The sequence below is a fragment of the Streptomyces sp. MBT65 genome, from assembly GCF_016612545.1.
Lineage (GTDB): Bacteria > Actinomycetota > Actinomycetes > Streptomycetales > Streptomycetaceae > Streptomyces.
In genome coordinates this window covers 1-49,683 of sequence record NZ_JAENRY010000068.1, presented here as the reverse complement: position 1 = coordinate 49,683, position 49,683 = coordinate 1, and the positions used below count along the sequence as shown (strand labels likewise).

The 49,683-nt window shown below is 69.2% G+C and carries 34 protein-coding genes and 2 pseudogenes; 12 read left to right on the top strand and 24 right to left on the bottom strand.

What is annotated here, in order from left to right:
• A pseudogene (locus JHN63_RS17715) lies at positions 1-262 on the top strand (glycosyltransferase family 2 protein); the annotation flags it as partial.
• A 19-nt stretch (positions 263-281) separates the two neighbouring features.
• Here the strand turns inward: JHN63_RS17715 and JHN63_RS17710 are convergent.
• On the bottom strand, positions 282-686 hold the full coding sequence (locus tag JHN63_RS17710; protein ID WP_200682038.1) for a hypothetical protein: 405 nt from the start codon (positions 684-686) through the stop codon (positions 282-284).
• Positions 687-718: 32 nt separating this feature from the next.
• Complete coding sequence (locus JHN63_RS54290; RefSeq protein WP_200682037.1) at positions 719-8,287, bottom strand: ricin-type beta-trefoil lectin domain protein; 7,569 nt, start codon at positions 8,285-8,287, stop codon at positions 719-721.
• A 491-nt stretch (positions 8,288-8,778) separates the two neighbouring features.
• Between JHN63_RS54290 and JHN63_RS17700 the strand changes: the two genes are divergently transcribed.
• On the top strand, positions 8,779-12,309 hold the full coding sequence (locus JHN63_RS17700) for an FG-GAP-like repeat-containing protein (RefSeq protein WP_200682036.1): 3,531 nt from the start codon (positions 8,779-8,781) through the stop codon (positions 12,307-12,309).
• A 46-nt stretch (positions 12,310-12,355) separates the two neighbouring features.
• On the opposite strand, the gene JHN63_RS17695 is transcribed toward JHN63_RS17700, so the two are convergent.
• Together JHN63_RS17695 and JHN63_RS17690 are read right to left on the bottom strand one after the other, a co-directional pair.
• Positions 12,356-13,270, bottom strand: a complete 915-nt coding sequence (locus JHN63_RS17695; RefSeq protein WP_200682035.1) for a calcium-binding protein — start codon at positions 13,268-13,270, stop codon at positions 12,356-12,358.
• Between the two features lie 109 nt (positions 13,271-13,379).
• Positions 13,380-13,556 (bottom strand): hypothetical protein, encoded by a 177-nt coding sequence (locus JHN63_RS17690; RefSeq protein ID WP_200682034.1) that lies wholly within the window; start codon positions 13,554-13,556, stop codon positions 13,380-13,382.
• A gap of 159 nt (positions 13,557-13,715) precedes the next feature.
• Between JHN63_RS17690 and JHN63_RS52730 the strand changes: the two genes are divergently transcribed.
• Positions 13,716-15,611: a hypothetical protein gene (locus JHN63_RS52730; RefSeq protein WP_234477285.1), complete on the top strand. Its 1,896-nt coding sequence runs from the start codon at positions 13,716-13,718 to the stop codon at positions 15,609-15,611.
• Between the two features lie 21 nt (positions 15,612-15,632).
• Here the strand turns inward: JHN63_RS52730 and JHN63_RS17685 are convergent.
• Positions 15,633-16,010 (bottom strand): annotated as a pseudogene (locus JHN63_RS17685) (ATP-binding protein); the annotation flags it as partial.
• A gap of 122 nt (positions 16,011-16,132) precedes the next feature.
• On the opposite strand from JHN63_RS17685, the gene JHN63_RS17680 reads away from it, so the two are divergent.
• From JHN63_RS17680 to JHN63_RS17670, 3 genes are read left to right on the top strand one after another with little or no spacing between them, the layout of a single operon-like run.
• Positions 16,133-16,945, top strand: coding sequence for a helix-turn-helix transcriptional regulator (locus JHN63_RS17680; protein ID WP_200682032.1), 813 nt, complete (start codon positions 16,133-16,135; stop codon positions 16,943-16,945).
• The gene (locus tag JHN63_RS17675) at positions 16,942-17,181 is read left to right on the top strand and encodes a DUF397 domain-containing protein (RefSeq protein WP_200682031.1); all 240 of its coding nucleotides are present in this window, start codon (positions 16,942-16,944) and stop codon (positions 17,179-17,181) included. Before JHN63_RS17680 ends, JHN63_RS17675 begins: the two co-directional genes overlap by 4 nt.
• A gap of 41 nt (positions 17,182-17,222) precedes the next feature.
• Positions 17,223-18,080, top strand: a complete 858-nt coding sequence (locus tag JHN63_RS17670) for a DUF4253 domain-containing protein (protein ID WP_200682030.1) — start codon at positions 17,223-17,225, stop codon at positions 18,078-18,080.
• Between the two features lie 19 nt (positions 18,081-18,099).
• Here JHN63_RS17670 and JHN63_RS17665 read toward each other — a convergent pair whose 3' ends face one another.
• The 4 genes from JHN63_RS17665 to JHN63_RS17650 all read right to left on the bottom strand — a co-directional run bounded on the left by JHN63_RS17665 (position 18,100) and on the right by JHN63_RS17650 (position 23,194).
• On the bottom strand, positions 18,100-18,927 hold the full coding sequence (locus JHN63_RS17665; protein WP_200682029.1) for an arylamine N-acetyltransferase: 828 nt from the start codon (positions 18,925-18,927) through the stop codon (positions 18,100-18,102).
• A 55-nt stretch (positions 18,928-18,982) separates the two neighbouring features.
• Positions 18,983-20,887, bottom strand: a complete 1,905-nt coding sequence (locus tag JHN63_RS17660; RefSeq protein ID WP_200682028.1) for an FHA domain-containing protein — start codon at positions 20,885-20,887, stop codon at positions 18,983-18,985.
• Between the two features lie 105 nt (positions 20,888-20,992).
• On the bottom strand, positions 20,993-22,210 hold the full coding sequence (locus tag JHN63_RS17655; protein ID WP_200682027.1) for a PLP-dependent aminotransferase family protein: 1,218 nt from the start codon (positions 22,208-22,210) through the stop codon (positions 20,993-20,995).
• 81 nt (positions 22,211-22,291) lie between these two features.
• Positions 22,292-23,194: an SAM-dependent methyltransferase gene (locus JHN63_RS17650; protein WP_200682026.1), complete on the bottom strand. Its 903-nt coding sequence runs from the start codon at positions 23,192-23,194 to the stop codon at positions 22,292-22,294.
• A 254-nt stretch (positions 23,195-23,448) separates the two neighbouring features.
• Here JHN63_RS17650 and JHN63_RS17645 point away from each other — a divergent pair, with 254 nt between their 5' ends.
• Together JHN63_RS17645 and JHN63_RS17640 are read left to right on the top strand one after the other, a co-directional pair.
• Entirely contained in the window at positions 23,449-23,616 is a 168-nt protein-coding gene (locus JHN63_RS17645; RefSeq protein ID WP_200682025.1) for a hypothetical protein, read from the top strand.
• Positions 23,617-23,930: 314 nt separating this feature from the next.
• A complete protein-coding gene (locus JHN63_RS17640; protein WP_200682024.1) occupies positions 23,931-30,041 on the top strand; it encodes a DNRLRE domain-containing protein in 6,111 nt (2,036 codons plus the stop codon).
• A 220-nt stretch (positions 30,042-30,261) separates the two neighbouring features.
• On the opposite strand, the gene hemB is transcribed toward JHN63_RS17640, so the two are convergent.
• From hemB to JHN63_RS17610, 6 genes are all read right to left on the bottom strand, one after another.
• Positions 30,262-31,254, bottom strand: a complete 993-nt coding sequence (gene hemB, locus JHN63_RS17635; protein WP_200682023.1) for a porphobilinogen synthase — start codon at positions 31,252-31,254, stop codon at positions 30,262-30,264.
• 198 nt (positions 31,255-31,452) lie between these two features.
• A complete protein-coding gene (locus tag JHN63_RS17630; protein WP_200682022.1) occupies positions 31,453-33,159 on the bottom strand; it encodes a uroporphyrinogen-III synthase in 1,707 nt (568 codons plus the stop codon).
• A complete protein-coding gene (gene hemC, locus JHN63_RS17625) occupies positions 33,156-34,115 on the bottom strand; it encodes a hydroxymethylbilane synthase (protein ID WP_200682021.1) in 960 nt (319 codons plus the stop codon). The genes JHN63_RS17630 and hemC overlap by 4 nt, the downstream gene beginning before the upstream one ends.
• A complete protein-coding gene (locus JHN63_RS17620; protein ID WP_200682020.1) occupies positions 34,112-35,824 on the bottom strand; it encodes a glutamyl-tRNA reductase in 1,713 nt (570 codons plus the stop codon). The genes hemC and JHN63_RS17620 overlap by 4 nt, the downstream gene beginning before the upstream one ends.
• Entirely contained in the window at positions 35,821-36,582 is a 762-nt protein-coding gene (locus JHN63_RS17615; protein WP_200682019.1) for a redox-sensing transcriptional repressor Rex, read from the bottom strand. The genes JHN63_RS17620 and JHN63_RS17615 overlap by 4 nt, the downstream gene beginning before the upstream one ends.
• A gap of 247 nt (positions 36,583-36,829) precedes the next feature.
• Entirely contained in the window at positions 36,830-37,069 is a 240-nt protein-coding gene (locus JHN63_RS17610) for a glutaredoxin family protein (RefSeq protein WP_234477284.1), read from the bottom strand.
• A gap of 114 nt (positions 37,070-37,183) precedes the next feature.
• Here JHN63_RS17610 and JHN63_RS17605 point away from each other — a divergent pair, with 114 nt between their 5' ends.
• From JHN63_RS17605 to JHN63_RS17595, 3 genes are all read left to right on the top strand, one after another.
• Complete coding sequence (locus JHN63_RS17605) at positions 37,184-38,128, top strand: HAD family phosphatase (protein WP_200682017.1); 945 nt, start codon at positions 37,184-37,186, stop codon at positions 38,126-38,128.
• Between the two features lie 315 nt (positions 38,129-38,443).
• Positions 38,444-39,217: an ECF subfamily RNA polymerase sigma factor, BldN family gene (locus JHN63_RS17600; RefSeq protein ID WP_026151088.1), complete on the top strand. Its 774-nt coding sequence runs from the start codon at positions 38,444-38,446 to the stop codon at positions 39,215-39,217.
• 235 nt (positions 39,218-39,452) lie between these two features.
• Positions 39,453-40,673 (top strand): DUF5667 domain-containing protein, encoded by a 1,221-nt coding sequence (locus JHN63_RS17595; RefSeq protein WP_200682016.1) that lies wholly within the window; start codon positions 39,453-39,455, stop codon positions 40,671-40,673.
• Positions 40,674-40,778: 105 nt separating this feature from the next.
• Here JHN63_RS17595 and JHN63_RS17590 read toward each other — a convergent pair whose 3' ends face one another.
• The 5 genes from JHN63_RS17590 to JHN63_RS17570 form a co-directional block, all read right to left on the bottom strand.
• Positions 40,779-41,849, bottom strand: coding sequence for a lysophospholipid acyltransferase family protein (locus tag JHN63_RS17590; RefSeq protein ID WP_200682015.1), 1,071 nt, complete (start codon positions 41,847-41,849; stop codon positions 40,779-40,781).
• Between the two features lie 14 nt (positions 41,850-41,863).
• The gene (locus tag JHN63_RS17585) at positions 41,864-42,925 is read right to left on the bottom strand and encodes an NAD-dependent epimerase/dehydratase family protein (protein ID WP_200682014.1); all 1,062 of its coding nucleotides are present in this window, start codon (positions 42,923-42,925) and stop codon (positions 41,864-41,866) included.
• 191 nt (positions 42,926-43,116) lie between these two features.
• Positions 43,117-43,215 (bottom strand): 30S ribosomal protein bS22, encoded by a 99-nt coding sequence (locus JHN63_RS17580; protein ID WP_003948845.1) that lies wholly within the window; start codon positions 43,213-43,215, stop codon positions 43,117-43,119.
• 111 nt (positions 43,216-43,326) lie between these two features.
• The gene (locus tag JHN63_RS17575) at positions 43,327-43,539 is read right to left on the bottom strand and encodes a helix-turn-helix domain-containing protein (RefSeq protein WP_004984898.1); all 213 of its coding nucleotides are present in this window, start codon (positions 43,537-43,539) and stop codon (positions 43,327-43,329) included.
• Between the two features lie 129 nt (positions 43,540-43,668).
• Positions 43,669-44,484 carry a phosphatase gene (locus tag JHN63_RS17570; protein WP_200682013.1) on the bottom strand — a complete coding sequence of 272 codons (816 nt, stop codon included), beginning with the start codon at positions 44,482-44,484 and terminating at the stop codon, positions 43,669-43,671.
• Between the two features lie 204 nt (positions 44,485-44,688).
• Here JHN63_RS17570 and JHN63_RS17565 point away from each other — a divergent pair, with 204 nt between their 5' ends.
• Positions 44,689-45,147 (top strand): spore-associated protein A, encoded by a 459-nt coding sequence (locus JHN63_RS17565; RefSeq protein WP_200682012.1) that lies wholly within the window; start codon positions 44,689-44,691, stop codon positions 45,145-45,147.
• 603 nt (positions 45,148-45,750) lie between these two features.
• On the opposite strand, the gene JHN63_RS17560 is transcribed toward JHN63_RS17565, so the two are convergent.
• The 4 genes from JHN63_RS17560 to JHN63_RS17545 form a co-directional block, all read right to left on the bottom strand.
• Complete coding sequence (locus JHN63_RS17560) at positions 45,751-46,923, bottom strand: acetoin utilization protein AcuC (RefSeq protein WP_200682011.1); 1,173 nt, start codon at positions 46,921-46,923, stop codon at positions 45,751-45,753.
• Entirely contained in the window at positions 46,874-48,085 is a 1,212-nt protein-coding gene (locus JHN63_RS17555; protein WP_200682010.1) for an MFS transporter, read from the bottom strand. The genes JHN63_RS17560 and JHN63_RS17555 overlap by 50 nt, the downstream gene beginning before the upstream one ends.
• Positions 48,086-48,152: 67 nt before the next feature.
• Positions 48,153-48,848, bottom strand: coding sequence for a VC0807 family protein (locus JHN63_RS17550; RefSeq protein WP_200682009.1), 696 nt, complete (start codon positions 48,846-48,848; stop codon positions 48,153-48,155).
• 68 nt (positions 48,849-48,916) lie between these two features.
• On the bottom strand, positions 48,917-49,561 hold the full coding sequence (locus JHN63_RS17545; protein WP_200682008.1) for an HAD family phosphatase: 645 nt from the start codon (positions 49,559-49,561) through the stop codon (positions 48,917-48,919).
• Positions 49,562-49,683: the final 122 nt, after the last annotated feature.

The following is a 49,683-nucleotide window of genomic DNA, read 5'->3' as shown; positions in this document are numbered from 1 at the left end:
GGCGGTTACCGCCGACCTGCTCCCCACCCCCGACACCACCACGGCCCAACTCCGCCTCCCCGCCCGCCTGCAGCTCCCCGACGGCCGCCACCCGGTCACCCTCCCGAAGACGGCCAACCCCCTCGCGTACGCGATCGTCCGCGACGGCACACTGCTCCGCCTGGAGGGCCCGGCGTACGAGGCCGGGGGCGGGCGGCGATTCCTGGACACGGTCGCGGACAATCGTCAAGTACGGCGGGTGCGGCGGAAGTTGGGCCGCTAGAGCTCGACGGGCAGGGGGCCTATGCGACCTGCCCCGACACCGCATCTGGATAGCGGTCGGTCTCTCCCACCCGGGAGAAGAACGACGGTGCGTCGACCGGGACTTCCGCCATCGCCCATGAAGGGTTGCCCGAGACCAGGAGCCCCTCACCGCTGGGGGAGTCCAGCAGGAACATGTAGTCCAGGTCCTCGGTAATGCCGTACTTCCGCGCCAGGAGCTCGGTTTCGGCGGGAGCCGAGGGCCTTCGGACGGTGAGCCCCCTCATCAGCGATCTGAGGAACATGACCTGGACGTTGCCCGCGCTCAGCTCGATGCGGGGGCGGGGCTTGAGGGCGAGGTCGGAGTCGCTGCGCAGGAGCAGGGTGCGATGAGTACGGGAGTACTCCCACACTTTGAAGAGCCGCTCGGGCTCACTGAACTGCATGGTGTCCTTCCGGGAGTTGAGGCAACGGGGGCTCAGGCGAAGGGATTCAGCACGTCCAGGACCCGTTCCCCGCCCGAGTACCACTTGATGGATTCCCACGTGCGGTTCCCCATCCTGACCGACCGTTCCACCACACTCATCTCCCACGCGGTACCCATTCCAGGACCGGGCAGTGTCTGGCCAAGTCCGATGCCGTACCCGCGTCCGTCCAGCACCGCGCTCTTGAAGGCCCCGGAGATCTCGGCAGCCGTGCCGCCGGCGCCCGGCATCCCGTCCAGTGTGACGGACAGGGCCACGCCGTCGTCCGACGCGCTGCTCATCACCCTGAACATCCAGTCCGGGACGCCCGCAGAATCCCTGGCGCCGTAGGCCGGGCCGTTGAACGTGTGCGCCTGCGTGTCACCTGCTTCCCGCAGCCCCTTCGCCAGTTCGTCGGAGTGTTCCTCGACGCCAAGGACGACGCTGTCCTTGCAGTTGTGGACCAGCACCGCCGTGGCCCCGGCCAACGCATAGTACGTATGCGTACCGGAGACGGTCAGGTTGTTCACCGTCGCCGTCTGCGTCCACGCCCGTACCGCCTTGACCTGGATGTACGTTCCGGCCGACGTCTGAAGCCAGTCGCCCGAGCGGAGTTCGCTCGCCTTCGCCCAGCGGTGGTCCTTCGGGAGCCAGATCGGGTGGCCGTCGGTGGCGGTGAGGGACTTGCCGTTGGTGAGGGTGAGGCGGACCAGGTGCTTGGTGCCGTGGCCCTGGATCGTGGCCGTGACCGTGCGGGACGCCGTCGTGCCGAGGACCGGGTCCGTCGATCTCACCCTGTCGCCGGGGCGCAGGTCCTTGATCGCCTTGGTCTTGCCGTTGGCCAGGAGCACCCGTGTGCCGGGCGTGAAGCTGTTGCACTTGCCGCCCGACTCGACCGCGTCCTCGCCCGCATCCGACGCCTTGCCCGCGTCCTTCTCACCGGTCTTCGCCGCCGACTTCTCCGACGCCTTCGCCGCGGATTTCTCCGTGGCCTTGGCCGCCTTCTCCTCGGCCGTCTTCACGACCTTCTTCTCGACGGCCTTGGCCGCGGTCTTGGCGGCTGTCTTCTCCGCCGTCTTCACCGCCGCCTGTTCCGCGCCGCGTGCCAGCACCCCGCCGCCGAACCGCATTCCGCCGCGGGCCGCGGCCAGGGCCACGCCCCCTTCCCCGAAGGTCGCGACCGTGATGATGATCGTCGCCGCCGCCATCAGGCAGGAGCCGAGTGCCGGGTGGGTGGCGCAGCTGACGATGTCGGCGAGGCCCGAGTACTCGTAGGCCACGTGCGCGACCGTCTTGGTGGCGGACCAGGCCGCGTGCTTGACCTGGGACCAGCCCCAGAACTGGCCGTTGGGGTCCTCCTTGGTGACCGGGCTGTTGTCCGCGTAGGCGTAGCCGCCCAGTTGGAGCAGGTCGGAGAAGTCCATCACCGGGTCGATCGACGTGAAGCGCCCGGTGACAGGGTCGTAGTCGCGTGCGCCCAGATGGATCAGGCCCGTGCTCGACTCGTCCGCGCCGCCGATGTACGTACGGGAGCCCGCCCAGCCCGTCAACGCCCCGTCGAGGTCGCCGCGCAGGTTGCCCCAGGCGTCGTAGGACCGGGTCTGGACCGCCATTCCGGAGGCCAGTTTGATCTGGACGGTGGCCGTGCCCTGGGGGTTGGTGACCTGGGCGACCAGGGTGTGCGCGCTGGTGGCGCTGGAGGTGTAGCGGACGACGGTGGGGGCGCCGGCCTGGCCGTAGCTGCGCATCGCCCTGGTGGCGGTGGAGGTCTGGGAGCCCATGACCTCGGTCTCGCCGAGGTAGAGGGTGGTCCAGCCGCCGGTGGTCTTGGAGATGCGGTTGCCGTCGGCGTCGTAGAGATACGACGTGCTCGCGGCGAGGGTGAACTTCTGGGTGTCGGCGCTCGCCGTGCACGCGGCCAGGGTCAGGTCGGCGCTGACGGTGGCGCTCGCCACGTTCAGGCAGAGCTTGGAGGTCGTGTTGTAGAAGGTGCCGTCCGCGCGGAGAACGAAGGACTGGGTGGTGGCGTCCGGTACGCAGGTCTTCAGCGTGATCGTCGAGCCGCTCGTCGTTCCCGACGCCGTGGCGCATTTGCCCAGGACCGTCAGTTTGCCGCCGTTGGCGCTGAACCTCTGTCCGGCCGTGCCGTTGCAGGTGTAGATCTGGATGACGTTGCCGTCGACGGTGTGGCCGCCGGCGTCGTCCATGCACAGCCCGCCGGGCCCGGTGATCGCGCCCGATCCGGCGCCGAACCCGGAGACGGACTTCAGCAGGCCCTCACCGTCGTAGACGAAGGACTGGGTGTCGCCGTTGATGGTGCGGGTCTGGGTGCGGCCGGAGTCGTCGAAGACCGCCGAGTTGGCCTCGGTGACGGTCTTCGTGCCGGAGTCGGCCGCGGTGACCGTCTTCTGCGTCCAGCCCGTCAACGTGTCCGGCTGGCCGGTGTCCCCGTAGGCGTACGAAGTCGAGCCGTCCAGCGCGGTGTTGAGGGCGCCGGTGGAGGTGCGCTGGGTGCTGTGGTCGGTGAGCGTGGAGCGGTTGCCGAGGTCGTCGTAGCGGTACGACTGCCAGTACGGGAGGCTGCCGTAGGCCGCCGTGCCGGTGGCGATGGTGGAGGTGGAGGGGGCGCCGCCGAGCGTGCCGGAGGCGGTCGCCGAGGAGTCGGTCGCCTTCCAGGTGGCGCCGGAGGAGTCCGTGCAGGACTTCGCCGTGGCGCCGGTCCAGGCCTCGACGAGCTGGCCGCGGGCATCGTAGGTGAAGCACTGGTTGTCCCACGTGGTGGTGCCCGAGGTGGTCGAACCCGTCGCCACCAGGCTGGTGTTGCCGGTCTGGTCGTAGGCGTAGGCGGACTGGGAGACAAGGCCGTTCGCCGTCTGGGTGGCCGCGTACGAGTGCAGCAGCAGGCCGGTGGAGTCGTCGTAGAGGGCGCTTGTCCACACCCGGTAGGGGTTCTTGCCGCTGGTGGAGCGGGTGATCTGGCCGTACGGGTTGTAGACCGCGCCGGTGGTGTACCAGTCCCAGCCGGAGGTGGAGACGGGCAGGTCCTGGCTGTTGTAGCGGGTGATGACCTTCTCGGCGGTGGTCATTCCGCCGGGGGTGGCGGGGAGCGTGGTGGTGAGCGGCTTGCCGGTGCGGGTGTAGGTGTACGACCAGTGGTACGAGCCCGAGAGGTTGTCCGTGCTGCCGCTGACCGCCGGGACCGTGACCGTCTTGCCGGTCAGCTGCCCGTCCTCGGTGTAGCCGGTGGCCTCGCTGACGATGTCGCCGGTGGTGGCGCCGAGCACGGTGTGGCGGATCGACTTGGCGGGCAGGCCGATGCCGTTGGTGGCGGTGTCGTAGATCCACTCGTCGGTCGGGAACGCGTCGGAGCCGACGGTGAGGGTGCTCTTGCGGCCGAGCGGGTCGTAGCCGAAGTGCAGGATCTTGCCGGTGGCGTCCTTGGTCTGGATGACGTGGTCGGCGTCGTCGTACCAGGTCTGGCTGGTGCCGGAGTCCGGGTCGGTGCTGAGGCGCACGCGGTGCCGGGAGTCGTACGTCCAGGTCCAGAGGTGGCCCGACTTGTCCTTGACCTGGGTGCGGTTGCCGAGCGCGTCGTAGGTGGTCTCGGTGTACGTGTTCGCGCTGCGGTCGGCGTTGGTGTAGGTGATCGCCTTGACCGCGCGGCCCAGCGCGTCGCCGATGGTCTTCGTGGCGGTGCCGCCGGTGGGCGGGACGACGGTGACGGAGGCGTCGGTGTCGCTGTAGGTGGTGGTGGCGGTGGCGAAGTCCGCGTTGTGGTGCAGGGTCGTCGAGGTGAGCGGGCGGCCGAGGCCGTCGTAGGTCGCCCTGGTCGAGTTGGGGATCGACTGCTGGCTGGTCGGGATGTACGGCGTGGTGGCCGGCAGGCCGAGGACGTAGTAGCCGTTGTCGTTGCGGACGGGGGCGCCGTGGTCGTTGTAGCGGACCGAGGTGACCAGGCGGCCGAGGCCGGTGGCGTCCGGTGCCTGGGTCTGCACGGTGCGGCCCATGCCGTCGTAGAAGGTGACGGACTGGGTGTAACTCCCGTTGTCCTTCAGGCTCTTGGTGATGACCCGGGTCGGGGTGCGGGTGCCCAGCGCGTAGCTGATCTGCGTGGAGGGAAGGGCGTCGGCGTCGCCGGGCCGCCAGCCCTTCACGAGGCGGCCGAGGAGGTCGTACTCGTAGCGGGTCTTGTTGCCGTTGGGGTCGGTGGTGAGCGTCGTCAGGCCGCGGGCCGGGTCGATCGTGGTGATCGTCGCCTGCGACTTGGCGTTGGTGATGGTGGTGCCGGTGATGACGTACGGGCTGCTGCCGGGGTTGTACGTGGTCCGGGTGACGTTCTTCCCTGCGTCGGTGACCTTGTTTGCGCGGCCGTAGACGTCGTACTCGGTGAGGGAGCCGGTGATCGTGCCGGTGCCCTCACCGTTGAGGGACTTCTCGCTGGTGGCGTCGCCGGCGTCGTTGTAGCCGGTGGTGACGTCGGAGCTGACCGCGGCGGTGGCCGCGCTCGACACGTCGTCGCAGTCGGTCGCGGTGGTCAACGCCCGCTTGGGCAGGCCGTAGAGGTTCGTCGACGCCCTGTTGTCGAAGGTGGTGACGGTGCAGGTCTTGTCGCCGACCGTGGGGGTGGTGTCACCCGGGCTCGCCAACGTGACGACCGCGACCTCGCTCTGCCTCGGCAGGCCGTCGTCGTCCATGTCCGTCGTGGTGCGGGTGCCGCGCCACTTGCCGTTGTAGGCGGTCAGGTCGTCGACTCGCTTGACGTACGACCGCCTCGCCACGAGGTCGCTGTCGCCGGTGCGCTTGCGTGTGGCGGTGACCGTGCTCGGGCCGGGCAGGGTGATCGCCCTGCTGTGTGCGGCCGCCGCGGCCTCGCTGGAGACGTAGGTGACGGTCTCGGCGGCCTGGCCCGCGTTCTCGTCGGCGTCGTCGGCGGAGAGGGTGGCGCCGGTGTCGTCCTTGAGGGTCGTGCCCGAGCCGCGCAGGTAGTACGTGGTCGTCTTCGAGCGGGTGGCGGCGGGGCCGTCGGGGTCGCCGACCCTGGTGGTGACGGAGGCGTAGCCGCGCCAGTCGCTGTGGGTGCGCTGCGAGGGCTTGGTGAACTCGGCGTCGGTCTTGGCCCAGTAGCCGCCGCCCCCGTACTCGTACGTCGTGACGACGTCGGGTGAGGCGAGGGCGGTCGTGGTGACGACCGTGTCCTGCTCGGTGACCTTGGCGACGGTGTACTTGTTGAACCATGCCAGCGGCGGGTTCTCCAAGCTCTCGTCGGGCGACCAGTGCACGGGGTAGCAGGCGGCCGTGTTGTCGGAGACGTCGGTGGTCGCCGGGGCGTAGGTGCAGCCCTTGTTGTAGTCGACGACCGTCTTCTTGCCGTTCTCGTCCGTGATCCCGGTGATGCGCGGGTGCCAGTACGTCAGCTCGATGTCGGCGCTGTTCGCGCGGACCCGGTTGGGGTAGGCGGTGCCGTCGAAGACGACCGCCGGCAGGGTCTGGCCCGGGGCGTCGTCGGGGTCGGTGGTGTCGGTGTCGTAGGCGCCGTGCTGGACGGAGGACAGCCACAGGCCCGGGGAGGTCTGGTACCAGCCGGAGTTGAAGGCGTGGTTGAGGGTCCACTCGTCGATCGGGTACAGGGTGCCGGTGCCGTCGCGGTGGGCCCAGGTGACGACCTTCTCCAGGCGCTTGCGGGTCCAGAAGGACGGGAAGGTCGGGCACTGCTTGGCGGTGTCCGACTTGCAGTTGAGGGTGGCCGGGGTGTCGTACCAGACGCGGTACTTCTCCGGGTCGCTCGACGTGAAGTTGTCGGCGTCGCACTTGCTCGCGGACGCGGCGAGGCAGCGCTCGTCGGTCTGGAACTGCACCTTGGCGGCCGGGACCGCGCCGAGGTCGTCCTTGTTCAGGCCGTACTCGATGGTCAGCGGGTAGGAGCCGCGCTGGTACTTGACGTTCTTCTTGGTCGACTTGTTCTTGGCGTAGTAGTTGTCCTCCTGCTGGTAGGTGATCACCATGGCGTTGCCGTGCAGGTCGACGACCTCGTCGAGCTGCCAGGACCAGGCCTGGGTGCAGGAGGAGTCCTTGAAGGCGTCCGCGTGGCACGGCTCCTTCGGGTCGTTGCCGAAGACGGGGACGGTGGAGACGGAGTCGGTGTCCGCGTGGCCGTTGCCGACCTTGTCCAGGCCGAAGTAGTACTTGGTGCCGTCGCGGGTGGTGGCGATCCAGTACTCGCCCTTGTCGGCGGTGTCGCCGCCGTCGCCGTTGTCGGCACCGGTCTTGTGCTCGATCTTGGTGCCGTCGTCGGAACGCGGGTGCCACTCACCGCTGGTGTCGTCACGGACCAGTTCGACGGTCGTGCCGCCGAGGCTCATCACCGCGTTCTGGCTGGCCCAGCACAGGTCGCCGGTCTTCTTTTTCTTGCCCTTGTTGTTGGCGTCGTCGCCGTCCTGGTCCTGGCCGCAGCCGCGGTACGAGCGCTCGATGTGCCCGGTGTCGTAGGACCAGCCCTCGCCGATCCAGGAGGTCTGCGGGTTGGCGGTGGACGTCTTGCCGTCCACGGCCTGGGAGTTGTACGAGAATGCGATGCTCGGCGTGGGGCCCGCGGAGACCGGCGGGGTGTCGACGGCGTACGTGTACGCGAAGCCGCCCGAGGACGATCCGGCGGCCCAACTGCCCGCCGAGGAAAGGGGGGTGGCCCGGAAGGAGCCGCCGGCGCCGTTGCCGGAGTCGGTCACGCCGAGGACGCCGCCGGCCCCGGAGGACGCGGCGGCGGTGACGGCCTTCGCGGCGGAGCCGTGGTAGACCGCCGACTGCGCACTGCCCTTGTCCAGGGCGGCCGTCGCGTCGGCGCTGGTGGTGCCGGTCGCGGTGTCGGCGTCCATCGGGGTGGACAGGTCGACGGTGGCCTCGACCTTGGTGGCGCCCAGGTCGGTGGTCTCGTTGCCGTCGGCGTCCGTGGTCGTGGTGTCGGCGCGCAGGTCGGCCGAGTTGTCCAGCGGCTCCGGGGTGGCGCACTCCTCGTTGTCCGGGTCGGTGAGGAAGCACTCGGGGTAGCGGACCAGTTGGAGCCGGTCGGACCACTGGGCGCCGAAGTAGTTCTTGAAGTCGGTGTAGTCGACCTGGAGTCGGGCCGGCGCCGGGGTGGTGTCGTTTGTGGTGACCTGCATGAGCAGGCCGTTGACGCCGGCGGCGGCCGTGTCCGTCTGGCTCAGCACATCAACTGACCAGGTACCGACAGGCTGTTGGGTCGTGTCGTCGGAGGCGGCGCCGATCTTCACCGGCACTCCGCCGTCGACCTGGATCAGCCCGTCCGCAGCGGCGGCCAGCTTCTCCGGGGTGATGTCCGCGGTGCCGTCGGGACCGGCGGCCGGGATGGCGGTACTGCCGTCCGGGGGGTCGGTGTCGTCCTGCGCGGCGTCGATCGCGTACTGCCGGGCGTACCCGGACAGGGACTGGTCGGCGCCGTCCACCGGGTCGGTGGCCGGTACGTCCACCATCGCGGCGACGTCGTCGTCCGGCGGCGGCTCGGCGAAGGCCTGGCCCTCCAGGGCCCCGACCGACAGCGCGAGGGAGAGCAGCAGGACGACACCGGGCACGGCTCTGCGACGCCAGGCTCTGCGACGCGGACGCGCGCTCGGACGTGAGCGACGGAACACGGAAGGACCCCCCGGTGACCCCGGCCGGGCAGTCACCCCGGCCGTGAAGACGCGATGGAGAAACAGAGAAGGAAAACAGCCCGGATTATTGGCCGCCCTTTGCCATCAGCGCTAGATCATTTGACTTTATGTGGGCTTGATCACTGATCAGAACATGACAAGTCTGCCCAACTCCGGGCGGCATAAGGGGCGTTGAGCCCGGAAGGGGACGCTCCGCCGACCGTACCCGACCGAATGGGGCTTGCCCGGCGCACACCGGCGCTCCATGATCTGCACGTCCTCCCCACACCCCGGCACCGACCACCGGGCGAGCGGGCGGAGGGTCGTCCGCATGCGGCCACGTCAGGTCGCCGACGTCATGTCGCCACCGTCAGAGGGGAAACGGTTCGGTGTCCTCCGCTTCTTGGCCGAACAGGCTGAGCCCACGTCACATGCGCCTGCTCGCCGGGCTGTTGGCGCTGATCCTGGCCGCCGGAACCGCCTGGGTACTGCTCCCCGACCACGACTCCGGCGGCTCCACGGCGAAGAGCGGCGACACGAAACCCCACCCCCGTACGGAGACCGAGGCCCGAGCCCTGGCCAGGAGTTCCGGCAAGCGCGTCGAGATCGTCACGGCCCGCACCGCGACGACCACCACCTGGGCCAACCCCGACCACACGCTGACCACCCGCATCCATGTCTCACCGGTGCGCGCCAAGGTCGGCGGCACCTGGCGGGCCGTCGACCCGACACTGCGCCGCACGGCGAACGGCGACTGGACCACGAAGGCCACGACGACGCCGGTGGTGTTCTCGGGCGGTGGCAAGGCCAAGTCGGCGGCCGGCAAGGCGAGTTACGTACATCCGGCGGCGTACCGCGCGAACGCGACGACGGCGGGCACGAAGACGGCGAACGCCACGACGGCCAACACGACGACGCAGGCCGCGGACACCGCCGAAGACACCGCCACCACCCTCGTCACCCTCACCACCGCCGGCCACACGATCAACCTCACCTGGCCCGGCACCCTCCCCGCCCCCGAGGTCGAGAGCAACGAGGCCCTGTACCGCGAGGTGCTGCCCGGCGTCGACCTCGTCCTCGCGGCGAACGACGGCGGCTTCTCCGAGGTCCTGGTCGTCAAGTCGGCCCAGGCGGCGGCCAATCCGGCGCTCAAGACCATCTCGTACGGCCTGTCCTCACCGGACCTGACGATGAAGCTGGACTCGCGCAGCGGCTCCATCCACGCCTACGACGCCGACGGCAACGACGTGGCGGCCACCCCGACCCTCCTGATGTGGGACTCGGCCGGCAAGGAAGCCACCACCGACAACCTCACCCACGGGGACGGCGGCCAGGACGACCCCGACCCGACCCCGACCGCCACGGACACCGCGAGCGACGCACCGCAGCCGGCGGACCCCGACGACGCCGCCCGCGAACGTGGCGCCGACGACCAGAACGCCGACACCGACTTCGGTACGGCGTCCGCCGCGCCCACCGCCACCACCGAGACCGACGGCGACGCGACCGCGAGCCCCACGGCGGCTTCGGCCGACCCCGTGGCGACCCAGCCGGCGGGCGACGAGGACGCCGTGGTCACCCCGGAAACCACCGCCATCGACGGCGAGTTCCCGGGCCTGAGCGGTCCCCAGCCCGGCACCCACTCCGCCCGCACGGACCCGAAACTGGCCGCCGACGGCACGATCACCATCACGCCGGACCAGGATCTGCTGACCGGTTCGGGCACCACGTACCCGGTCTTCATCGACCCCAGCACCAACACCGACGCGGGCAACTGGACCACCGCCTACAAGCGCGGCACCTGGGCCACCGCCACGTTCTTCAACGGGCGCGGCTTCAACAAGGGCACCAACGAGGCCCGCGCCGGCTACGAGTCGGACACCTTCGGCAGCAGCCGTTCCTTCTTCACGATGGCGTGGCCGAACGCGGTGCGCACGACCTCCATCAAGGAGGCCACGCTCAACATGAAGGAGACGTACTCCTGGTCCTGCACCAAGAGGGACGTCGAGGTCTGGCGCACCGGTGACATCGACAAGAAGACCAGCTGGAGCAACCAGCCCGGCTGGAACGCCCGCCAGGAAACCAAGTCGTACGCCAAGGGCTACAAGAAGAGCTGCGCGGCCGGGAACACGACCTTCAACGTGAAGGAGGCCGCCAAGTACGCGGCCGACAACAGCCTGAACCACTGGACGCTGGGCATTCAGGCGAGCAACGAGGACGACCAGTACGCCTGGAAGAAGTTCCAGGCCACGAACGACAACGCGGGCCCGAACGTCGACGTCACCTTCAACACCACGCCGAACAAGCCGGCCAAGCTCAAGATGAGCCCGGGCAAGTGCACCACCACCGCGCCCTACGTCACCATCGGCGCCAACGACCAGATCACCTTCTCCGCGGCCGTCTCGGACCCGGACGGCAAGGACGACCTGGACATCGTGCACCTGTACCTGAAGAACGACACGACGGGCACGGTCTACAACCGTGAGGCGAGCGCCTCCGGAAAGACCACGGCGAGCGTCCTGTTCGACAGCGGCGGCCTCAAGGACGGCACGTACCACTGGAACATGTACGTCAAGGACGACTATCCGGCGCAGTCCCCGACCAGTTACAGCTGCTACTTCAAACTCGACACGGTCGCCCCGAAGACCCCCACGGTGACCTCCGCCGACTTCGACGAGGCGGACGACGACAACGACAGCGGCGAGGACCAGTGGTCCAAGGCCACCTTCGGCCAGTCCGGCTGCATGACGTTCTTCAACTGGCCCGGGGAGAAGGTCACTTCGTACGCGTACAGCTGGAACAGCACGGCATACGACAAGACGACCAAGCTCAGCGACCACAACAGCTGCACCACCAAGGCGGGCGAGGTGATCACCGGCACCTCCTTCACGTCGGTCGTCTCCGTCACCCCGCCGCTCGCCGGACCGGCGATCCTCTACGTCAAGGCGGTCGACGCGGCCGGCAACGAGTCGGTGACCCCGAACGCGTACAAGATCTTCGTCAGCCCCAAGGACCGTGACGAGGCCACGGCCGACCTCACCGGTGACGACAAGCCGGACCTGCTGACCATCACCACGGCCACGGACGACGACGGCGTCACCAGCTACGGCCTGCGCGACTACCCCTCGGGCACCAAGGGCGACCTGTTCGTCGGCATGAGCCCGTCCTACGGCGAGACCACCAAGAACACGGCCTACTCCGACGGCTGCACGACCACCGCCGTGGACTGGAAGGACGCGCTCATCACGCACGGGGGCGACTACTACCCCGGCGACGGCCTCCAGGATCTGGTCGCCCGCATGAACGACGGCACGCTCTACGTCTACCCGGGCGACGGCTTCGGCGGCTTCAACACCTGCGCCCGGATGCCGGTCCTGCTGCCCACCACGGGCACGGACACCGGCGGGGCGAACGTCACCGTCCCGGCCGCGTCCGCCTTCGACCAGATCCTCTCCGCCGGGGACATCACGGGAGACGGGCAGCCGGAACTCTTCATGACCTCCGGCACCCAGTACTGGGCGTTCACCGGCTACACCGGCGGCTCGTTCGCCGGTGCCACGCTGCTGAACACCGGTTCCGCGTGGACGACCCGTGACGTGGTCGCGGTCGCCGACATCAGCGGCGACGGGATCGCCGACATGCTCTACCGCACCACCGACTCCGGCCGGCTGATCCTGCGCAAGGGCAAGGCCAACGCGGCGGCCACCGGCGTCGACATCCTCTCCCTCGCCAACTCCGCGGCGGGCGCGGGCGGCGCCGACACCGAGTACGCGGCCAGCGGCTGGACCGCCACCGCCGTACCCCGCTTCTTCGCCATCCCGGACGTCACCGGCGACACGGTCCCCGACCTGTGGGCCCACATGAGCGACGGCAGCGTCCGCCTCTACGCCGGCGGCAAGACCGCGATGGGCACCTACACGACGGTGGTCGGCAACTGGACGGGGAAACTGGCGTTCGGCTGACCGGGGCGGATCGAGGAAGCGGGGCTGTTCGTTCAGTCCCGCCTGCTCAGTCCTGGTGTACGACGTTCGAGCCCGCCCCGCCCGAGAGCTTGTCGTGGCCCGGGCCACCGTAGAGCTTGTCGTTGCCGGCCTCGCCGTAGAGGAAGTCGTTGCCGCTGTTGCCGTACAGGATGTCGTTGCCCGCGTTGCCGTGCAGGACGTCGTCGCCGGTGCCGCCGCGGATGGTGTCGTTGCCGGCGTCGCCGTTCAGGGTCTGCTTGCCGGCGCCGCCGTAGAGGTGGTCGTTGCCCGGGCCCGCGTCCACCCAGCTGTCGACGCCGTCGGCGTACACCGTGTCGTTGCCCGCGTAGGTCAACGCCCGGGAGCGGGCGCCGAGTCGGACCGTGTCGTTGCCCGCGTCGCCGAAGACGATGGCGTCGGTGCCGACCACGATGGAGTCGTTCCCGTCCTCGCCGTCGATCTCGTTGCCGTCGAACTGGCCGGTGTCGACCGCCTTGTCGTTGCCCGAACCCAGCATCAGCAGCGCCGAGTTGAGGGCCTGGCCGGTGGCGTTGTCGTAGCTGATGGAGTCGTCGCGGTCGCCCAGGGACATCAGGATGACGGCGAACGGCCGGTCGGCCGACCCGCCCATGGCCTGGCAGGAGATCTTGGTGAGGTCCGAGGCGGTGGGGTGGGTGCAGGGGACGCCGGCCGCGATGCTGACGGGGACCACGTCGTCGATGACGTAGGTGATGCTGTCGCCGCCGTCCGTCGAAGTCGCCTTGGCAGTCACCTTGTTGACCTGTCCGGGCGCCGCCTTGTAGACGAGCCGGTTGTCGTTGGTCTTCGTGACCGTCGCCGGTGCGGTCGCGGCTCCGGCGCTGGTGGGCAGGGCGACCGTCATGGCCAGCCCGGCGCCGACGGCCAGGCCGAGAGCCGAGGCGGCGCGCAGGGCCCTGCGGCTGATACGGGGAGCGGGCATGGCACAACCTCCGTGTGAAGCAGGGGATTCCGACATTCACGAGTGACCGCCGGTGCGGGGAGAGGGTTGTGCCCCGGTTTGCGGAGTTCACGGTTCCGTCGGGCAGTGTTCAGTCGCCCCGACCGATGCCGAGCCAGGCGCCGTACAGGCCGCCCATCGCGACGACGACGATCGCGAGGGAGTTCGGGGGGACGCCGATGAGCAGCAGGACGATGCCGGTTGCCAGGACGGCGAGGAAGGCGAGCAGGTCGAGGGTGCGGGGGTGTGTGCGCTTGGGCGCGGGCATGGTCGTTCCTCGTTTCTCCGTGGGTGGGGTGCTGCGAACAGCCTGCGCAGGACGGCGATTTGTCCTCAACCGCGATGTGGAAGTGCCTGACCATGGGCCCTGCGGTGCCGGACAATGCCCTTTGTCCGTGGACATATGGGCATCGGGACCGGGGGACAGATGACCGAGCAGCAGTTACCCCGTCGGGCCGGCCGGAAGTTCGGCCCGGTGCGCGCGGACACGGAGGAGTACACGGCCCTCGCCACGTTCCTGCGGAAGCGGGTGGAGGCTGCGGGGATCACGGTTCAGGCGCTGGCCGACGCGGGCGTGACCGGTCTGAGCAAGTCCGCGATCAGTGAGCGGCTGGCGGGGGCGAAGCTCGACGCCGGGTTCGTCACGGCGGTCGTCGAGGCGTGCACGGCCGCGCCCGGACTACGGCCGAGTCGCCAACGCCTGCTCGCCGAGGGTCTCGATCTGCTGGCCAGGGCGGAGAAACGGCGTACTCCGGTCAGCAGAAGTGTGGCGGTGTCCGCCCAGGCCAGAACGATCGAGCTGTACGAACAGTTGGCGTCCCTCAACCAGGTCCGGTACGAGTCCGAACTGGCCCTGCGCGACGCCACCGCCCTCGCGTCCGTGCTGTCCGTGTGGGTGGTCGTCCTCGCCGACGAGGTGGAACACCTCACCCGGGAACGGGAGTTGACCATGACAGCGGTCCCGCCCGACCTGCCGCGTCTCCGGAGCATCGACTCGGAACTGACCCGCACGATCGAACGCCGCGACCGCACCAGCGCACGGCTGGCCCGCACCGAGCGCGACCGCCAACTGGCCACCGCACTCTTCGCGGAGGCCATGACCCGAACCCGGGCGATTCGTCGCGAGCGGGGGACCGCGCGGCTTCCGGCGCCGGGCGCGGAGGAAGTCGCCCCGCAGAGCGGCTACGGCGACGACGTGGACGCGGCCCTGGAACGGGCCGAGGCGGTCGGCCAGGCGATCGCCGACCGTCTGCGCGGTGCCGTGACCGCATTGGACGACGGTGCGGAGACGCTCGCGCTGTCCAGCGCGGACAATGCGGACAACGGCTCGACCAGCACGGACGGCACGGACAACCCGCTGTGGTGGGACATGTTGGGCGAGGTGCCGACGAGCGCGTTCACCTGGGCCGAGGAGACGGCGGTCGCGCTGCTGGCCACGCGGGACCCGGCGGACCCGGCCTTCGACGCACTCGTACAGAACCGTCGTCCACATGAGGTCATGCTGCTGGCGGACCGGCTCCTGGCGCATCGATGGGCGGAGGGTTCCGTACGGCTGCGGGCCGTGCTGGCGCTCTCCTTGCCGACGGAGGAGCTCGCGCGACTGGTTCTGGCGCTGACCACGAGGTCCGGTCCCATGCGGCGGGCCGAGCAGGGTGCGCAGATGCTGCTGGCAGCCGCGCTGCGGCGCACACCGAGCGACGTGCTCTCCCTGGCCGTGCATCTGGCCGGTGTCGGTGACGAACTGCCGAGGATGGTGCGATCAGGAATCACCGCGTTCGTCCGACGACCACGGGCGGATGTCACGGACTACCTGCGGGAGCAACTCGACCAGGGCCGCCGCCTGAGCGTGCACAACAACTTCGTGATCCACGCCGTCGTCCGCGAGTGGCCGACCGAGGAGATCCTCGCCCTGGTGGACGAGTTGTGGGACGGGGACGGCCAGGAGAGCGACTTCGGCTGGCTGCTCTTCGGCGCGCTGCCCCGACCCCCGTTCGCCCAGACCGAGTTGCTGCTGCACCTGTGGACCAAGGTGCCTCGCGTGTATTTCGGCGAGATGTTGTCGGGCGTGTACCAAGGCGAGTGGAAGGAGCTGGCCGACGCCGTGGCGGCCCTGCACCGGGAGTGGCCGCCGCCCCTCGACCGCGCCGCTCGGGAACTGGCCGCGGAAGTGATGCCTCTGATCATCCGCAGGGAGTCACTGGAGGGACTCGACCTGATCGCCAGAGGGATCGCCGTGCACCAGCTCTCCCCGGAGCTGGTCTTCGAGCCCTACCGAGCCCTGCTCACCCCGGAGTTCATGAACCGCCCCGAGACCGAGACCTGAGGCCCCACCCCCCTCACACCCGAACTCCGCCCACACCACCTTCCCGAAGTCCCGTTCCCGCACCCCCCACTTGTCCGAGAGCGCCGCCACAAGCAGCAACCCCCGCCCACCCTCATCCGTACCGCCGGGATGGTCGCCGACGCGCGGAACCCCACCCCCGCTGTCATGCACCTCCGCATGCAACACCCGCCCGTCGCACCGCAGCACCAGCCGGAACTGACGCCCCGGCGGCACCCCGTGCACCAGTGCGTTGGTCGCCAACTCGCTTACGCAGAGCAGTACATCCGCACCGCGCGAGGTCCCGGCGAGCCCCCACGCGGTCAGAAACGCGTGAGCGAAATCCCTGGCGGCGGGAACGGACCGGCGTTCGCGCCGGAAGAACTTCTCACTCAGGTTCACGGGACAAGAGTTGCGCAACGTCACTACCGTTGACAGGGCGTGAGCCCGGGATCCGTTTTTGTACGGGTGGAGTACGGGTTCGCGCGGGGTCCGAAACGGGTGGATGTGGGGAGCACCACAGAATGAACTCCAAGAAGAACCGCTCGGCGATGCGGCTACTGGGCTCACAGGTGAAAGCAGCCCGCATGGCCGCCGGGCTGACACAACGCCAGCTCGCCGAGCGGGCGATGGTCGACGAGGAGACGATCGCGTCGGTGGAGCAGGGCAGGCGCCGGCTGATGCCCACGCTCGCGCGGACGCTGGACGGGATCCTCGACACGAAGGGGACGTTCGAGGCGGGAGTCGAAAACCTGCCGGAGATCGACCAATTCCCGCTCTACGCCGAGGAGTACATGCTGCACGAGCGCGAGGCCATCGCCTTGTCCTGGTACGACAACGCGGTCATCCCGGGCTTGCTCCAGACCACGGAGTACGCCCGCGCGGTCCTGGCGGAACGCATCCCGGCGTACGACGAGGACGAGATCGCGGCGAAGCTGGCGGGCCGAATCGAGCGCCAGGAGATCCTGCAGCGCAAGAACCCGCCGACGATGAGCTTCGTGATCTGGGAGCCGGTGCTGCACCTCGGCATCGGCACACCGGAGGCCCGCCGCGAACAGCTCGCTTTTCTGCGCGAGTGCGCCGAACTCCCGGGCCTGGCACTCCAGATCCTGCCGATGAACACGGCCGCGCACGCTGGTCTCGACGGCCCCTTCACACTCCTGGAGACACCGGACCACCAGCAGCTCGCCTACACAGAAGGACAGCGCGGCAGCCAGTGGGTCGCGGACCTCGACGAGGTATCCAGGCTGGCGCGCAAGTATGCAATGCTGCGGTCACAGGCCCTGTCACCACAGGAGTCCAGGGGCCTGCTGGACCGTCTGCTAGGAGATCAATGAGCACCGCACTTCAGTGGTTCAAGTCGAGCTACAGCGGCAGCGAAGGCGGCCAGTGCCTCGAAGTCGCCTACGCCTGGCGGAAGTCGAGCCACAGCGGCAGTGAGGGCGGCGCCTGCGTCGAGGTCGCCACCTGCCCCCACACCATCCACATCCGCGACTCCAAGAACCCCGAAGCCGGCGGCCCCACCCTCCAACTCACCCCCACCACCTGGGCCGCGTTCACCACCACCCTCTAGTCGGTCCCCCGCTGTCAGTGCTCGCCTCTACAGTTTCTGGCATGGCGACCCTTCCCAATCCGCTGCCGAAGCTGGCGGCCGACCCGAGCGGCAGTTCGCTCGGGCTTGTGCTCCCTCCCGGGAGTCTGATCGACGTGACGGACGAAGGCCCGTCGGACGAACCGCTGTTGTGGCGCGCGGACGGACCGGCGGGGCCCGGTGACTACGACACGCTCCAGGTCGCCCGCCGGACCGCCGGGCTGCTCCCCGTGCTGGTGGACGTCGGCGGAGACCAAGGCGGCCTGGCGGACTGGCAGTTGATGCCCGACGAGGTGTCGTACCCCGGGGACCATGACGCCGAAGAGGTCCTGGAGGAGTTCTGGGAGGAGTGCGCGGCCGACGAACTCTTCGGCGAGCAGGCGACGGACGCCGAAGAGGACGAGACGATCTCCCCGTACGGCCCCGAGTGGCCGGGCCTCGCGCCCGCCACGTCAACGGAACGGGAGTCGGCCGTCGACCCCGACGCCCGCGCCGCCGAGATCGCCGACTCCCTTACGGAGAGCGGCTCCTGGCTCAAGGAACCGCGCCTCGCCCTGGTCCCGGCCCGCCGCAGCGCGGACATCCCGGCGGCGATCGGCTGGTCCGGTGCGGTCAACTACGAGGGTGACGTGGCCCGGCTGTGTGCCGTCCTGCGTTCCTGGGAGGACCGCTTCGGCATACGCGTCGTGGCGCTCACCTTCGACCAGTTGGTGCTGTCGGTCGCGGCCCCGCCCACGACCCAGGCCGAGGCCGAGGCGGTCGCCGCCGAGCACTTCGCCTTCTGCCCCGACAACATCACGCAGGGCCACCACGAGACGCTGCGCGCGTACGCCCAGCAGGAGGTGCTCAACCAGCAGGTGTGGTCCTTCTGGTGGGACTGACCTGAACTCCGCTCCCCGCTCAGTTCAGCAACGTCATCCCCTCCGGCGCCTCGATCCCGAACTCCTCCTCCAGCACCCGCCGCACCTCCCCCTCGTCCGTCAACTCCCGCACGCTCACCCCGCCGTCGACCCGCGTCTCGGTCAACAGGCGCCCGTGCAGCAGGAGATGGCGGTCGAGGGTGACGCGCTGGACGAAGAGGCGCTGGGTGAAGGGGGAGCGCGGGTTCGTGGCGATGTGCCAGTTGATGACGTCGAAGTCGACGTGCTCGAAGGGGTCCAGGGTGAAGACGTACTGCGCCTGCCAGGCCCCGCTGACGTACGTCTCCAGCGCCCACAGCTCCAACGGCCCCCGATGCGCGGGCACCTGGACGAACCGGTGCCTGCGCCCCGCGCCCTCGAACTCCCCGCCGAGCGCCAACGGCACCGGTTCCAGCAGCGCCCCGATCGCCCCGAACCCGACGTCGGCCAGATACGGCCGCGGGTCGCCGGGCACCTCGACGAGCAGCGTCATATGGGTGCGCGGGCGGCTCTCGATCCGGTCCGTGCCCACGACCACCCGCGCCGTCAGCAGGGTCACCCCGAAGCCCAGCGCCCGCAGCGCGACGGCCAGCAGCGTGTTCTGCTCGTAGCAGTAGCCGCCGCGCGGGCTGTGCAGCAACTTGGCCGTCAGGTCCGGCAGTTCGAGGGAGGGAGCCGTCCGCCGCAGGGCGTCCAGGTTCTCGAACAGGATGCCCCGCATATGCGCGAGATGCACACCCCGCAGCGTCTCCGCGTCGGGCCGCCGCTCCCCCTCCCAACCGATGTGCGCGAGGTAGTCGTCGAGGTCGAAGCCATCACTGTCGGACATGCCTCCAGCCTAGGCAACGCACCGCGACACCCCGCGCCGCACCGCACCGCACGGCTCACTGCTGCGTCGCCGGCTCCAGCGCCTCCACCGCCGCTGCCGCCGCCGACGAGTCGGGGCCGTAGAAGATGTCGATGTCGACCTCCTCGCCGCCCATCGTCAGGGTGTCCCACGCGCCGCTGAGGACGAGCATGCGCAGGGTCCTGGACTCCAGCGTCCCGAGCCGCTCCAGGATCGCCTCGTCGTCCGGCATACCGGGCAGGCGGGGCGCCAACCTGTCCCGAATCGCCGCCATGCGTGCCAGCAGGGTCGCCGTGTCCGCCTCGCGGTCGGGTTCCTCCTCGATGCCGTCGATGCCGTGGTCGATGATGTCCTTGATCGCCCAGGTGACGCCCTGGTCGTCGGTGGTGACCATCGCCTTCCAGGCCCGGCTCTTGTGCCGGTACTGGAGCATCGACATGGCCGCTTCGTGCCGTAGGAAGTCGGCGTCGCGGAACGGGCGGCCGTTCCAGGCGCTGTTGAGGGAGCGGGCCAGCGAGATCGCCGACGCCAGGCCGCTGTTGAGGCCCCGGCCCGGCCAGAAGTGGATGGAGTTCGCCGCGTCGCCGAGCAGGAAGCCGTAGGTGCCGGGCGAGTTGACGGTCGGGGGCAGCAACTCGGCGGAGAAACGCGGGCGTTGCACCATGTCCAGGCGGAAGCTGGTGACCGCGGACAGGTCCTGGGACTTGACGTCGAAGAGCCGCAGCCCCTCGTGCACCCGCTTCCACAAGGGGGAACCCTTGATCAGCGCGGGCAGGAACAGCGTGCCGTGGGTCGCGCACTGGAAGTCGCCGTGCTCGTCGCGGTTCATCAGACACGGGCGGGAGGCGATGCACTCCTCGAAGACCCGGCGGACCGGGTCGATGCCGATGACCTCCGCCAACTCGGCGTCCGTCAGCCGCATGTTGAGGAAGCCCTCGCCGCGCAACGAGTTGAGCAGGAAACGGTTCTGAGCGACCGTCAGGAGGATGGCCATGGGGTCCGGCAGTTCCGACTTGACGCGCAGGCCGAGGACGACGTCCCGCAGGTGGACGCCGTCGAGGGAGTAGATCGACTCGTCGGCCTTGCCGAAGCGGGCGGCGAAGTGCTCGCGCGTGCGCGACCGGCCGCCGTCGCAGATGGCGAGCACATGCTGCGAGGCGAGTTCGTCGCGCTGTTCCGCCGGGTCGAACTTGGCGGGGATCAGCCGAATGCGGTCCCGCTTCTCGTTCGCCAGCTCCAGCAGTTTGTCCTCGATGTAGGCGATCCGCATGTTGCGCGGGTGGTGGTCGCCGATCGAGTCCGGGCCCGAGGGCCACATCTCCGTGTAGTTCTCAGGGTCGAAGAGCCGGTCCTGCACGTACTGCGGCCAGGCGAGGTACTGCCGGCTCTGCACGGTCACCACCTGCTGCCGCCGTACGTTGCCCTCGTCCGCGCTCTTCCAGACGACGGTACGGCCCCGCCGACGCCAACGGCCCTCGTAGAGCGTGATCTTGACCTGGGCGCCGAGGAAGTGCTCCAGGAGCAGCGCCATGGACAGCCCGACCGGACCGCCGCCGACGACGGTGACCCGCAGCAGGGAGCCCTCGTCGGCCTCCTCCGGGTGGGTCACGGAGCGGGGCAGGTTGAGGGCCATGAGGGTCTGCATGGCGTCCGCGACCTCGAAGCGGAACTCCTGGTCCCCGATGGTGATCCCGTCCCCGGGCTGGAGCAGCCGGGACTCCACCTCCTCCCCGTTGACCTGCGTGCCGTTGCTGCTGCCGCAGTCGCTCAGGACGTAACCCTGGTCCTGGTCGAAGACGATCTCCGCATGGAAACGCGAGACGCTCGGGCTGGCGATGACGACCGTGTTCCCCGCGTTGCGTCCGAAGGTGACGCGGGTGTCGACGATCGGGATGCGCTCTCCCGCCAGCAGACCTTCACGTCCGACGAGCACCGGTGCCATGGCATTCCCTCCCAGGAATCAACTCGGCGCACTTCCAGGGGTGTTCACCGGCAACAGGGAACCCCGGTCACCATAAGCGCACTACCCCGGGAACGAATCCCCCAGTCAGGCCGCCCGCTCCCGCAGTCCCCTCCCCAGCCTCCTGAGCCCCTCCCCGATCTCCTCCGGCGTCTGCGTCACGAAGCACAGTCGCATCGTCGCGCGGTCGGGCTCCCCGGCGTAGAAGGGCGCACCCGGGACATAGGCCACGTCCTGCCGCACCACCCGCGACAGCAGTTCCGTCGTGTCGTACGACTCCGGGAGCCGTGCCCACAGGAACATGCCGCCCTCGGGACGCTCCCAACTCGACTCCTCGGGGAGGGCGTTGGCAAGACCCGCGAGCATGGCATCGCGCCGTTCCCGGTAGACGGCCGCCACCCGCGCCACATGCGCGTCGAGGTCGTTGTCCGCCAAGTACCGTGCGGCGGCGAGCTGGTTGACGGTCGGGGTGTGCAGATCGGCCGCCTGTTTGGCGACGACACAGGCCCGCAGCAGGGCGGCCGGCGCCCGCAGCCACCCGAGCCTGAGCCCCGGGGCCATCACCTTGGAGAAGGAGCCGAGCAGGACCGTACGGTCGGCCGCACCCTCCTGCGCGGCGATCCACGGCAACCGCTCGCCCTCGAAGCGGAGTTCGCCGTAGGGATCGTCCTCCACGATCCACAGCCCGCGCCGCGCGGCGATCGCGGCGACGGCGGCCCGGCGGTCGGCGGGCAGGGTGCGGCCGGTGGGGTTCTGGAAGGTCGGCACGGTGTAGAGCAGCTTGGGCCGCTCCCGGACGACGAGTTCCTCCAGGGCCTCGGGGTCGACCCCGGCCGCGTCCCCCGGCACGGCGACGACCCGCGCGCCGGCGAACGCGAAGACCTGAAGTGCCGCCAGATAACAGGGACTTTCGACGAGGACGACGTCCCCGGGTTCCAGCAGCGCGGTCGCGAGCAGCGAGAGCGCCTGCTGCGAACCGGTGGTGACGAGGAGGTCGTCGGCGGCGGTGGGCAGTCCGCGCGCCGAGGTGCGCTCGGCGAGGGCGGTACGGAGCACCGGCTCGCCCTCGGTCGTCGCGTACTGGAGCGCCCGGGCGGGCGTCTCTGTGAGGACCGCCTGGTACGCGGCCGCGATGCCGGTGGCGTCGAAGAGTTCGGGGGCCGGCAGCCCGCCCGCGAAGTTGATCACCTCGGGGCGGGCGGTGACGGCGAGGATGTCCCGCACCGGCGAACCCCCGATCGCACGGGCGCGCGCGGCGAGCGGCGGGAGGACGGCAGGGACGGGGGCGGGTTCGGTGACGGTCATGCGGAACAGCGTAGGAAGGTACGTGCCGCCTACAAGCAGGTTTCCGCGATCCGGACGGGCACCCGTCGCGGGCGGCCGATGTCAGGCCGTCGTGCCGGTCGCCCCGTACACGTTGATGTCGTCGTCCGTCACGTCGTTGATGTCCCGGTAGGTGATCTTCTCGATGTCGTCGAGGCTGTCGAAGTACGCCTGCTCGACCACCGGCGGCGCGGGCGCCGGGCCGGGGTGCCACTGGTGGGCGGGGACCACACCGGGCTCGTCCAGGGTCAGCCCCGGGGTCTCGGTGAAGAACCGCTCGACCTCGTCCTTCGTACGGAACACGAAGGTGAACCCCCGCTCGGTGTACGTCCGTTGGACCGCGCGGGTCGGGATCGGATGCATCTCGTCGGTGAGGTGGCTGAGCACGAGATGGCTCCCGGACGGCAGCACGTCCACCAGCTCGCGCACCAGCGTGTACGCCTCCTCGTCCTCCACGAAGTGCAGGATCGCCACCAGGAGCAGCGCGATCGGCTCGTTGAAGTCGAGGGTCTTGGAGGCCTGTTCGAGGATGTCGGCCGGGCGGCGCAGGTCCGCGTCGATGTAGTCGGTACGGCCCTCGGGGCTGCTGGTGAGCAGGGCGCGGGCGTGCGCGAGCACCACCGGGTCGTTGTCGACGTAGACGATCCGCGACTCGGGGGCGACGCCCTGGGCGATCTGGTGGACGTTCTCAGCGGTGGGCAGCCCGGTGCCGATGTCGAGGAACTGGCGCACCCCGTGCTCCTGCGTCAGCCGGGTCACGGCGCGGCGCATGAAGTCCCGGTTGTGCCGGACGTCGAGATAGCCGCGCGGGTTGGCGGCGAGCGCGGCGGCGGCGGCCTGGCGGTCGACGGGGTAGTTGTCCTTGCCGCCGAGGAAGACGTCGTAGACACGGGCCGGGTGGGCCTTGCTGGTGTCGATCCTCCTTCTCAGCTCGGCGGGGTCTTGGCTGAGGGCGTCACCGGGCATGGGCGTCTCCCAGGAGAGTGGGTCGTTCAACGGACAACCAGAGCAGTGGTCAACAACCTAACTCCCGTGGGGACTTGGTGGTGCCCAAGTCCCGGGGGACGTCCCGCGTCGTGCCCGGAAGGGCGGACATCCCCGCAGGTCAGCGCGGGCGGGACGGTCCGGACGTCCCGAATCCGATGACAGCCGTAGCGCTCACGCGGTACGACCACCCAAGCTGCACCCGATGACGCGCTTCGCTTCCGCAGGAGGAACCCATGCCCGCCCGCGCCACCCGATCCCGCACCCGCGTCCGCGTCCTGGCCGCGACCACGGCCGTCCTCGCCGCGCTGCTGCTCTCGGGGTGCAAGGACGGCATGGGCGTACGCGACGAGGGCCCGTCGGGCGTGAGCCCCACGTCGGTGTCGACGGGGTCCACGCCCTGACGGGCCGGTTGGCACAGAACGATGAGGGTTACAGCTTGTTAACGGTTGAGATGTGTACACGTCAGCCGAGGGCGGGAGCAATTGGCGCCCACCTGCCCGTTTTGTTAACGCCACCGGCAAAGATTCCGCCTTGACCTTTCACGAATGCGATCGCGACGCAACCGCATGACCTTTCTCGTCAAGGGTCATTCCCTCAAATTTGAGTCATCTATGGAGGTTCTATGCCTGGCGTGAACTTGCCTTCACAGGTTCTTGACCTTTGATCTCGCTACTCGCGGCGCAGGGGGCGTCGCAGTGTGAACACAGGAGCTGTGATGAAACACAGGCTCAGACGCACGGCGTTGACGATCGCCGCCGTGCTGGCCGCCGAAACAGCGCTGGTGTCGTTGGCGACGGGGGCAGCCTTCGCTGCCGATTCCGGTACGACGACGGAAGCGACAGCGGCATCGGACACTACCAAGTCGATGGCGTCGGCAGCGGATTCGGTGTCGTCGGCGTTGCTGATGGCACGCCTGCAGGACCGGAAGATCGAGGTCCTGTCGCAGCGGACGGCTGACTCGACGACCTACGCCCTACCCAGCGGTGAACTGCAGACCTCCACCTATGCGGGCCCGATCCGGCAGAAGGTCGGCAATACCTGGCAGGACATCGACACATCATTGTCGGACACGGGGACAGCGCTGGAGCCGGAGGTGGCCGCGGCGGACATCACCGTCTCGGACGGCGGTGACACCGATCTGGCGAGCGTGTCCAAGGGAAGCAAGTCGTTCGGGCTGGGCTGGACGTCGAAGCTCCCGACCCCGACGGTCAAGGACGACACCGCCTCCTACGACCTGGGCGACGACCAGACACTGTCGGTGACCGCACTGGCCCAGGGCTTCAGCGAGAACATCGTTCTGGACTCCGCCCCGGACGGAACGCCCGAGTACCGCATCCCGCTGAACCTGGACGGACTGAAGCTGTCGGTGGCCGGCTCCGGGCACCTGCTGCTGAAGGACACGGACGGCAAGCTGGTCGCCGAGGCACCCGCCCCGATGATGTGGGACTCCAGCAAGGACGACGCCTCGGGTGAATCGAAGCACCAGGCGAAGGTCGACGCGTTGGTCGAGACCGCCGACGACGGAACCCAGACCCTCGTCCTCACCCCGGACGCCGACTACTTCACTCAGGACCTGACCTACCCGGTCACCGTCGATCCCACTTCCACCCTGGCTGTCACCACGGACACCTGGGTGGCCACCAACTACACCGACTCGCAGGTCTCCTCGACCGAGTTGAAGTCGGGGACGTACGACGCGGGTACCACCAAGGCCCGCTCCTATCTGAAGTTCGACGTGTCGGCGTTCAAGGGCAAGCACATCACCGACACCAACCTGGCGCTGTACTCGTACTACTCCTCGACCTGTGCCACTTCGGGAGCCGGTACGCAGGTGCGGCGGATCACCTCCACGTGGTCGTCGTCGGACATCACCTGGGCCGCCCAGCCGTCGACCACCGCGACCGGGGCGGTGACCAACACCGCCGCGAAGGGGTACAGCAGCTCCTGTCCCGCCGGCACGATGAACTTCGACATCGACGACATCGTGCAGGCATGGGCGGACGGTTCGTCGAACTACGGTCTGCGGATCGCCGGTGCGAGCGAGACCGACTCCACGACTTGGCGCCGGTTCCGTTCCGCCAACTATGCCTCCGGTGACAGCTCCGTCGAACCGCATCTCACGGTCACCTACAACTCGTACCCGTCAACGCCGAGTTCACCGGCGATCGCGCCCTCCCAGGTCAACGCCTACAGCGGCAAGCGATACATCACGACCTACACCCCGACCCTGTCGGCGAAGGTGACCGACCCGGACGGGTCCAGCACCAAGGCCCAGTTCGAGGTCACCAACGACCCCGCGTACACCAGCGAGGCCACGTACTCGTACACGGTGACCAGTTCCAGCGTCCCTTCCGGCAGTACGGCGAAGCTGACCGTTCCCAGCGCGAGTGCCCTGCCCGCGCAGCACATGCGGATGCGGGTGCGTGCCTACGACGGCACCGACTACGGAGCCTGGTCGTCGTACATCTATTTCGTGCCGAACGTCGCCAAGCCCGCCACCCCGACGGTCACCTGTGGCACGTACGAGCAGGACAGCTGGACTGCCAGGGCGGCATCCGCCGACACCTGCACGATCGACACCTCCTCGTCCGACGGTGCCGGCTACTACTGGGGGCTGGACGACAGCAGCCTGCCGAGGAAGCAGCTCGACACCACCAACGGCAACGGTGGTGACCCGGCGACGGTCAGCATCGATCCGGCAAACGGCTGGCACACCCTGTACGTCCGTACGGTCGACTCCGGCGGAAACCTTTCCTCAGCCACCACCGCCTACAGCTTCGGCGTCGGCGCGGACGGCGCGGCCATCACCTCGCCCGCTGACGGCGACACCACGGCCCGCCGCCTGACCCTGGCCGCCAAGGGACTGACCTCCTACACCGGGGTCACCTGGCAGTACCGGCGCGGCGAGACCGACGACTGGCACACCGTGCCGGTGGGCGATGTCACCGCCTCCGGTGACGCCGTCTCCTCCTGGCCGGTCGCCGTCACCTCCGGCACTGCGACCAAACTGGTCTGGAACACGGTCAGTTCGCTCTCCGAGGACGGCTCGATCCAGCTGCGCGCCGCCTTCACCGACGGCACCACCACCGGGCACTCCCAGACTGTCGAGGTCACCCTGGACCGGGACGCGGGCACCGCGCCGACCGCCGCCGTCGGACCGGGCGAGGTCAACGAACTCACCGGCGACTACACCCTGGATGCCACCGACGCGTCCGGGTTCGGCGGGAGCGTGGAGCGCACCTACTCCTCGCGCGCCAACGACACCGACGAGGAGGGCCAGGCACAGATCTTCGGTCCGGGCTGGGTCTCCTCCGTCTCGGCCGCGGCGAGCGACTACACACAAATCCGCAAGACCTCCGCCACGTCTGTCGAACTCCTCTCCGGCGATGGCGGCGCGACCGCCTTCACCCTGAAGTCGGACGGCAGTTGGGCACCGGAGACCGGCGCCGAGGACCTGACCCTGACCGGCGCTCTGTCGGGCTCGAAGTTCACCCTGACCGACACCGACGCCGACACCACGGTGTTCGCGAAGGCCGCCGACGCGGCCACCACCTGGACGCTGTCCTCGTCCGCGACCGCAGTCGACGACACGACGGTCACCACCGTTTCCGAGACCGTCGCCTCGGGCGCTGAGACGCTGGCTCGTCCCAAGTACGTGATCTCGCCGACCAGCGCCGTCAAGGCGGCCGCCTGCCAGGCCGATCCCACCACCAAGGGCTGCCGGGTGCTGGAGTTCGTGTACGCGGACACCACCACGGCCACCAATTCCGCGCTCGGTGACTACAAGGGGCAGGTCAAGGCGGTCAAGCTGTGGGCCACCGACCCCGGTGCCTCGGCCGCGACCGCCGAGACCCTCGTTTCGTACGCCTACGGAGCGTCCGGCAAGCTGCGCCAGGTCTGGGACCCGCGGATCAGCCCCACGCTGAAGACGGAGTACGCCTACGACTCCGACGGCCGCGTCGCCACCCTCACCGAACCGGGTGAGCTGCCCTGGACGTTCACCTACGGCAAGGTCGGCTCGGCGCTGACCTCCGGGTCCGGCATGTTGCTCAGCGCCTCCCGCCAGGCCCTGGCCGAGGGCACCGCCGGCACCACTTCCGGCACGGCGACCACCACGGTCGTCTACGACGTCCCGCTGTCCGGCTCCACCGCCCCTCACCAGATGGACGCCGACACGGTCGCCACCTGGGCCCAGAACGAGGCCCCGACGGACGCCACCGCGATCTTCCCGGCCGACAGCACCCCTTCCTCCACCACCGGCGGTGACCTCGCCTCCGACTCCTACGACCGGGCGACCATCGCCTACATCAACTCCAACGGCGAGGAGATCGACACCGCGAGCCCCGACGGCTCGATCAGCACAACCGAGTACGACGAGTACGGCAACGTCACCGCCGAACTCACCGCGGCAAACCGCAAGTTGGCCCTCGGCACGTCGGCCGGAGCCGTCGACGAACTGGCCGAACTCGGCCTGACCGGCCTGTCCACCGCCGATCGCGCCCAGCAGCTGGCCGCCATCTCGCAGTACTCGGCCGACGGCACCCGCCTCACCGACGAGTACGGCCCGCTCCACCAGATCGCTCTCACCGAGGAACTGGCAGGCTCCACCACCGACTCCACCCTGGCCGCCGGTACGGTTCTCCCGGCCCGCGCCCACACCTCGTACACCTACGACGAAGGGCGGCCGGACACAGCCGCAGTCTCAGGTCTCGTGACATCCATCGCGAGCGGGGCGGCCGTCGCCGGCTACGCCACCGACGCCGACACCAAGGAGTCGACAGCCACGTACGACTGGGCCACCGGCCAGCAGAAGGCCACGACCGGCGGAGACCCCGGCACCACCGTCAGCACGTACGACGCCGTCGGCCGGGTGGCCACCACCCGCACCGCAGGATCCTCCGGGTCTGACGCGGGCACTCTCGCGTACACCTACTACAGCGCGGACGCCACGGGCACCTGCGCCTCCGCCGAATGGGCCGGGCTGCTCTGCAAGACCTCGCCCGCGGCCACGATCACCAATGGTGGGGACAACCCCGACGAGGCAGTTACCACCGTCTACACCTACAACCGCTGGGGTCAGATCTCCGCCAAGGCCGAAACCGCGAACGACGTGACGCGGACGACCACCTACACGACGGACAGCGCGGGTCGCGTGACCAGGACAGCGGTCACCGGCGGCATCGGTGAGGGCACCCCCATCACCACGTTCACCTACGACGAGACCACCGGACAGCCCGCCACCCAGACCGCGAACAGCCAGACCATCGCCCACACCTACGACGCCCTGGGCCGGCAGATCTCTTACGACGACGGCGCGGGCAACACCACAACCACGTCGTACGACGTCCTGGACCGGACGGTGAAGACCACCGACTCGGCTCCGTCGACCAAGACCTACACCTACAACACCGCGGGCGACCTGAAAACTCTCACCGACTCGGTAGCGGGTACCTTCACCGGCACCTACGACGCCGACGGCACCCTCACCGCCGAGACGCTGCCCGGCGACTACACCCTGACCCTCACCATCAACCCGGCCGGACAGCAGACCGACCGCGTGTACGCGGCCTCGGACGGCACCACCGTCGCCTCCGACACCGCGGACTTCGCAGTCACCGGCAAGCAGGCCGACCACATCCGGACCGATGGCTCGACCACCCAGACCGACTTCACCTACGACACTGCCGGCCGCCTCACCCAGGCCGCCGACACCACCGCCAGCGGCTGCACCACCCGCGCCTACACCTTCGACGCGAACGGCAACCGCACGGCCCTGACCACGAGTTCGGACGACTGCGACAGCAGCACCTCCGACACCACCGCGGCCGCCACGTCGTACACCTACGACTCGGCCGACCGTCTGGTGAACTCCGGCTATGCGTATGACGCCTTCGGCCGCACCACGACCAGCGGCAGCGCGGCCCTGGCGTACTACAGCAACGACCTCGTCCACACCGAGACCGTCGGCAGCAGCCGCAACGTCTGGAGTCTGGACGCAGCCGAACGCCTCGCCGTCCGGAAAACCCAGGAACAGGGCACGGACAGCAGCTGGACCACAGGCACGAGCACGACGAATCACTACAGCGACACGTCGGACAACCCGTCCTGGACGTCCACGGGTGGCACTGTCAGCCGCAACGTCCAAGACCTGACAGGCCAACTGGCCGCCGTCACCTCGGTCACCGGCGACACGATCCTGCAACTCGCCGACCTCCATGGAGACATCACGGTCCAGCAACCGCTGGACACCTCTGTGGCAAGCACCGTCCAGCACTATGACGAGTACGGCAACGCGGACGCGGACACCGCGGACACGCTCTACGGCGCCCTGGGCAGCTACCAGCGGGCAGCCGGCACGCTCAGCGGAGTGGTTCTCATGGGTGCCCGGCTCTTTGACCCCGCCCTGGGACGGTTCCTCAGCACCGATTCGGTATATGGCGCGAACACCGACGCGTACACGTATCCCGCCGATCCGGTGAACAGGTTCGACCTTGACGGGCGCAAGCCGATCGCCAAGTACAACAAGACGAACTTCTCCTGCGGCTACTTCCACTGCACCATGAAGCTCAGCCGGAAGCACGCCAGCATGCTCCGGGACGCCCTCGACAACGGCCTACCGAAAGCAGGTGCGATCGCGGGTGCCGTAAAGGCCCTCGACAAGGCCATGACCTGGGGACAAGCGACTCTGGTCGGAGCCCTCATCGCCGCAGCGGCAGCTTGGACCTCGTGGTACATCGGGTACGTGATGAGCTGGTATCCACGACGTGGAATCGAGTTCGTCTACCTGAGACTCCCTCCCTACTACAACTACATCTGGCACCAGTAGGCCACCACTGGCAAATAGCGCGAGCGTGACCAGGTAATCGGCGGCGGAAGGGTCCATACCCTCCCGCCGCCGAGTTCTGTGGTGAGCCGGTCCAGACGATCACGACCGCGGGGCGGTACCAGACCCGTCCAAACGTCGCTGCTATGTGGAGATCACGCCGCGTCAACGACCACAAGAACCGATGCGGGACCTGCCCCGTATCCCTCGTCCGCATCCCGGTTCAGCGCAGCTTCTGCGCCGCCTCCACCGCCCAGTACGTGAGGATGTTCCGCGCCCCGGCCCGCTTGATCCCGGTGAGCGTCTCGAAGATCGCCCGGTCCCGGTCGACCCAGCCCTTCTCGGCCGCGGCCTCGATCATCGAGTACTCGCCGGAGATCTGATAGGCGGCGACGGGGACGTCCACGGCCTCGGCGACCTTGGCGAGGATGTCGAGGTAGGGCCCGGCCGGCTTGACCATCACCATGTCGGCCCCCTCCTCCAGATCCAGCGCCAACTCCCGCATGGACTCACGGGTGTTGGCCGGGTCCTGCTGATACGTCTTGCGGTCGCCCTTGAGCGAGGAACCGACGGCCTCGCGGAACGGGCCGTAGAACGCGGACGAGTACTTGGCGGTGTAGGCGAGGATCGCGACATCCTCCCGCCCGATCTGGTCGAGCGCGTCCCGTACGACCCCGATCTGCCCGTCCATCATCCCGCTGGGCCCGACGACGTGGGCGCCGGCGTCGGCCTGCACCTGAGCCATCTCGGCGTACCGCTCAAGGGTGGCGTCGTTGTCGACGCGGCCGTGCTCGTCGAGCACCCCGCAGTGCCCGTGGTCGGTGGTCTCGTCGAGACACAGGTCGGACATGACGAGCAGCTCGTCCCCGACCTCGGCCCGTACATCCCGCAACGCGACCTGGAGAATCCCGTCCGGGTCGGTCCCCGGCGTCCCGAGAGCGTCCTTCTTGCTCTCCTCGGGCACCCCGAACAGCATGATCCCGGAGATCCCGGCGGCCACGGCCTCGGCGGCGGCCTTCTTCAGACTGTCCCGCGTGTGCTGCACCACCCCGGGCATGGCCCCGATCGGCACCGGCTCACTGACCCCCTCCCGCACAAACGCCGGAAGAATGAAGTCAGCGGGGTGCAACCGGGTCTCGGCGACCATCCGCCGCATGACGGGGCTGGTCCGAAGCCGCCGGGGGCGAGAGCCGGGAAAGGATCCGTACGTCGTCATGGGTTCTACGCTACGCCCGCCACATGGGCACCTTTGCCGACGGTGAGTCGGTGATCAGGGTGCACAGAATCAGCCCGTTGGGGGTCCCCCCTCTGGGGGAGTTTGAGGACGAGGCCCTTTCGGGGCCGAAGCGGGGGTGTGGGGGCGCAGCGCCCCACGGACGCCCGCCCCCACACACCTCCAGCCGAACAAACAACCTCAGGTGGTCCGACGCCGCCGCGCACCCGGCCGACGCTCACTCGGCCGCGTCACCGGATCCCCCGCCTCCTGCGCCGCCGCCCGCCGCCGCAGACCGAAGTTCGCCAACGCCTCCGCCAGCTTGTGCACGGACGGCTCCGGAGCCATCACGTCCACCCGCAGCCCGTGCTCCTCGGCGGTCTTCGCCGTGGCGGGACCGATACACGCGATCACGGTCACGTTGTGCGGCTTGCCGGCGATACCCACCAGGTTCCGCACCGTGGAGGACGACGTGAAGAGAACGGCGTCGAAGCCACCCCCCTTGATCGCCTCCCGCGTGTCCGCCGGCGGCGGCGACGCCCGCACCGTCCGGTAGGCGGTCACGTCGTCGACCTCCCACCCGAGGTCGATCAACCCGGCGACCAAGGTCTCCGTGGCGATGTCGGCCCGCGGAAGGAAGACGCGGTCGATCGGGTCGAAGACCGGGTCGTACGGCGGCCAGTCCTCCAGCAGACCCGCCGCGGACTGCTCCCCGCTCGGCACCAGGTCCGGCTTCACACCGAAGGCGACCAGCGCGTTGGCGGTCTGCTCCCCGACCGCGGCGACCTTGATCCCCGCGAACGCCCGTGCGTCGAGCCCGTACTCCTCGAACTTCTCCCGCACGGCCTTGACCGCGTTCACCGAGGTGAAGGCGATCCACTCGTACCGGCCGGTCACCAGCCCCTTGACCGCCCGCTCCATCTGCTGAGGCGTCCGCGGCGGCTCGACGGCGATCGTCGGCACCTCGTGCGGAACGGCCCCGTACGACCGCAACTGGTCGGAGAGCGACGCCGCCTGCTCCTTCGTGCGCGGCACGAGGACCTTCCAGCCGAACAGCGGCTTGGACTCGAACCACGACAACTGGTCGCGCTGCGCGGCGGCGGACCGCTCACCGACCACGGCTATCACCGGCCGGCCGCCATCGGGCGAGGGCAGCACCTTCGCCTGCTTCAGCGTCTGCGCGATGGTCCCGAGGGTCGCGGACCAGGTGCGCTGACGAGTGGTCGTACCAGCCACTGTGACCGTCATGGGGGTGTCCGGCTTGCGGCCGGCGGCCACCAGCTCACCGGCGGCGGCGGCCACCGAGTCCAACGACGTCGACACGACCACCGTGCCGTCCGACGCCCCGACCTCGGTCCAGCAGCGGTCCGAGGCGGTACGGGCGTCCACGAACCGGACGTCCGCGCCCTGCGCGTCCCGCAGCGGGACACCGGCGTACGCGGGCACGCCGACGGCAGCGGCGACACCGGGCACGACCTCGAAGGGAACACCCGCGGCGACACAGGCGAGCATTTCCTCGGCGGCGTACGTATCTAGTCCGGGGTCCCCGGACACCGCACGCACGACCCGCCTGCCGCCCCTCGCGGCCTCCATGACAAGATGTGCCGCATCCCGCACAGCGGGTAGGCCAACGGTTGTTGACGCACCGTCAACAACCGTTAGTTGAGGCGTGCCTGTGCCCGGGAGCGAGCCCGAAGAAGGACTCGGATCCGGATGCACGACGGCTACGCCCTCTCGGGCGTGCGCACGTACGACGTCGAGCACCTCGTGCTCGGCGACGAGGACGTCCGCGTTCGCGAGCGCCTCTACGGCGCGCAGTGTGAGCAGTCCCGGATCTCCGGGTCCGGCACCCAGGAAGGTGACGTGCCCGTGTTCAGGACCGGCGGCGGGAAGAGTGGTGGGGCTCACTTGGCTTGCTCCCCCATGAGACCGGCCGCGCCCTGGGCAAGCATCTCGGCGGCGAGTTCGCGACCGAGCGCCAGTGCTTGGTCATGCGTCTCGGGCACGGGACCGGTGGTGGACAGCTGCACCGTACGCGAACCGTCGGTCGTGCCGACTATTCCGCGCAGACGCATTTCCTTGACAATCTGCCCGTCGGCCAGAAGGTCGGCCAGCGCGCCCACAGGGGCGGAGCAGCCGGCCTCCAGGGCGGCGAGCAGGGACCTTTCGGCGGTCACGGCGACCCGGGTGAACGGGTCGTCGAGTTCGCCGAGCGCCGCGATCAGGTCCGCGTTGTCCGCGGCACATTCGATCGCCAGGGCCCCCTGGCCGGGGGCGGGCAGAACGGTGTCGACCGACAGGAAGTCGGTCACTTCGTCGAGGCGGCCGATCCGGCTCAGTCCGGCGGCGGCCAGGACGACAGCGTCCAGCTCACCGTCCCGCACGAAGCCGATCCGGGTGTCGACGTTGCCCCGGATCGGGACCGTCTCGATGTCGAGGCCGTGGCCGAGCGCGTACGCGTTCAGCTGGGCCGTGCGGCGCGGGGAGCCCGTACCGATGCGCGCCCCGCGGGGCAGGTCGGTGAACTTCAGGGCGTCCTTCGCGACGAGTACGTCCCGCGGGTCCTCGCGCTCGGGTACGGCGGCGAGCACCAGCTCCGCGGGCTGCGTGGTCGGCAGGTCCTTCAGCGAATGAACCGCGAAGTCGACCTCACCGCCGAGCAGCGCGTCCCGCAGCGCGGTCACGAAGACCCCGGTGCCGCCGATCTGCGCGAGGTGCTCGCGGGAGGTGTCGCCGTAGGTGGTGATCTCGACGAGCTCGACGGGCCGTCCGGTCACCTGGCTCACGGCCTTCGCCACCAACCCGGACTGGGCCAGGGCGAGTCTGCTCCGCCTGGTCCCGAGCCTCAGTGCCTTGCTACTCATGCTGGCCCTCGGTTCTTGCTGTTCTCGTTCTCAGAGTCTTGTTGGGCCCTGGAGACGGAGGCCACCGTCTCCTGGTCGAGGTCGAACAGGGTGCGCAGCGCGTCCGCGTACCCGGCGCCGCCGGGCTCGGCCGCGAGCTGTTTGACCCGCACGGTCGGCGCGTGCAGCAGCTTGTCGACGACCCGTCGTACGGTCTGCGTGATCTCGGCGCGGTGCTTGTCGTCGAGGCCGGGCAGCCGTCCGTCGAGCCGGGCGATCTCACCCGCGACGACCTCGGCGGCCATGGCGCGCAGGGCGACCACGGTCGGCGTGATGTGCGCGGCCCGCTGGGCTGCCCCGAAGGCCGCGACCTCGTCGGAGACGATACGCCGGACCGCGTCCACGTCCGCCGCCATCGGAGCGTCCGCCGAGGCCTCGGCGAGCGACTCGATGTCCACCAGCCGCACCCCGGCCAGCCGGTGCACGGCCGCGTCCACGTCCCGCGGCATCGCGAGGTCGAGGAGCGACAACACCGGTGCGGGGCGCGGGACTTGGGCGAGCGGCTCGGGCCTGCGACGCTCGGGGATGCGTCCGACGGTCGCGGCCAGGGCGGCGAGTTCGGTGATGAGTTCGGCCTCGGCCTCGGGCGTCCGCCGGGCCGCCTCGCGCCGGTCGAGGGCGCTGCCGCCGACCCAGGCCGCGTGCTGCTCCAGCGTCGCCGCGTCCATCCCGGCCACGGCGGCCTCCCCCATCACGGAAAAGCCACTGGCCCCCTGCACCGCGGACAGGTCCAGCGGACACCCGTCCTCGGTCCCGACGGAGGTCGGCGGAAGCGTTTCTCGTACGTCGTCCGACACAGCCGTACGACCGGCCGTCGCGTCCTGCGGCACCCGGCCGCCGACCGCTTCGGCGACCGTCTCGGCGGTCAGGACCAGCCCGGTCGCACCGGTGCAGGACACGGCGACATCGGCACGTGTCAGCTCGAACGGCACCGAATCCATCGGTACCGCGCGGGCGGACACGTCCGTTCCGGGGCTCTCCGTGATGATCTGCGCGAGGCGCTCGGCACGGTCGGCGGTGCGGTTGGCGACGACGATCTCGGCGACGCCGGCCCGGACGAGGGTCGCGGCGGCCAGCGACGACATGGAGCCGGCGCCGATGACCAGGGCCCGTTTCCCCTTCGCCCAGGTCTCGACCGGCGTACCGGAAGAGAGCTGTTGGAGGCCGAAGGTGACCAGGGACTGGCCCGCGCGGTCGATGCCGGTCTCCGAGTGGGCGCGCTTGCCGACTCTGAGGGACTGCTGGAACAGGTCGTTCAACAGCCGCCCGGCGGAGTGCAGTTCCTGTGCCTTGGCGAGCGAGTCCTTGATCTGACCGAGGATCTGGCCCTCGCCGACGACCATCGAGTCGAGACCGCAGGCCACCGCGAAGAGATGGTGGACGGCCCGGTCCTCGTAGTGCACGTAGAGATAAGGAGTGAGCTCGTCGAGGCCGACGCCGCTGTGCTGGGCGAGCAGCGTGGACAACTCCGCGACGCCCGCGTGGAACTTGTCCACGTCGGCGTAGAGCTCGATGCGGTTGCAGGTGGCCAACACCGCGGCCTCGGCGGCCGGTTCGGCGGCGACCGTGTCCTGGAGGAGCTTGATCTGGGCGTCCGCGTTCAGCGTCGCCCGCTCCAGGAGACTGACCGGCGCGCTGCGATGGCTCAGCCCGACGACGAGGAGACTCATGCCGGCATCACGGCGGGGACGTCCCCGTCAGGGCCCTGCTCGGTGGAGTCGTCCCGGTGCGCGGCGGTCGGGTGCGCAGCCTGGGCGGCGGCCTCCTCGCCGGCCTTGCGCTGCTCGTGGAAGGCGAGGATCTGCAGCTCGATGGAGAGGTCGACCTTGCGCACGTCGACGCCGTCCGGGACGGTCAGCACGGTCGGCGCGAAGTTCAGGATGGAGGTCACACCGGCGGCCACAAGGCGGTCGCAGACCGGCTGGGCGGCACCGGCGGGGGTCGCGATGACGCCGATGGAGACGCCGTTGTCGCTGATGATCTTTTCCAGCTCGTCCGAGTGCTGCACCGGGATGCCCGCGACGGGCTTGCCGGCCATCGCCGGGTCGGCGTCGATGAGGGCCGCGACGCGGAAGCCGCGGGAGGCGAACCCGCCGTAGTTGGCGAGGGCGGCGCCGAGGTTTCCGATACCGACGATCACGACCGGCCAGTCCTGGGTGAGGCCCAGCTCGCGGGAGATCTGGTAGACGAGGTACTCGACGTCGTAGCCCACACCGCGGGTGCCGTAGGAGCCGAGGTAGGAGAAGTCCTTGCGCAGCTTCGCGGAGTTGACCCCCGCGGCGGCCGCGAGCTCCTCGGAGGAGACCGTGGGTACCGAGCGCTCCGAGAGTCCGGTCAGCGCGCGGAGGTACAGCGGGAGACGGGCGACGGTGGCCTCGGGAATCCCTCGGCTACGGCTCGCCGGTCGGTGAGTTCGGCCAGTTGCCACGGTGCTCCTGCGGGTAGAGCGGGGCTGTGGGCGGTCACACGTACCCAGACCGCCCCGTCGGAAGCAGGCTATGTCTTTGTGAACGCGTGCACAAAGATGGTGTCCGATTTGCCCACCCAACGTGACCGGGGTCACGCACACGCGTTCCCTACGCATTCCAGGGGGCAAAACCGCCACACTCCTCGTAATTCCCGCCCCCGAGACCAAACCGCCGTCGATCCTAAGCGACGTTCGGGTGCGCGTTGAACTACTTGGTCAGTTCCTTGCGGAGACGCCCCTCGTCGACCCTCCAGAACGTGTGCTGTTTACCGTCCACCAGGACGACCGGGATCTGCTCCCAGTACGCGTCGTGAAGGGCCTGGTCCTCGGTGATGTCCTTCTGTTCCCAGGGGACTCCGAGGTCGGCGCAGACCTTCTCGACGACGAGCTGCGCGTCCTCGCACAGATGGCAGCCGGGCTTGCGGATGAGAGTGACCAGATGACTCATGCACCCCATTCTCGCGCCACCGGTGCGCTTCTTTAACGGCCCGGTCGCGGAGAGTTCACAGCCTCCGAACCTCTCGGCTCCGGAACCACCGAACAAACTGGCTATGCTCACGACATGGCCGCTCTCGGATGGCTCACTCCCCGTAGGCGCTCCGCCACGGCGCGGAGCGTGTTGGCAGGCGAGGCCTCTGCGGAGGCAGCGCGCAAGTCGTCGCAGGACGCGCAGGACATACAGGACACCCTCGCGCAGGAAGAAGCAGCGGAGGAACCGGAGTTCCCGGTCCTCGGCGACGACAGAGCCGCGGCCTTCTTCGACCTGGACAACACCGTCATGCAGGGCGCGTCGATCTTCCACTTCGGCCGAGGCCTGCACAAGCGGAAGTTCTTCGAGACCCGAGATCTCCTCAAGTTCGCCTGGCAGCAGGCCTATTTCAGGCTCGCCGGCTCCGAGGACCCCGAGCACATGCAGGAGGCGCGCGACTCCGCGCTGTCCATCGTCAAGGGCCACCGCGTCGCCGAACTCCAGTCGATCGGCGAGGAGATCTACGACGAGTACATGGCCGAGCGCATCTGGCCCGGCACCCGCGCCCTCGCCGAGGCGCACCTCGCCGCGGGCCAGAAGGTGTGGCTCGTCACAGCGGCCCCCGTGGAGATCGCCAACGTGATCGCCCGCCGCCTCGGCCTCACCGGCGCGCTCGGCACGGTCGCGGAGTCCGTCGACGGCGTCTACACCGGCAAGTTGGTCGGCGAACCCCTGCACGGCCCCGCGAAGGCGGAGGCGGTACGGGCGCTGGCCGCGGCGGAGGGCCTGGACCTCTCGCGCTGCGCCGCGTACAGCGACTCGCACAACGACATCCCGATGCTCTCGCTGGTCGGGCACCCCTACGCCATCAACCCGGACTCCAAGCTGCGCAAGCACGCGCGCGAGCTGGACTGGCGGCTGCGCGACTACCGGACGGCCCGCAAGGCGGCCAAGGTCGGCATCCCGGCGGCGGCCGGCGTGGGCGCGGTGGCGGGCGGCACGGCCGCGGCGATCGCATTGCATCGCCGACGCCGGTGACGCGGTAAACACAGCCAATCCACGGGTCGTACCCGCGTAACCCGCTGTCCAGTCACGTTGGCTGCACACGGCCACAACACGCCCCGGTCCCTGACTGAATTCGGACCACTTCGATCAACAACCGGTCACTCTGCGGTACTTGATCGGCCGTCAATCGGTTACGGAAGCGACGTAATCGATGATTTGAGCAACTGGGTGTAGCAGTGCCTGCACGAAGCGTTATTCTCCTCAGACGCAATCCGGTACCCCTCCGTCGCTACGACGGGTGAATGTTCCGGTACTGCACGTGATGGAAGCTCTGCCTCTGGGAGTCCCGTGTACCCACACGTCGGGGTTGACGCCTCGGGCCTGGCTACGCTGCGCGCAACGGTCCAAGACCTGTTGCGCGGCTTCGTCCCCACCGCGTACGCCGTCCCCGCCGCCTTCGCCACCACCGCACCCGTCGGTCCGTGCTACGCACTGGCCGACGGCGGCGCGGCTGTTGGCAGACGAGGGCGCTCGGCCGGCGCCGCCACCGCACGACGTCCGGCCGCTGACAGCGACAGCGCCCGGATGATGGACCTCGTGGAGCGTGCCCAGGCCGGCGAAGCCGACGCCTTCGGCCGCCTCTACGACCAGTACAGCGACACTGTGTACCGGTACATCTACTACCGAGTGGGAGGCAAAGCCACCGCCGAGGACCTCACCAGCGAGACCTTTCTGCGCGCCCTGCGGCGCATCGGCACGTTCACCTATCAGGGTCGGGATTTCGGCGCCTGGCTGGTGACGATCGCCCGCAACCTGGTGGCCGACCACTTCAAGTCGAGCCGCTTCCGGCTGGAAGTCACCACCGGCGAGATGCTCGACGCCAACGAGGTCGAGCGCTCCCCCGAGGACTCCGTCCTGGAGTCCCTGTCGAACGCGGCCCTCCTGGACGCCGTACGACGGCTCAACCCGCAGCAGCAGGAGTGCGTGACGCTGCGTTTCCTCCAGGGCCTCTCCGTCGCGGAGACCGCCCGGGTGATGGGCAAGAACGAGGGTGCGATCAAGACCCTCCAGTACCGGGCCGTGCGCACTCTCGCCCGGCTCCTCCCGGACGACGCCCGCTGACGGCACACGCTGGGTAACGCCCAACTCGCGCTCAGTGAAAGTCCGTTGAGTTCGCGGTCGGATCATCCGTCGTCCGTAACCCAAGTGCCGCGCCACTCGTTGTGCGGGATACAGGCTCCCTGTGGTCACGACCTGGCCCTCCCCGATCACTCGATCGTGTGGATGCGGTCAGGCTGTGCAACCCTCAGGACCCCCTGGGGAGTCGACCGTCATGACGCGAGAGGAGGTGCCGCCAGTGATCGCGAACGTATCGGCGCACCGGCGGGCGAACGCCTTCGCCCAGGCCCTGGAAGAGGAGCAGTCCGACCAGGGCACGGCGGCCGAGCAGTCCGAAGGACCGGCCCCGGCCCCGGCTGCTGCGGAACAGACCGAGCAGGGCCGCATGCTGGCCTTCGCCACCGGTCTCGGCGAGCTGCCCAAACCCGTGCTGGACCCCGAGGTCAAGGTGGTCCAGCGGGCTCAGCTGGTCGCCGCGTTCGAGGCCATGCTGCAAGGCGAGGCACCCGAACCCTCGGTACCGGAGCAGCGCTCCCACCGGTCCCGGGGCACGCACCGGGCCACCGGTCTGGGCAAGCTGCGACCCCGGTCCCGGCTCTCCAAGGGCCTAGCGGCCGGCGGACTGAGCGTCGGGGTGGCCGCGGGTGCCTTCGGCGGAGTGGCCGCGGCGAGTTCGGGCGCCCTGCCCGGTGACTCGCTCTACGGCCTGAAGCGCGGCATCGAGGACTTCAAGCTCAACTACCTGTCCGACGGCGACGACCAGCGCGGTGTGGCCTACCTCGACCAGGCGTCCAACCGCCTGAGCGAGGCACGCCGGCTGATCGAGCGGGACCGCGGCGGCCACCTCGACCACGAGCAGCTCGGCGAGATCCGCCGCACGCTCGCCGGGATGACGCACGACGCGTCCGAGGGCCACCGTCTGCTGCACGAGGCGTACGAGCAGGACCCGAACTCACTGGGCCCCATCCAGGCCCTCTCCACGTTCTCCCGCTCGCACCGCGAGGCCTGGGGCGCCCTGCGCGACCGCCTCCCCGTCCAGCTCGGCGACGTCAGCGAGCAGGTCTCCTCGGTCTTCGACGCCATAGACGAAGAGGTCGCCCCGCTCCAGTCGCTGCTGCCCCAGCCCCCGGCGAAGCCCAGCAGCGGGGGAACGGGCAGACACCGCGCTCCCGGTACGACCTCCACGGGCGGCTCCACCGGCACGCACCGCTCGACGACTCCGAGCACCACCGACGGCTCGGCGGAGTCCAGCCACTCCAGCACCCCCAGCCAGTCCGCCACGTCCGGCGACGGCCTCCTCGGCGGCAACACGGGCGGCCTCCTGGACCCCCCGAAGTCCTCCGGCACGGCGTCCCCGTCCACGACCAAGCCGTCCCTCACGGAACCGGACGTCACCCTCCCGCCCCTGCTCCCGGGCCTGCTGCCGGGCCTGGGCATCGACAGCGAGGACGCGAACTAGCAGTCCCTGATGACGAGTTGGGGGCGCCTCTCACTGCGAGGGGCGCCCCCGACGTCGTACAGCCGATCATCAGGTTTCTCAGATGACACCCACGAGAAGCCAACCTCAGAAGAACACCGACCTGCGCTGCACCAGCAGCTTGTACAGCGTGTGCTGGATCTGCTCTCTCACCTGGTCCGTGAGGTTGAACATCAGCATCGGGTCCTCGGCCGCCTCCGGCGGGTAGCCGTCCGTGGGGATGGGTTCGCCGAACTGGATCGTCCACTTCGTGGGCAACGGGATCGCGCCCAGCGGACCCAGCCACGGGAACGTGGGTGTGATCGGGAAGTACGGGAAGCCCAGGACGCGGGCGAGGGTCTTGGAGTTGCCGATCATCGGGTAGATCTCCTCCGCGCCCACGATCGAGCACGGGATGATCGGCGTGCCCTTGCGCAGGGCCGTGGAGACGAAGCCGCCGCGGCCGAAGCGCTGGAGTTTGTAGCGCTCGCTGAACGGCTTGCCGATGCCCTTGAAGCCCTCCGGCATCACACCCACCAACTCGCCCCGGCCCAGCAGCCGTTCGGCGTCCTCCGCGCAGGCGAGGGTGTGGCCGGCCTTGCGGGCGAGTTCGTTGACCACCGGGAGCATGAAGACGAGGTCCGCCGCGAGGAGGCGCAGGTGGCGGCCCGCCGGGTGGTTGTCGTGCACGGCGATCTGCATCATCACGCCGTCCAGCGGCAGCGTCCCCGAGTGGTTGGCGACGATCAGCGCGCCGCCCTCCGCTGGGATGTTCTCGATGCCCTTGACCTCGACCCGGAAGTACTTCTCGTACAGCGGGCGCAGCGCCGGCATCAGGACCTCGTCGGTGAGCTCCTCGTCGTAGCCGAAGTCGTCGACGTCGTAGTCCCCGGTGAGCCGGCGGCGCAGGAAGGACAGGCCGTGGGCGACCCGGCGCTCCAGGCCGCCCAGCATCTGCTGGATGTCCTCGTCCGGTGTCTGCTCCGGCTCATGTTCCTCACGCGTCACAGGAACATCATCCTGCGCGAAGTCCCGGACCGGCAGGGGCTGGACCTCATGGACCAGCGCGGGCTCGCCGTTCTTGCGCCGGCTTCCCGCGCTCCGGCGCCGCTGCGGCCGCTGCACGCCGTTCGCACGGGACCGGTCGTCGTCGAACGGAATGACCTTGGCATCCGCCATCGTTGATGCGCTCCTCAGTTGGCGCTCGGCGTCGGGGGGTGGCCACCGCCCGGCAGGGACAGCGCGGCGATCCGGTCGACGGCCCCCGCGACGGCCTCGGGCGGCAGCAGCCCCGGGCCCTGGCTGCGCGCGAAGTCCGCGAAGGTCTCGGCGGTCGTGTACTTCGGCTTGAACCCCAGCGTCTCGCGCATCTGGACCGTCGACACGACCCGGCCGTGGGTGAGCAGCCGGATCTGTTCCGGGGAGAAGTCCGTCATCCCCAGCGTACGCACCAGGGAACCGGCCCAGGTGACCGCCGGCAGCAGCAGCGGCACGGTCGGGCGGCCCAGCCGCCGCGAGCACTGGGAGAGCAGCAGGACGCCGTCCCCGGCGATGTTGAAGGTGCCGCTGTTGAGCGTGCCCCGCTCCGGGTCGTGCGAGGCGATCCGCAGGACGTCGATCACATCGTCCTCGTGCACGAACTGCAGCCGCGGGTCGTAGCCGAACACGGTCGGCAGCACCGGCAGCGAGAAGTACGACGCGAGCGGCGAATCGGCCGTAGGACCAAGGATGTTGGCGAACCGCAGCACGCACACGGCGACGTCGGGGCGGCGGCGGGCGAAGCCGCGGACGTAGCCCTCGACCTCGACGGTGTCCTTGGCGAAGCCGCCGCTCGGCAGGGACTTCGGCGGGGTGCCCTCGGTGAAGACGGCCGGGTCGCGCGGGGCGGAGCCGTAGACGTTCGTGCTGGACTTCACCACCAGCCGCTTCACGACCGGCGACTTCTGGCAGGCGCCCAGCAGCTGCATGGTGCCGATGACGTTGGTCTCCTTGACCGTGGTCCGGCTGCCGCTGCCCAGCGCGGTGCCCGTCACGTCCATGTGGACGACCGTGTCGGCGCCCGACTCGGCGAGCACCCGCGCGATGGTCGGCTGCCGGATGTCGGCCTGGATGAACTCCGCGCCCCCGAGATGGTGCCCGGGCACGACCGCGTCCACGGCGATCACCCGGTCCACTTCCGGATCACGCTGAATGCGTCGTACGAACCGGCCCCCCAACTGACGGGCCGCTCCGGTCACGAGCACGACCTTCCCCAAGATCAGCGCCTTCCTTTTGAGTTACCCGTGTGCGGCCAACCTAGCGGTTCGGTGTTGCGCTGTGATGACCGCCTGACGCACGAGAACCCGAGTACCCACATTCGGCACATGACACGGACACGGGCATAACTGTGGCCCCCCACCGAATGCGGTGGGGGGCCACAGGAGACGCTCTCGCGGCGCCGCGTCGCCTACTTCTTGTTACGACGCTGCACGCGCGTGCGCTTCAGCAGCTTGCGGTGCTTCTTCTTAGCCATCCGCTTGCGCCGCTTCTTGATAACAGAGCCCACGACTACCCTCGCTCACTTCTCATCACTCGGTGCTGGGCATCATGGGCCCATACGACCTACAAGGGGCCAGCCTACCCGTCCGAGCGCTGAGGTCGTAATCGAGGTATCGCCTCAGGCTGTCTCCACCCCCACATAACTCTCGCGAAGGTACTCGTGTACCGCTTGCTCGGGGACGCGGAAGGACCGCCCCACCCGGATAGCGGGCAGATGACCGCTGTGCACCAACCGGTACACGGTCATCTTCGACACTCGCATCACCGAGGCGACCTCCGCCACGGTAAGGAACTGAACCTCGTTCAGAGGCCTCTCGCCAGCTGCAGCCATGACACACCTGAACCTTCCGCACTCGACGGTCACCGGCTTCCCCTTCCGGTGACTCTTCGTCGTTGCGTGCTCACTCCCCAATGTAGGGGCGTGTGATGCGAGTGGGGAAGAGGTGCACCCATCGGCGGCCTACTGTGACAGACACGCTCGATTGAGTACGTAGCGGGTAAGCGGCCGGTAGTAAGCGGACCGCACGGCGTCGTCAAGTGGAACTACGACGGACACCGACCCCTCGGCCTCCCCCACGAAGAGCGCGGGATCGTCCGTATCGGCCAGCCCAATGGCCTCGAACCCCAGCTGACCTGCTCCGCAGACCCATCCGTGGTCCCCGATCACCAGCTCCGGAAGCACCCCTCCGGCCTCCGCCGCAGCCCCCAGCACCGTCCGAACCGGGAGCGGTGAGTGCGTGTGTGCGCCGGGCTCACAACCGGTGCGTTCGGGGCCCGGTTCGCGGACGAGCGCGACGCCCTGTACGTAATCAAGGTTGTACGTGCGTAGACCGAACCGGGTCGTTATGTCGACAGAGAGACCCTGCGCAGGGGTGAGAACAGCACATCCCGCCGCCGACAAGGCGTCCGCCAACGCGGCGTAGAACCCGAGCAGTCGATGCGGATGCCCGGTGCCGAGCAGCACGGGTCCGTTGCGCTCAGCCACCGCGCCCAAGCGGTCGGCGAACGCGTCCAGGGCGGTCAACGTCCGCTCCGGGTCGATCACATCATGCCCGGAAGTGTGCGTCGGGTCGGCCGAAACCCCACACTTGTCCGCCATCAACCCCATCAAATCCCGCTGCCCCCACGTCCATTCGGGATCGAGTCCGATCAACACCCGGGGATCACGGGCGGCGAAGGCGCGATAGCTCCGAAGGCTCTCCTCCCGCGAGGTGGCCACGGGTCCGGCCAGCCGGGCGGCCAGCAGATGGGCGCGGAGGGCGCCGGCGGTCAACACGGGAGCGATGCTGACAGACAGCGCCACCGGGCACGGCGGGAACGCGGGAAACACCGCGCGGTTGGCGTAACACCGGTGACAGAACGGTGACAAAAGCGGCCACAACCGTCGTACGGATTCCCGGGTCTCACTCTGCGTGGACGGCAACGACCATCCGTCCCAGGCAAGTTGACCATCAGAAAAACCAACAGGGGGAACACCACGATGCAGCTGAAGACGAAGCTGTCCCGCCGCACCACGACCGCCGCCGCCCTCGCCACCCTGGCGCTCGGCGGCACGATCGCCGCCACCGCCCCGGCCTCGGCGGCCACCACCTCCACGTCCGCCAGGGCGGCAGCCACCGCCACGTACAACGGCGCCTGCGGCACCGGCTACAAGGTCATCGACTCCACGCCGGTCGGCAACGTCGGCAAGGTCTTCCTCACCTGGAACGAGTCGACCGGCAAGAACTGCGCCGTGACCATCCGCAACACCCCCGGCGCGAAGATCCACATGGCCGTCGAGCTCAACATCGCCGTCAACTACGAGCACAACCCGGTAGTCGACAGCGGCCAGTACACGACGTACGCGGGCCCCGTCTACATGTCCGCCCGCGGCTACTGCGCCGTATGGCAGGGCGTCATCGGCACAGCCACGGGCGGCGACTCGGGCCACTGCGGCTGACCCACGGGCGCAACTCAGGCCACTGCGCCTGACCCACGAACGCCGGGGGCAGGCTGACCACCTGCCCTCGGCGGCCGTGCTTCGGCGGCGGCCGTTGGTCGGCGGGGGCCACGCTTCGATGCCGGCCACTCTGCGACGCCGGAGTCGGGCACGCTTCGATGCCGGTGTCAGGCGGGTCGTTCTTCCATGCTGGTCGGCCTTATTTCGCGGTCGGCCACTCTTCTACGCCGGTCGGCCGCACGTCGCGGCTGGCCGGCCGCACTTTCCAGCGCCGGTCAGCAAACCCAGCCCGTCCGGCACCTTCCGACACGGGCCGCCACCGCCCAGGCCGCCCGGCACTTCTCCAATACAGGCCGCCAACATTCAGCCCGTCCGGCACCTTTCCAACACGGGCCACCAACATCCAGGCCGACCGGCGCCTTCCCAACGCAGGGCGCCAACACCCAGCCCGACCCGCACCTTTCAACCCAGGCCCGCATTATTCAGCCCGTCCGGCGTTTGAGGACGAGGCCCCTTCAGGGCCGAAGCGGGGTCTGGGGGCGCAGCCCCCAGGGACGCCCACCCCAACGACCCCGCACGATCATCCGCTCCACCGCCGGAGGCCTACGCCAGCAGCCCCCGCAACGGGAACACCGCCCGCCGAGCCGCCACAACCGCCTGATCCAGCCGATCCGCAGGGTCATACCCCGACTCCCAGTCGGCGTAAGCCACCGGCCACCGCCCGTCCGTCATCCGCTGCGGCCCCAACTCCCGCGTCCGAGCGAACACTTGCTGCCGCCACCCCTCAGGAATCACCGCCTCGGGCGCGATCTCCCGCCCCGCAGCGATCGCGACCAGATGCGTCCACGACCGCGGCACCACCTCCACCACCGCATAACCACCCCCACCGAGCGCGACCCACTTCCCGTCCGCGTACTCGTGCGCGAGCTCATGGCACGCCACCTGCACAGCCCGCTGCGCGTCCAGCGACACCGCGAGATGAGCGAGCGGATCCTCGAAGTGCGTATCGGCCCCGTGCTGCGTCACCAGCACCTGCGGCCGGAAGTCCGCGATCAGCTCCGGTACGACGGCGTGAAAGGCCCGCAGCCACCCCGCGTCCCCGGTCCCGGCCGGCAACGCCACATTGACCGCCGAGCCCTCGCCCGCCCCCGCCCCGATCTCCTCGGGCCACCCGGTCTGCGGAAACAAGGTCCGCGGATGCTCATGCAGGGAGATCGTCAGCACCCGCGGGTCCTCCCAGAACGCCGCCTGGACCCCGTCCCCGTGATGCACATCCACATCGACGTACGCGACCCGCTCGGCCCCCAGCTCCAACAGCCGGGCAATGGCCAACGAGGCATCGTTGTAGATACAGAACCCGGAGGCAGCTCCCGGCATAGCGTGATGCAGCCCACCCGAGAAGTTCACGGCGTGCAGCGCATCCCCGCCCCACACAGCCTCAGCAGCCCCCACCGACTGCCCCGCGATCAACGCCGACACCTCATGCATCCCGGCAAAGGCGGGATCATCCATGGTCCCGAGCCCATACGCCCCGTCCGCCGACCCCGGATCCGCCGACGCGGCCTTCACCGCCTCGACGTAGTCCTCCCGATGGACGAGCCGCAACGTCGAATCACCGGCAGGCTTCGCCGCCACCACATCCACGTCCTTGTCGAGCCCGAAGGCATCGACAAGGCTCCGCGTCAGGGCGAGCCGGACCGGGTCCATCGGATGGTCCCGGCCGAAGTCATAGCCCGTTACTGCCTCGTCCCACATCAGCTGTGCGCGCCCGCTCATGCCCGTCACCGTACCGGCCCTCCGCCGGCGCGAACGAGCGAGCGTACACCAACGTCACCAGCACCAACACCATCGGCACGAGCATCGCCCCGCGATAACTCCAGGCATCCCCCAACGCCCCCACCAACGGCGAACCGATCAGAAACCCCACGTAATTGAAGACATTGAGCCGCGCAATGGCCGTGTCCGAAGCCCCCGGGAACAACCGCCCGGCCGCCGCGAACGTCTGCGGCACCAGCACACACAGCCCGAGCCCCAGCAACGTGAACCCGAGCATCCCGACCCCGGCCCCCGGCGCCACGGCCACCACCGCGAACCCGACCGCGGCCACCACAGCCCCCAGCCGTACGACGGCGACAGCCCCGAACTTCCGCACCCCGAGGTCCCCGATCCCCCGCCCGACCAGGCACATCACCATGTAGACGTTGTACGGAACGGTCGCGACCTGCTCCGAACTCCCCAGCACGTCCTTCAGGTACTTCGCACTCCAGTTGGAGACGGTCGAGTCCCCGATATAGGCGAAGGTCATCACCAGACACAAGGGCAGCAGCAACTTGAAGACGAGCGGCCCGGCCTCGGCCCCCTCGCCCTCCGCCTCCGGCCCACTCCCGTCGACGTACCACCGACTCCCCACAAAGGCAGCCGGCAACAACACAGCCACAACCGGCAGATACGACACCCACAACGCGAGATGCCAGTGCGCCCCCGCCCACGCCAGCGAGGCCCCCACGATCCCGCCCAGGCTGTACGCGGCATGGAAGCTGAGCATGATGCTCCGCCCGTACGACCGCTGCAGGCTCACCCCGAGCATGTTCATCGAGGCGTCCAGCGCACCCACACCGAGCCCGAACGCCCCGAGCGCGACGGCCAGTTCGGCCATGCTGTCGCCCGCCCCGACCCCGAGCAGCGCCAGGAGGACGACGGGCTGGGACCAGCGCAGCAGCACGCTGGGCCGTATTCGCTTCACCAACTGCTCGGTGGTCACGCTCCCGACGCCGGCGAGGATCGGCACGGCGGCCAGGAAGACGGGCAGCAGCCCGTCCGAGACCCCGTACCGGTCCTGGATCGCGGGGATGCGTGTCACGAGCAACGCGAAGGTGGCGCCCTGAGCGAAGAAGCTGAACGCCAAAGAGGCCCTACCGCGCCGCAGCACATCTGTCATGGCGGCGAGCGTAAGGGCCCCGGCGTACTCGTGGGTAGATCCAGCCAAAGATGAATTCTGCTCACCTTTACCGAGCGACGACGAGCGAAGGAAGAACCGCAGGTGAGGACACATCCCCGGCCGCGACCTCGGCATCGATCATCTCCGCCATCGGCCCGACCGCGAGCCCCCCGCTGACCACCGCGGTCACGACCATCGTCCCCACCATCACGACCGTGCCCAGCCACACCATGGTGTCCACGGGCAACGTGTACACCCCGACGATCCGCGCGAGGCACTCGCCGAGCAGCATCACACCCCACACCACCGAGAACCGCCGCTCGGCCCGCCGAAACCCCGCCGACCCGCCCAACAGCCGCTCGAACGCGGCCTCCCGCGCCGGATCACCCTTCACCAGGAAAGGCTTCATACCGGCGGTCATCATCGGCTTCCCCACCCACACGGACACCAGGATCCCGATCCCGACGGCACTGCTGACCCCACTGTCCTTCGCGAGCATCAGCCGCGGATCACCGGCCACAAAGCTGAGCAGCAGCCCGACGACGTTCACAAAGAGGATCAACGCGGCGAAGGCATGGACCTTCCGCTCCGCGACGACCCCCCACCCGGTCCGCACCGCCGGCACGACACTGCTCCACCCCAGCGCCGCCACGGTCCCCATCCCGAACCCGCCCTTCAGCAGGTAGTACGACCCGATCGGCACCGCCACGTCCGCGAGCAGCGGCGCGAGGTTCTTCTTCATGGAGCCCGTGTCCGTCGTCATGCCCTCAGACTGCCGGGGAGCCCGGGCCGGCAGTAGAACCGATCGTCCGGACCTCGGCATGACAAATGTCAGACGAGCAGGCCAGGCAACTCCCGCATATCACCGAAGAGTTGCCTGGCCCCGGCCAGCCGCTCAGCAGGCGTCATGGCGGTGAACCCATACACGTCCATCCCGGCCGCCACCCCAGCCCGCACCCCCAACGGACTGTCCTCTACGACGACACACCGCTCCGGCGCGACACCCATCCGCTCGGCCGCGTACAGGAACAGATCCGGCGCGGGTTTCCCCCGCCCCACGTCCTCGGAGCTGAAGACCCAGTCGTCCTCGAACCACTCGTCCAGCCCCGTCGTCCGATGCCCCACCCGAATCCGCTGATGACTCCCCGACGACGCCACGCAGTACGGCACCCCGTGCGCGACCAGTCTCTCCAGCACATCGACGGACCCGGCCACGGGCTTCAACTCCCGCTCGAACGCGGCAAATACGCGAGCGTGGAAGACCTCGTCGAAGTCGTCCGGCAACCGCTGCCCGGTCCGCTCCTCGACGAGATCATGTACGCGGTGCATCGCCGCCCCCATGTAGTCGCGGAGGGACTCCTCGTAGGAGGTCGGGTGCCCGAGCTCGGTGAGATAGCCGGCCAGCAGCCTGTTGGAGATCGGCTCACTGTCGACGAGGACACCGTCGTTGTCGAAGATCACGAGGTCATAGCGCATACTGCTGAGCCTAAACGCAGAAAACCCCCGTACCGATTTAACGGTACGGGGGTTTTCGCAATATTTGTTCGGCGGCGTCCTACTCTCCCACAGGGTCCCCCCTGCAGTACCATCGGCGCTGT

Coding starts and splice junctions, on each gene's coding strand:
- JHN63_RS17710 (WP_200682038.1), bottom strand. CDS start 686: ATGCAGTTCAGTGAGCCCGAGCGGCTCTTCAAAGTGTGGGAGTACTCC.
- JHN63_RS17700 (WP_200682036.1), top strand. CDS start 8,779: ATGCGCCTGCTCGCCGGGCTGTTGGCGCTGATCCTGGCCGCCGGAACC.
- JHN63_RS17695 (WP_200682035.1), bottom strand. CDS start 13,270: ATGCCCGCTCCCCGTATCAGCCGCAGGGCCCTGCGCGCCGCCTCGGCT.
- JHN63_RS17690 (WP_200682034.1), bottom strand. CDS start 13,556: ATGCCCGCGCCCAAGCGCACACACCCCCGCACCCTCGACCTGCTCGCC.
- JHN63_RS52730 (WP_234477285.1), top strand. CDS start 13,716: ATGACCGAGCAGCAGTTACCCCGTCGGGCCGGCCGGAAGTTCGGCCCG.
- JHN63_RS17680 (WP_200682032.1), top strand. CDS start 16,133: ATGAACTCCAAGAAGAACCGCTCGGCGATGCGGCTACTGGGCTCACAG.
- JHN63_RS17675 (WP_200682031.1), top strand. CDS start 16,942: ATGAGCACCGCACTTCAGTGGTTCAAGTCGAGCTACAGCGGCAGCGAA.
- JHN63_RS17670 (WP_200682030.1), top strand. CDS start 17,223: ATGGCGACCCTTCCCAATCCGCTGCCGAAGCTGGCGGCCGACCCGAGC.
- JHN63_RS17665 (WP_200682029.1), bottom strand. CDS start 18,927: ATGTCCGACAGTGATGGCTTCGACCTCGACGACTACCTCGCGCACATC.
- JHN63_RS17660 (WP_200682028.1), bottom strand. CDS start 20,887: ATGGCACCGGTGCTCGTCGGACGTGAAGGTCTGCTGGCGGGAGAGCGC.
- JHN63_RS17655 (WP_200682027.1), bottom strand. CDS start 22,210: ATGACCGTCACCGAACCCGCCCCCGTCCCTGCCGTCCTCCCGCCGCTC.
- JHN63_RS17650 (WP_200682026.1), bottom strand. CDS start 23,194: ATGCCCGGTGACGCCCTCAGCCAAGACCCCGCCGAGCTGAGAAGGAGG.
- JHN63_RS17645 (WP_200682025.1), top strand. CDS start 23,449: ATGCCCGCCCGCGCCACCCGATCCCGCACCCGCGTCCGCGTCCTGGCC.
- JHN63_RS17640 (WP_200682024.1), top strand. CDS start 23,931: ATGAAACACAGGCTCAGACGCACGGCGTTGACGATCGCCGCCGTGCTG.
- hemB (WP_200682023.1), bottom strand. CDS start 31,254: ATGACGACGTACGGATCCTTTCCCGGCTCTCGCCCCCGGCGGCTTCGG.
- hemC (WP_200682021.1), bottom strand. CDS start 34,115: ATGAGTAGCAAGGCACTGAGGCTCGGGACCAGGCGGAGCAGACTCGCC.
- JHN63_RS17620 (WP_200682020.1), bottom strand. CDS start 35,824: ATGAGTCTCCTCGTCGTCGGGCTGAGCCATCGCAGCGCGCCGGTCAGT.
- JHN63_RS17610 (WP_234477284.1), bottom strand. CDS start 37,069: ATGAGTCATCTGGTCACTCTCATCCGCAAGCCCGGCTGCCATCTGTGC.
- JHN63_RS17605 (WP_200682017.1), top strand. CDS start 37,184: ATGGCCGCTCTCGGATGGCTCACTCCCCGTAGGCGCTCCGCCACGGCG.
- JHN63_RS17590 (WP_200682015.1), bottom strand. CDS start 41,849: ATGGCGGATGCCAAGGTCATTCCGTTCGACGACGACCGGTCCCGTGCG.
- JHN63_RS17575 (WP_004984898.1), bottom strand. CDS start 43,539: ATGGCTGCAGCTGGCGAGAGGCCTCTGAACGAGGTTCAGTTCCTTACC.
- JHN63_RS17565 (WP_200682012.1), top strand. CDS start 44,689: ATGCAGCTGAAGACGAAGCTGTCCCGCCGCACCACGACCGCCGCCGCC.
- JHN63_RS17560 (WP_200682011.1), bottom strand. CDS start 46,923: ATGAGCGGGCGCGCACAGCTGATGTGGGACGAGGCAGTAACGGGCTAT.
- JHN63_RS17555 (WP_200682010.1), bottom strand. CDS start 48,085: ATGACAGATGTGCTGCGGCGCGGTAGGGCCTCTTTGGCGTTCAGCTTC.
- JHN63_RS17550 (WP_200682009.1), bottom strand. CDS start 48,848: ATGACGACGGACACGGGCTCCATGAAGAAGAACCTCGCGCCGCTGCTC.
- JHN63_RS17545 (WP_200682008.1), bottom strand. CDS start 49,561: ATGCGCTATGACCTCGTGATCTTCGACAACGACGGTGTCCTCGTCGAC.